Below are 57,671 nucleotides of genomic sequence, written 5' to 3' on the forward strand. Positions count from 1 at the left end.
TATAAAAAAAAGCAGGGCATGTATTTCTACATACTCTACTCTTTGAGTGTATCATCTTAACTTAATGACATTGTGAAATATATCAGCAATCTTTTATTAATTTATATAGTCTGGTCTATTAGGAATTATAATAGCGCAAATTATATATGCTAGAATTCCGGTTCCTGCTAAACACACAAATAGTACCCACCCTAATCTGATTAGCGTTGAATCTATATCAAAATATTCGGCTATTCCGCCACAAACACCTGAAAGTTTTTTATCTGTTTCTGAAAGATATAATTTTTTATTCATTATTAATCCCCACCTTGTAATATAATAGGCTTTAATATATTATACTACAGCTTTTATGATTATTCATGTTTTCTACTTTCTTTTAAGAAAATCTTTAGTTTTATATATTATTTTAATTTATATTTTGGTTAAAAATTGAAGACTGTCCCCAAGTAATGACATTCCACTATCATTATCTAAAGTTAAAATACTTTCTGGATGAAACTGAACTCCTAATATTTTTAGTTTCTTATGCATTACTCCCATTAATATTCCTTCTTCATCCTCACAGATATTTATTAAATCCTCTCCAATTTCTTTTCCATACAAAGAATGATATAGTCCCACTGTAAATTCTTCACTAACTGATGCCCATGGAGCTTCTTTTGATTTTTTCACTTTGAGTTTTTTGCCGTGTCTTGGATTCTCAATATAGTCAAGCTTTCCTCCAAAATACTCAACTATTCCTTGAAGTCCTAAACAAACGCCAAATATAGGCACACCTTTTTCTATTGCAATATCAATACTTTCATTTAAATTAAACTCACTTGGTGTTCCTGGTCCTGGTGAAAGAATTAAAACATCAAACTTCTCTTCTTTTAGCTTCTTTCTTCCTTCATCTCCTCTATAGGTCTCAACATCAAATCCTAACGTCTTAATATAGTTTGCTAAAGTATGAACAAATGAATCTTCATGATCTATTATTAATGCTCTTTTCTTTTGGGGACAGTTAACAATTTTTTTCGTGTAATTAATGCTTAACTGTCCCCCAAATTTCTCTAAACTTTTAAGCATAGCTAATGATTTTACTTTTGTTTCTTCTTCTTCATCCTCTTCAATAGAATTCATAAGAAGTGTAGCTCCAACTCTTATCTCAACCTTTTTATCTATATATCTCAAAGTTCTTAAAGTTATTCCTGTGTTCATATCTCCATTAAACTTTATAAAACCTACAGCACCACCGTACCAGTTTCTTTTGTCCTTCTCAACTTTTTCTATCCACTCTATTGCTCTTTTTTTAGGTGCACCTGTTAAAGTAACTGCCCACATGTGAGTTAAAAATGCATCTAAAGCATCGTAGTTTTCTTTCAATATTCCTTCTACATGGTCTACAGTATGAATTAAATGAGAATACATCTCTATAGTTCTTCGATTAATTACCTTAACCGTCCCCTCTTTACACACTCTACTTTTGTCATTTCTATCAACATCTGTACACATAGTTAGCTCTTCTTCATCTTTTTTAGAGTTTATAAGTTTCTTTATCTGTTCGCTGTCTTCTATGGCATTAGCACCTCTTTTTATAGTACCGCTAATTGGGCAAGTCTCAACTTTTTTGTCTTCAACTCTTACAAACATCTCTGGTGATGAACCAATTAGGTATTCTTTACCTAAATTTATAAAGAAGTTGTAAGGACTAGGATTTATATTCTTTAAGTTGTGATAAATCTCTTTTGGATGAAGTTCAGTTTCTCTAACTATAGAATAAGAAGGAACAACTTCAAACAAGTCGCCTTTTCTAAAGCTTTCCTTTGCCAAGGTTACTATCTTTGAGTAATCTCCTTTTTTGATATACTCTTCATTTAATGTCTTTTGAACATCTTTTTGATTTATTGATTCATTATTTTCGGACACTGTGGTTATTCCTTCATAAGAGAAATCATATTTTACACAAAAAGTCTTTGATAATTTATTATCTCTTAAATAGATTTTCTCTGGGAAATACAAAACTACATCTTCGCTGCCATCTCTAGATTTATAAAGTTTAATATCATCTTCAAATTGAAAAACAAGATCATAACCAAAAGCCCCATATAATCCAAGCCAATCATCTTCACTTTTAAACCCATTCATAAGAGCTCTTATTATTGTAAATATGCTTCTCTTTTTACTTCTTTCTTCTTCTCTATAAACCTTGTTATCTTTCTCTAGGGTGAATTCTATCACCTCTTCTCTATCATCTAAATTCACGCCGTCTATTTTTTGTAGAATCACCTTTACTATTTTTAGAAGTTCTTTCCCAGATCTACTTAATGCTCTTACCTGTCCCTGAAGTCCTGAGGTTCTAATTTCTAAATAAGGATTTACAACCCCAAGCTCCCATCTTGAATATCTATTAGGAAATTCATAGTTTGATGAAAATAGTGCTCCTTTATTATTATTTATTTCTTCCTCTAAGAAACTTAAATCCTTAAAGTCTAGCTCTTCTTTGCAGGCAGTAATCACAATATTCATTGGTGTTATATAATTTTTATTCATACTCACTCTCTAGCCGCCTTAATTAATTCTGAAATTTCTGCATAACCGTCCCCTCTTAAAAGTTTGATTATTTTGCTACCTACAATAACACCATCTGAATATTGTTTTATCTCTTTTACATCCTCTTTACTACTTATCCCAAACCCAGCCATGATAGGAAGAGTGGAATTTTCTCTAATCTTTGCAAGACTGTCCCCCAAGTTTTTCTTATCTATTTCCTTTTCGCCTGTAACTCCTAATGAGGTTACAACATATAGGAAACCTGAACCTACTTCGCATAAATCTTTAATTCTTTCTAAAGGAGTTGTTGGTGAATACAAAGGTACATAAGCTATTTCATATTTTTTTATATATTTTTCTATAAAGGAAAACTCCTCTATTGGAACATCTGGTAGTATTACTCCTTGAACTGATAACTGAGATGATCTTTTAAAAAACTCCTCTAACCCAAACTTAAATATGGGGTTTATATAACTCATTATAACTAAAGGAACTTCTGATACTTCTCTAATTTTTGATATTAACTCAAATACCTTATGAACGTTAATTCCATTTTTCAAAGCCTTGATTCCACTTTCCTGGATAACTGTCCCATCAGAGGCTGGATCTGAAAAAGGTATCCCAAGCTCTATTAAAGTCGCTCCTTCTTTTTCTAAAAACAGTATATCTTTATAGGTTCTCTCTAAAGAATCTTCTCCAACCATGATATAAGGAATAAATGCTTTTTCCCCTTTTTCTTTTTTCTCATTTAATAGCTTCAATAAATTACTCATTAGCTTCACCTCCAAATAATTCACTAACTCTCTCTACATCCTTATCTCCTCTTCCAGATAAACATACAACTAAAATTTCATCTTTTTTCATAGTTTTTGCCTTCTTAATTGCGTAAGCAACAGCATGTGCAGACTCTAAAGCTGGAATAATACCCTCTAATTTTGATAAAAGTCTAAAGCTTTCTAAAGCCTCATCATCATTAATTGGGTAATATTTAGCTCTCTTTATATCACTTAGATAACAATGTTCAGGTCCAACACCTGGATAATCTAACCCTGCTGATATTGAATATGGTTCAATAACTTGACCGTCTTTATCTTGAATTAAATACATAAGCGCTCCATGTAAAATTCCTTTTTCTCCTTTAGCTATTGTTGCTGCATGTTCCTCTGTATCTATCCCAAGTCCACCTGCTTCAGCTCCTATTAGTTCAACTTCTTCATCTTCTATAAAAGGATAAAACATTCCTATGGAATTGCTGCCTCCACCTACGCAAGCTACTATTGCATTTGGAAGTTTACCTTCTGCTTCTAATATTTGCTTCTTAGTTTCTTTTCCTATTACACTTTGAAAATCTCTAACCATCTTTGGGTATGGATGAGGTCCTAGCGCTGAGCCAAGTATATAGTTTGTATCTTTAACATTTTCAGCCCAATATCTTAAAGCTTCATTGCATGCATCTTTTAAGGTTTTGTTTCCACTTTCAACTGCTACAACCTTAGCCCCTAAAAGCTTCATTCTAAACACATTTAAAGCTTGCCTTTTTACATCCTCAGCACCCATAAAAACTATACATTCTAAGTTAAACATAGCTGCAACAGTTGCTGTAGCTACCCCATGCTGCCCAGCTCCTGTTTCTGCAACCACCTTTTTTTTCCCCATTCTTAATGCTAGTAAGGCCTGCCCTACTGTATTATTTATTTTATGTGCTCCAGTATGGTTTAAATCTTCTCTTTTTAAATAGATTTTAGCTCCACCACAAAACTCACTTAATCTTTCAGCATAGTATAATGGAGTTTCTCTTCCTACATATTTTTCTAGATAATAATTGAATTCTTTTTGAAAAGCTTCATCCTTCATTGCCTCTTCATAGTATTTCTCTAGCTCTTTTAATGGTTTCATCAAGGTTTCTCCAACAAACCTACCACCATAAATATCAAAATGACCTCTTTCATCCGGTAAATTATACATTTATTTATGCCCCCTTACTATTTCTATAAATTCTTTTATTTTCTGCTTATTTTTAACCCCGTCCACTTCCACACTTGAAGAAACATCAATCATACAAGGTTTTGCTGCTTCTATTGCATCTAGTACATTTTCAGCGCTAAGTCCTCCCGCTAAGATTATTCTTTCTCTATCTTTTTTGTTAACTGTCCCCAAAAATTCTAAAAGTTCAGATGATAATTTGTTTCCATTTCCACCTTTTAAAAGGCCTTTTCCTTCCAGTAAAATAAAAGGAACTTCATAGTTTAAAGCTTTTTTCACATCTTCTAGAGTCCCTACGTTAAAGGCTTTTATAACTTTAAAGGGAAGTTTTCTTATAAAGTTTTCATCCTCATCACCATGAAGTTGTACCATGGATAATCCACCTTCACAGTAGTATTTTTTTATCTCATCTTCTGATTGATTAACAAAAACCCCAACTTTCTCGACCTTATTTCCTAACCCTAAAGTAATAGCTTTTAAGGTATCCATATCTATTCTTCTTTTTGATGGACAAAGAATAAATCCAAGAGCATCTGCACCTAATTCTTCAACATACTTTCCTATTTCTCTGTCTTTAATCCCGCAAATCTTTATCTTTGTCATAAAGTTAACTCCCTAAAAGTTTCTTCAACATTTCCTGAAGTTACAAAACTTTCCCCAACTAATATTCCTTTAACTCCATGTTCTTTTAGCTTCTTAACATCTTCTCTTGTTTTTATCCCGCTCTCTGAAATAATTAGTCCATCTTCTTTTATATATTTAGAAAGTGCTATAGTTGTATCTATGCTTACTTCAAAGGTTTCTAAGTTTCTATTGTTTATTCCAATGATATCTGGTTTAAGTTCTTTTGCTCTTAATAGCTCCTCTTCATCATGAACTTCCATCAATACTTCTAAATTCATAAAATGTGCATAATCTAAAAGTTCCTTTGCCGCTTCATCTGATAAAACCTTAAGAATAAGAAGAATCACATCTCCACCATAAATTTTACATAAATCAATCTGTATTTTATCTATAAAGAAGTCTTTATTTAATATGGGGACGGTTAAGCATTTTCTTGCATTTTCTAAATCCTTATAACTTCCTTTAAAATATCTCTCTTCAGTTAAAACAGATACTGCTTTAGCTCCAGCATTTTCATAAATTTTAGCCATTTTTTCAACATCTAGATTCATATTTAAATCACCTTTTGAGGGGGAAGCTCTTTTTATTTCTGATATAATTCCTATAGTTTGGCTTTTTATTAGGGAATTTTTCAGTGACTGTCCCCTATTATTTTTAAGTTCCATAGCTTTATTATGAATTTCTTCTCTATTCAAAAATTTTAAATCTTCTTTCTTTTTTTCAACTATTTCCTCTAAAATATTATGCATAACACTGACTCTCCTCAATTAGTTGATTTAATTTATTTAATGCTTTTTTTGAATCTATAAGTTCTTTTCCTCTATCTATTCCTTCTTCTAAAGAGGAAACTTTATTGGCAGCTAGAAGTCCCAATGCACAATTAAACAAAACTGTATCTCTGCAAGCTCCTTTTTTCCCATTTAAAATATCTAAGGTTATCTGTTTGTTGTACTCTGGTTCTCCCCCTTGGATGTCCTTTAATGTTATTCTTTCAAAACCTAATTCTTCTGGAGTTATGCTTTTGTATTCTATATTTTCTTTTCCTACTATAGCTAAATGTGTTTCTCCTGTTAAGGTACCTTCGTCTAATCTATCATCTCCATTTACAACAATTCCTGTTCTTCCCATTGCCTTAAGTGCTTTTGCTATTGGCTTAACCAAATCTTTTCTATAAACCCCTAAAAGTTGTGACTCCAGTTTAAATGGATTTGCAAGTGGTCCTAAAATATTAAAAATAGTTGGTATTCCAAGACTTCTTCTAACAAGCATGATGTTTTTAAACTTAGGCTGCATATTTGGTGCGAAAAGAAAAACTATTCCAATTTTCTCTATAAGTTCTTCTATGCCTTCTTTAGTAATATTAATATTCACTCCTAAAGAGGTTAATAAATCTGCTGATCCACTTTTGGATGATATGGATCTATTCCCGTGCTTAGCAACCTTCACGCCCCCAGCTGCTAATAAAAAACCATTGGTTGTAGATATATTAAAGCTTCCACTTCTATCTCCACCTGTCCCACAATTATCAAAAAGACCTTCTATATTTTTTAGTTTTATGGCATTTTCTCTCATGCCTTCTGCCATTCCCGCTATTTCTTCATAGCTCTCGCCTTTTGTTTTTAATGCAAGTAAAAATCCCCCAATTTCTCCTTGTGTAGCTTCATCTGAAAACATATAGTTTACAGCTTCTTTTGCTTCTTCTTGATTAAGGTCACTTCCCGATGATACTTTTAATAAATAATCTTTAAATTCCATTATAAAAGCCCCCTTTTTAAATCTATTGATTGTAATAAAAAAAGCCCTCTATAGAACTATAAAGTTCTATAGAGGGCGAATATCCGCGTTGCCACCTCTGTTAGCATAAATAAAATTACAAAAGATTATAATCTTACTTATACCATCTCATTGTCAGATACTTTCATATCTTATCCCTGTAACGTAGGAAAACGTATTGCATACTCAAATTCAGCTCTCTCTCGTAAGTCCATTCACTAAAAAAGTTATTGTAAGTTCACACCAACCCACTTACTCTCTGAAAATCCCTTTAAAAGTTACTACTCTTACTCATAGATTTTATCAATATTTTTTTATTAATACTATAATATGATTATAGTTATCTTTTGTCAATAAAAATTAGGGACAGTTAACAAAATTTGTTTAAATTAAATTTTGTTAACTGTCCCCAAAATGTTTAACTCTCCTTTTTATTGTCAAGACTTTAGCTAAGGAGATGATTTTAATGCCAAGATTACCAAGAATAAAACAAGATAACGGTATTTTTCATGTGATAATGCGCAGTATAAGTGATGTAAATCTATTTAAAACTTCTGACGACAAAGTAGAGTACTTAAAAATAATTAAAGAAACTCAATATATTTTTAAGTTTAAAATATACTCCTATTGTCTTATGAGTAATCACTGTCATTTCATAATTGACAGCTGTGGAGCTGATATTTCTAAGATTATGCATAGAATTAACTTTAAATATGCGCGTTATTTTAATGTAAAATACAATAGACATGGTCATTTATTTCAAGATAGATTTAAGAGTAAACTAGTGTCCGATGAAAAATATCTCTATTCATTATCACTATATATACATAGAAATCCAATGGACATTAAAAATTATTCAAAGTCTCCTGAGAAATATAGATTTTCAAGCTTATCCGTGTTTTTAGGAATTAAAGCTGATGAATTTGAAATTCTAGATGATTTGTTCATTCTCTCACTTTTATCTGATAGTTTAAAAAAATCAAGAGAAAAATACCTAGAGGCTCTTTCAATTACCAGTGAGTTGAAAGATAAAAATATTGATATGAAACAAGATAAATCCTTATATATGAGTGGAAAAGTTTATATTAATAGAAATTATTCTCCTACTTCAATAATCAATTTTGTATGTAATAAATTTAAAGTGAATAAACATCTCATATTCAGCAAAAATGTTAGAGAATTTGTACATATACGAGCATTAATAGTAACTATGCTACGCTCTTTATGTGATATCAATATAAAATCTATATGTAGTTTATTGGGGAATATTTGTGCATCTAACGTATCACGCTTGTCTTCAGTTGGCGTAGATTTATTAATGAATAATAGTATTTATTCAAACTTAATTGATGAATATGTTACTTTAAATTTAAAAGCCATCTAAATGATTATATCTTAAAAATTCTTTTTAAAATTTTTATTATTTAAGAATTCATTGTGGACAAGTATTATTAATTATAACTATTACATATAAAAATCCTCATTTTCCCTCTATAGGTCATTTAAATAACTAATACTTAACTGTCCCTAAAAGATAGCGTTTTTATGAGCCTATCTTCCCCTATTACAACATTTTCAAAAACATCTTTAGCATTAACTAAATACCAACTTGGTTTATCCATAGCTGGCGAGAAGTGAGTTAAAAGCAGTTCCTCTACCTCTGCATTTTTAGCTAAACTAGAGGCCTCTCTAAACGTCATATGTTTATTTTTTATAGCTTTTTCTAGATCATTATCATCACCATAAGTACCTTCGCATATAAATAGATAACTGTCCCTAACAAAGTCTATTATTTCCTCTATTGGTCTTGTGTCCGTTATTATTGATAATTTAATTCCTTCTCTATCCTCCCCTAAAACCATAGAGGGATAAAATCTTCTACCTTCAAATTCTATCTTATTTCCTTTTTGCAAAACATTCCATAGATCTTTCGGTACGTTATTTTCTAATGCCTTTTCAACACTAAATTTCGGTGCTCTTTTTATATAAAAACTATACCCTAAGCAAGGAGCTGAATGATCAAGATTTAAAGTTGAGATATTAATAAAATTATCTAACTCTATAGTATCAATTGGATTTTCGATTATCTTAATATCGTAAGGCAGATATGGGCATATTACCCTTAGTGAATTAACTGTATTTTCAATTCCTTCTGGTCCTATTATTGTTAAGGGATCTGTTCTTCCGCTATTTCCTATAGTAGCTAATAATCCTGGAAGCCCTACAATATGATCTCCGTGAATATGAGTTATACATATAATATCTATGGTTTTAAATCCCCATCCAACCATTCTCATAGAGACCTGAGTTCCTTCTCCACAATCCACTAATATCTTTCTTCCTCTATAATTTAATAAAATTGAAGAAAGATTTCTATTTGGCATTGGCATTCCTCCACCACAACCTAATAATACTACATCTATCATAAAATTCACCTCCTTTTTATATTATGCACTAAATTTATTAAATGTTGTAATATATATTTTGAGAAAAAATTGGGGACAGTTAAGCATAAAATTTTTGCTTAACCGTCCCCCATTATATACTTTTATTTAAACTTCATCAGCATATCCTTAGCTGCTTGTTCAATATCTTCTTTTCCTAAAATAGCACTTACAACTGCTATTCCATCTATTTTACTTTCCTTTAATAGTTCAGCATTATTCTGGCTAATCCCACCTATACCAACCACAGGGACGGTTAAGGATTTTTTTATCTCCCCTAAAAGTTCTATAGATACAGAGCGAGCATCCTTTTTTGTATCTGTTGGAAAAACAGCTCCAATTCCTAAGTAATCCGCACCTTCAGCTTCTGCTAGTTTAGCTTCCTCTAAAGTTGCGGCAGAAATACCTAATATCTTATCTTCACCAATAATCTTTCTAGCAACATTTGCAGGTATATCACTTTGTCCAACATGAACTCCGGCAGCATCAACAGCTAAAACAATGTCAATCCTATCATTTATAATAAGTGGTACATTATGTTTGTCTGTAATCTTTTTAACTGCCACAGCTAAGTTATAAAAATCCAACGAACTAATATCTTTCTCTCTTAACTGTACTAATGTAACCCCACCTCTAATACTTGCTTCTATAGCTTCACAAAGGTCTCTTCCTTTTAAAACATCTCTATCGGTAACTAAATACAGTGTATAATCTATATTACTTTTCATCTACCTTACCTCTTTCTAAAATAACTTCAGAAGACAAGTTGTATATCTCATCTATAATGTTTGATCTTAGCTTACCTGTCCCCTCATTTTCTCCTAATCTTTCATGGGCCTTTTCTCCTGCAATTCCCATAGAGACCACTCCAGCTAAAGCTGCTGTAAATGCATCTTCACAAACTCCTGCAAATGCTCCAGTTAAAGCTGTACACATACATCCTGTTCCAGTAACTTTTGACATTATCTTGTGCCCATTTTCTACGACTGCAACTCTTTCTCCATCAGTAATTATATCTTTAGCTCCAGTAATTGCTATAACTGTCCCCCATTTTTTTGCAATTTCCTTAGCTAGTCCAATTTCGTTTAATGAACTTTCTTCTAAAGAGTCTACTCCTTTAGTTTTAACATCAGCTCCGTATAAACTTTTTATCTCAGATAAGTTTCCTCTAATTACAGAAAACTTTACTTCTTTAATCAGCTCTGCTCCAACCTTATTTCTAAATGGAGTTGCTCCAACTCCAACAGGATCTAAAACAACTGGAACTCCAATTTCATTAGCTTTTTTACCTGCAGCTATCATTGACTTTACAGTATTGCTGTTAAGTGTTCCTATATTTATCACTAAAGCAGAGGCTATGCTAACCATATCCTCAACTTCGTTTATATCATCAGCCATAACTGGAGATGCACCTATCGCTAAAGTTATATTAGCACAATCATTAACAGTAACATAGTTTGTTATTTGATGAACTAAAGGAGACTTTTCTCTAACATCTTTTAAAGCTTGAACAACATTATTTTTCATAAAAAACACCTCAATTAAAATTATTTTAAAACAAAAAAAGACACAACCCATAGGATTGTGTTTAACTTCATAAAATACTATTAAACAAAACACTTCCTACGCTGGCATTATCCAGTTCAGGTACTAGGGTTAAAGAATTTTAGTTCTTACTCTCAGTTGGCTATCATCCAACACCCCTGTGCTATTTAAGTTATATTTTTATAATAGCACTATAAAATTTCTTAAGCAATAGATAGAGAAAGTATTTTACTTTATAGGGTATAATGTTAATATAGTAGATACGTTATGAATTTATAGAAAAAGGTGAAATTGTTGAATAATATTAATTTTAAAGATTTTAATTTAAATCCTAATATTCTAAAAGCTTTAGAGGAATTAGGATACTCAAATCCTACAGACGTACAGAAAGAAGTTCTTCCTATAGTACTTCAAAAGAAAGACTTAATTGTAAAAGCTCAAACAGGTAGTGGAAAAACTGCTTCCTTTGCAATACCTCTATGTCAATCTATTGATGTAGAAATAAAAAACCCTAAGGCACTTGTATTAACACCAACTAGAGAGCTAGCTGTCCAAGTTAAGGAAGACATAAATAACATAGGTAGATACAACAAAATTCGTTCTGTTGCTATCTTCGGAAAACAACCTATAACTAGTCAAATAAATGAACTTAAACAAAGAGTTCATGTTGTTGTAGGTACTCCAGGTAGAACTCTAGATCATATTAAGCGTGAAACTTTAAATGTAAGTGAAATAGATTATTTAGTTTTAGATGAAGCTGATGAAATGTTAAGTATGGGCTTTTTAGAAGAAGTTGAAGAGATTTTATCTTATCTTCCTAAAAAAAGAACTACTCTGCTTTTTTCAGCAACTATTCCAGAGCAAATTAAAACAATTTGTGATAGACATATGAAGTCCCCTAAAAATGTTGAAATAACTCCAAACAAACTTACTGTTGAAAATATACAACAAGGATACTTTGAGGTAAAAGATGAAGATAAGTTCTCTTTACTTGAAAAGCTACTTATAAAGGAAAACCCTGACAGTGCAATACTTTTCTGTAGAACAAAAGAGAATGTAGATACTCTTATTTCTAAACTTGAAGGTAAAAGATATCCATCAAAAGGACTTCACGGAGGAATGCTTCAACCAGAAAGATTGAGAACTATAGATGAGTTTAAATCAGGTAAGTTTAGATTTCTTATTGCTACTGATATTGCATCAAGGGGTCTTGATATAGATAAAGTTTCTTTAGTTGTAAACTATGACCTTCCTATGGAAAAAGAAAAGTATGTACATAGAATTGGAAGAACAGGGAGAGCTGGAAACTCTGGAGTTGCCTTAACTTTTAAAACTCCATATGAAGATAGATTCTTTCAAGAAATTCAAGATTATATAAGTTATAAAATTCCTAAACTTTCTCCACCTAGTAGAGAAGAGTTCCTTGCAAATAAAGAAGACTTCAAGTTAAAAAATGAAAACTTCAAAAAAGTTACTATTAGTAAAAAGAAAGAAGTTTCAAAAGACATTACTAAGATATACTTAAACGGTGGAAAAAAGAAAAAGATACGCCCAGGTGACATAGTTGGTGCAATATGCAGAATCCCAGGAGTTGAACCTGATGATATAGGTATAATAGATGTTTCTGACAATGTATCCTATGTTGACATTATGAATGGTAAAGGTGATTTAGTTTTAAGAGAACTAAAAAATGCAACGATAAAAGGAAAAACTCTAAAGGTTGAAAAAGCTAAAAGTTAGTTTAGAAAAGATGAGCACTTTATAAAAATGCTCATCTTTTAATTTTAGCTTATATTCATATTACACTTAACACCATTTCTCCTTAGTTCATCTGCAAGTGCAACTTTAAGTTTTTTGATTATAGTACTCTTAATTTCGCTTTCCACCTTGCCCCTAATCAAATCTTGTGGAACAAAACCAGGAATTCCGTGATTAGCTGCTACCTCACCAGGATTTTTAACATCAATGGTTATTGAAATATTTATCATAACCGTCCCCTAAAAAATTATTACTGTACTATATTTATGCTGAAAACGTAAATAATATTATTTATTTTTTATTAATACAGCTGTTACCCACTCATTGGTTTTTGTACTTTTATCTAAGGTATATCCGTAGCTTTTAACTTTATCTAAAACTTTTTCACTACTCCACTCAACCATACCCGAAACGAATAATACACCATTTGGTTTTAATACCTCATTTATAAAATCCATTGAAGATAAAGTTTCTTCACCTCCAATATTTATAAATACAACATCAAACTTGCCTAAAACCCCAAAAGTCTTTGATGTGACATCACTTATAACAACTTCTATGTTATAAACATTATTTAACGATGCATTATATAGTACTTCTTCCGTAACATCTCTGATATCTAAAGCAACTACTCTATCCGCATTTTTTATAGAAGCTGCTAAACTTAAAATCCCTGAACCAGCTCCTAAATCTAAAACTGACTCTCCTTGAAAATCTCTATCTAAAATATAACGTAACAAGTCTTGAGTAGTTTCATGAAGACCTGTTCCAAAAGATCCTTGAGATTCAAAATTAATCTTATTTAAACTATTTGGTGAATAATCCTTTTCTGCTATTATCCATCCATTATTTAAATCTATAGGTTCAAAACTTTGTTGCCAGTTGTCTTCTGAAACCTCTACTAGCTCCAAAGTCTCTTCAATCTCAAATTCATCTTTTATCTTATCTACTAATTTTCCCGCTTCTGACCTATCCTCATCATAGAAATATACATGTAAATCTATCTCTTTATCCTCTTTTTCAAAATACCCATACCCATTATCGTCAACTGTGACCTCATAAGGTACATCATAATAGGTAGATGATACCCCTAAAATCTCTAGTTTTTCTATTGTTTCGTTGATTAAAGAATTTTTAACCCTTAATAAAACTTCAAAAATAACAATCACTCCTACTCCATATTTTGCTTCATTAGTATTTTACACATATTTTGTAGGTTTTTAAACATATATATAAATTTAATCAAAATCTATACTGTTTTCTTCTATTCTTGATATTGAGAGAAGCTTGTTAAAGTTCATTAAAGAATCAGCTATACTTAAAGTCTTAAAGTCAGTCTGCAGATAGTTTTCACTCTTATTTCCAAAGGATTCTATAGCTTTTATTCTAACAGTATACTCTGTGTTTGGAAAAAGTCCTTTTATTTTAAAGCTTAATCTCGACTTTATATATTCCATATAGAAATCTGAAAAAATCATCATTTTTTTTAACTCTTTATTGTTATTTTTATTAACAACACTGACCTCATAGGAGTGAATGAAATCTTCATGTATAGCTTGAGTGAAACTTATCTTCGCAACATTATTAGTAACATATTTAATGTGAACTGAACTTTCTTTCTTAAAATAAGGCTTTTTTCTTAAATCCCTTCTATTATCTATATATAGAAAGTTGTCCTTATTTGATGGTTCATTTATTATCCATCTATCCTCATTAACTTGGTTTTTTGTAAAATCAATAGTAGATATCTTTACCACATTATCCTCTGATACTTTTACTATTAATCCTTGTGATACCTTGCCCGCCTTTGGCTGAATTGTCCCGTTAACCTTCCCCCTTTCTAACTCCATATAGCTAGTTGAACCAGCACCTACAGAGGTAAAGTCTTTTTGATGAATGCTTCTTTCATCATTCAAAGGGTAATGAGAATGTCCAGAAAAATTTATTACTTGAGGGAAGTCCTTTAAAACTTCATATAAATCCTTGTTTCCCCAAGCCTCACTTCCATAAACAGTATTTTCAATATGCTGATGAACCCCTAAAAATATAGGTTTCTTAGCATCATCCTTTCTAGCTATCTCAAGTTCATTTTTAAGCCAAGCTAAAAGTTTTTTACTAAATAATCCGCTTAATCTTTTTCCTTCTGTACTAATTGAAATAAAATGATACCCTTTTATAACTTTGTGTGAATTAATGTCTTCATTTAAATTATCTTTAAATCTTTTTTGTGCTGCTTTAATTGATACCCCACCCCAACAGTCATGGTTCCCCATTAGAAATATCTTTTCTCCTAAAAACTCTGAATACTTATTATAAATCTTGTTAAACTTCTTATATTCTTTTTCTCTTCCACTATTGGTTATATCTCCAGTAATAATTAATGCATCTAAATTTTGTTGATATTCTTTTAATCTACTTAATGCTAAATCAAGTTTTTCATCTTCTTTAGAATTATGAGCTTTTACATGTATATCACTTATTACTGCAAAATTTAATTCCACAAAATCATCCTCCAAAATTTATTTCTAATATAAATTTAGCAAATGAATGTTAATCAAAGATGTAAACTATGTTAAAACTACAAGAACCCATTTTATAAATAATAAATAGTATATATTAAGAAAACAGAATTTCTCTGTAGAAATCTTAGGAGGCAAAATAAGTGTCTAAGAAGCGTGATAATCCTAGTGGCTCAAGAGATACTAAGAAATCTAAACATAATAATCCCCCAGATGTAAATAAAGACAATTTTTCTAATAAATCAAATAAAAACAGTCGGTCTTCTAATGATTCTATTGACTTTAATTCTCCCCAATATAGACACGATATGGGAGAATTAGTTCTTCTTAATGATCAGCTTTATGCAGTTTATACAGGATTAGCGTCCTATTTGTTTTTACTTAAAGCTACTCAAGAATCCATAGACCAGATAGTTATCAAATATCAAGGAGGAGATGTAACTAAGCTTCCGAATCCTGCAGTAGATGCAAATCTATCAACTATTTTTATTTTCTTTACTCTACTTCAATTTACTAAAATAGGTTACTCAAGATATGTACAAGTTTCCCGTGAATATGAAGAAGGGACCACTGATATTCATCCTAGATTTAGGCAAGAGATACTTTATGGTCAGATAATAAGTGTTGCAAATATTATAGATCAAAGAATAAGGGAATTAAACTCTCCTTACTCTCCAATATTAACTCCATTCCCAGGTTAATGTGTTCCTCTATTTGTAACAATAACAAGTACAATTTCATAAATTGTATTGATTGGTAATATAAGTAAATTAAATTTAGGAGGCCCATGTTATGTATGATAATAACGAAAGACATTCGAGTAAATCTCATAAAGAACACAAAATGGATTACGCTAAAGCCTATGTAAGACTTCAGCCTTTTGAAAATGTCTATGATGCAGACACTTCACTAAAGCGTGGAACTATATTTAGAGATTTAGACAAACCTTATGCTAAACAATTACTTTAGGAGGATTACAATGGATAAAAAAGATCTACTAAAAAAAATTCAAGAAGTTGGATTTAGTCTTGTTGATGTAAATCTATATCTTGATAACTATGAAGATAATAAAGATGCCCTTGAATACTTTAACTGCTTGTCAAAAGAACTTATGGATTTAAGAAAAGAATATGAAAAGAAATATGGTCCACTAACTAACTACGGTATACAAACTGCAAAAGATTGGGATCAATGGGTTTCTGGTCCTTGGCCTTGGGAACGTAAATTTAATGATTAGAATTTGGAGGGAAAATTTTTATGTGGTATTATGAAAAAAGACTAGAATATCCTGTAGACATAAAACAACCTGACCTACGCTTTGCTAAACTAATCTTAACTCAACTAGGAGGACCTGATGGCGAATTAAGTGCATCAATCAGATATCTTAGCCAAAGATATACTATGCCTACTGGAAAGTCAAAAGGTCTACTAACAGACATAGGAACAGAAGAGCTTGCACATGTAGAAATAATTTCTACAATGATGTACCAATTAACTAAAGGCACTTCTATAGAAGAACTAAAGAAACATGGTTTTGATACGAACTATGCAGTACATGGAAAAGCCATATATCCTTCTGATCCAGGTGGAGTTCCTTGGACAGCAGCTTATATTCAAGCTACTGGAGATCCAGTTGCAGACCTTACTGAAGATATGGCTGCAGAACAAAAAGCAAGAGCTGCTTATGAAAGATTAATTCTTTTAACAGATGACCCTTCTGTTAAAGATGTATTAAAATTTTTAAGAGAAAGAGAAGTAGTACATTTCCAAAGATTTGGTGAAGCTTTAGTAATGGTTCAAGATCACTTCCAAAAATAAATTTATAGTGTAACTTACTTATTCTTTTGCATATAAAACTCCCATTGAACTTTCCTTCAATGGGAGTTTTATTATACAACAAGTTTGTAAATTGTAGTTGTTATAAAACACAAACCTATTCCTATAACTGTTGGAAGTATTGCAGCTAAAACTGTCCACTTTATACTTCCAGTCTCTTTTTTTATAGTTAATAATGTTGTAGCGCAAGGCCAATGCAGTAAAGTAAATATCAATACATTTAATGCTGTTAGTGTGGTCCATCCATTAGCTACTAATATTTGACGAAGAGAATCTATGCTCTCAAACTCCACCATAGATCCTGTTGATAAATAAGCCATAAGCAGTATAGGTACAACTATTTCATTTGCCGGTAATCCTAAAATAAAAGCTAATAATATAAATCCATCTAATCCTATATATTGTGCAAATGGATTTAGGAAGTTTGCTACATGGCTTATTATACTCATATCACCTATATAAATGTTACTAAGTATCCAAATAGCTACTCCTGCCGGTGCAGCTATAGCTACTGCTCTTCCTAAAACAAATATTGTTCTATCTATTATTGAGGTATATAAAACACTTCCAAACTTCGGTTTTCTATAAGGTGGTAATTCTAATGTAAAACTTGAAGGATCCCTTTAAGAAGAGTTTTAGATAATAAATATGATACCCCTAATGTTATAAAAATTCCTAAAATAACTATTAATGAAACCATAAGTGCTGGTATTATATTTGATTTATCATTTATTGTTGCAACTCCAAAAAACACAGTAGAAACAGCTATCAAAGTAGGAAATCTGCCATTACAAGGTACAAAGTTATTGGTTAAAATAGCTATAAGTCTCTCCCTCGGAGAATCTATAATTCTGCAACCTATTACTCCAGCTGCATTGCATCCTAACCCCATACACATAGACAAACATTGTTTTCCATGAGCACAAGCTTTTTTAAATACATGATCTAAATTAAATGCTACTCTTGGAAGATATCCAAAATCCTCTAACAATGTAAATAGTGGAAAAAATATTGCCATAGGCGGAAGCATAACAGAAATAACCCAGGCCATGGTTTTATATAGACCTAAAATCAAAACTCCATGAAGCCACTCTGGTGCATTTAGTTTAATAAAAATATCGGTTAATACATCCTGAAATTTAAATAACATATCAGCTAACATTTGTGATGGGACATTAGCTCCTGCTATGGTTATCCATAAAACAACTTCTAACATGAGCATCATAAGTGGAATTCCAAATCTCTTTGAGGTTATAATGTCATCTATTTTCTTATCCCTATCAACCTTTTTATTCGATATTTTTACATAACTGTCCCTTAAAAGTTCTGCTTGTTTATAGTTTTTAGAAGTTATATCTTCTCGTATATCTTTATTATTAATTGAATCGATCAAATCTTTGTTCTTTTCTATAATATTCTTTATTTCATCATTTCCTAAATATTCTTCTACACCCTTTATTATAGATTCATCACCATCAATCAATCTTAATGATAACCATCTATAGTTTAAATCAATACTTAATTTGTCAACATCCTTTTGAATTATATCTATAGCTTTTTCAATTTTAGGAGCATATTTTATATAATTATGCTTAACCGTCCCCATTTTTTTTGAATCTTCCTGCTTAACTGTCCCCAAATTTTTAAGCTTTTCAGCCACCTTTTTGTCTATTTCTTCCTTTAAGTTATCCATTCCTATATTGTTTCTAGCAGATGTTAAAACAACTGGAATTCCTAGATCTTTTTCTAAGCCTTTTCCATCTATAGTTATTCCTTTTCTTTCTGCTTCATCTATTAGATTTATACACAAAATCACATCGGAGGTTATCTCCATAACTTGAAAGGCTAGATTTAGATTTCTCTCTAAACTGGTTGCATCAACTACAACTATAGTTAGGTCACGTTTTCCAAAACATATAAAATCTCTTGCTACAGCTTCCTCAACAGAAGTTGCAAAAATAGAATATGTTCCTGGAAGATCTACTAAAATATATTTTTTGTCTTTATATTGAAATTCTCCTCTAGCATTAACTACAGTTTTTCCTGGCCAATTTCCAGTATGCTGATGTAACCCCGTTAAGGTATTAAATACAGTGCTTTTGCCAGTATTAGGATTACCAGCTAATGCAATTACATACTCTCCGTCATTTTTATCTATATTAAACATGTCTTTTAAAGCATCTTTTTTAACAGATTCATAAGTAAGCCCCATAATATTTACCTCCTTATGCAACTTCTATTAATAAAGATTCTTCTTGTCTAAGAGCAATCATGGTTTCTCTTACCTTAAAAACTGTAAGATTATTTTTAGGTCCTTTTCGTACAATTTCAATAACTGTCCCCTTAACAAAACCTAAAGCTAACATTCTTTCTCTCATTAATCCATCGCTTAATAAATTTTTGATCATAACTTTTTCTCCAACTTGAAAATCACATAATCGTTTCATAATCTTACTCCTATCGATTGTTTTATTACTGCGGTTAAATATCTTAACCTCAGCTAACTCTTACTTAATAACCATAGTATGTATTTTATCTAAAGTAGTGAATATATTTTATTAATGGAGAACTAATAATAAGGATGGTTTTAAATGCAGGAAAAATTTTTTACCTTCTCTCAATATATGAAAAATGACACTAATATAATTTCAGCTTCTGCTGAAGATTACATAGAGATGATTTATAGGCTTTCTCTAAAAAATGGTTTTACAAGGGTGAATGAACTTGCCATTTCATTAAATGTTCAACCACCTTCTGTAACTAAAATGGTAAAGAAATTATCTTCTCTTAATTTAATCAAATATGAAAAGTATGGAGTGATAATATTAGAAGAGGAAGGAAAGTATATTGGAAAGCTTCTTTTGAAGCGTCATAACACTATCGAAGATTTCTTAAAACTATTAGATATCAATGATAAAGTTTTAGAAGAAACAGAAAAAATGGAACATACTATAAGCAATGATGTACTTAGTGGAATATGTAAGCTTTTAGATTTCTTTGAATCAAATCCAAGTTTAAAGGAAAAGTTATCAAAACATATTAGAAGTGATATTGAAGAATAGCATCTTATTAATTTGGATAATATAACCTTATAAGCTACTGTTGTTGGAAGGAATGATATTATGAGCACAGAAAACCCTATCGTATGCACAAAGTGTAATACTAAAGATTTTGTAATGAAACGTGAAGCTACTTACTTATACACCTATGATATAGATAATACGAATATCTTAAGATCACTTATGAATACTGAAGAAACGCCTTATACCTTTAATAATAGAGAGATGGTCGGAGAAGATGATTTTCTTATATGCAAAAATTGTGGTGAACGCTACTCTTACTCTTTAGATAAAGTTAATTCAAAAATCAAACTAACAATTGTTCAAAGAGCAATTAGATCTGATCATCAAGATGTACCCGAATTTTTAGGATGATAGAACAGATGGGCCTAAGCTTAGGCCCATCTGCTTATTTATTAACCTATCTTGTTACTTTCTAGTTTTTCTTTTTTAGTTCTTTCAACAAATCGGCCCATGAAGAAGGCAATTATCCCCACTCCTATAGCTGTTTGTACACAAAATAATAAACTTTCAGTTTCCCCTGGAATTTCTCCACCTATCCATCTTTCCATAACAGGAGTCGCCCATGGTTCATATTCTTCCCCTGTGATTTCAGAAATAGCTTGGCTCCCAGCATCATCAGAGCCTCCAAATTCAGCACCTTTTAGAATAAATAGTGGTACAAGAACAATCAATATGGTAATAAGTAATAGTATGATAACTTTTTTCTTAGTTTTTGTCATTATTTCTCACTCCCCTTTAAAAAACCTATACCTTTTAACTCTGACTTTGCATATGTCTCAAGACCTATTATAATAATTACGCTTAAGATTCCCTCAATAATTGCAAGTGGAACTTGAGTAGGTGCAAACACTCCAAGGAACTTAACTGCTGAAGCTAAAACACCACCAGTTTCAGATGGGTATGCAATTGCAAGTTGAATACTTGTTACACAATAAGTAAATAAGTCTCCTAAAGCTGCTGCTAAAAAAATTGAGAAGTGTTTATTAACCTTTGATTTTTGAAGCAATTTATATATTCCATAAGCTAGGAATGGACCTGCTATAGCCATAGAAAAAGTATTAGCACCAAGAGTTGTTAAACCACCGTGAGCAAGTAATATAGCTTGAAATAAAAGTACAATTATCCCAAGAATACTAACCATGCTTGCTCCAAATAAAATAGCACCAAGACCTGTACCTGTCATATGAGAAGAACTTCCTGTTACTGATGGAATTTTTAAAGATGAAAGCACAAAAACAAAGGCTCCTGCCATTGCAATAAGTGTTATAGATCTTCTATTTTCTGCTATGGTTTTCTTAAGTGAAATATATCCTAAAACTAAAAATGGAAGACTTATAACTCCCCATAAAATACAGTACTTTGGTGAAAGGTATCCTTCCATTATATGCATAGCATTTGCTGCTGGCGTTATTCCAAAAATTATTGCAAAAGCTATTGCAATAATTATAAATTTCTTTTCCTTTTTATTCATATTATTTTCCCCCTTGATTTCTTAATCTAAAAATTTTTCTTTAATTCCTGGACTGTTTTAGGATAGAGATTTTTATTTTTTAATAATCCTTTTTCTAAAAGTAATTCATACATCTCTAACATAGTTGGCTTTTTAAGATTTGCCTTTTCTAAAACTTCTTGATCCTTAAATATCTCTACTGGTGTACCATCAGCTATGATTTTTCCATCAGAAAAAACAACAACTCTCTCTGCCCATCTATAAACAAAATCAACATCATGAGTAGATATGAGCATGGTTTTCCCTTCTAAGCTCAGCTTGTCTAAAACTTCCTCAAGCATTATGGAGTTTACAGGGTCTAACGATGCTGTAGGTTCATCAAAAATTATGATTTCAGGTTTCATAGCTATAATATCTGCAATACTTACTCTTTTCTTTTCTCCTCCACTTAAATAATGAGGAGGCCTATCTTGAAAATCTAATAGGTTCATGTACACTAGGGCCTGATGCACCCTATCTAGCACCTCTTGTTTTGAAAGTTTTAGGTTCATGGGCCCAAAAGCGACCTCTGATTTTACAGTAGATGCTATTATCTGATTATCAGGATCTTGAAAAACGATCCCTATATTTTTTCTTAGCTCTTTCATGTTTTTCTTGTTTATGATGGTACCTCTATATGTGATTTCTCCATCATCAGCCATGAATACCCCATTCATGTTTAAGAAAAAAGTTGATTTCCCAGAACCATTAGAGCCTACTACTGCTATTTTTTCTCCTTCATGAACCTCTAGATTTACTCCCTCTAAAGCAACTTTTCCATTTCCATAGGTGTAATGTAAATCCTCTATTTTTAATATTACTTTCTTCATAAAAATCTCCTCTTATTTTGTAAAACTCCAAAGTCCAACTAAAAAAATTATAAACACAGATGCCCAAAACACTAGCTTTTTATCTAACTTGTTCTCTTCCTCTAAAAATATAAGTTCCCCATCATAACACCTTGCTTCCATGGCATCATAATAAACATTTGCTTTCTTGAAGGAAACAATCAACATGTTGCTCCCAATCCTTCCAAAGGTATAATAAGAAGTTTTGATATCACAGTACCCAAGACGGGCCTCTGCTGAATTTTTCATTTTACTTGATACATCCATCAAAATGAAAATATATCTATAAATCATATTCATAAGCTCTATAATAAGTTTTGGAACATGGGCCTTTCTAAGTACATATATGATATCGGAAGATGGAGTAGAAAGTGACATCATTTGAAGAGCACTTATGGCTCCTAAAATCTTCAAAAGCAAAAATAGCCCTTTTGTAAGCATCTCTTTTGAAGTAAACACATAACCAAAACCTAGATAAAGGTTGTACTCTCCTATAGGATTTCTTGAAATATCCACACTTATGGTAAAAATACTTATTAAAATAAAAACAATAGGAATCATAAGTACTGATAAATAATCTCTTAAAGAAAGACCACCTTTTATAATAGTAAGATAGGCCATGCCCAAAATTACTGAAACAGATACGTATGGATTATCTAATAAAATACACACAGCTATCACGGTCATTGAAAAAATCATCTTAAAGCTTGAATTCCAGTTTTTTATCTTTGAAGTATAAGCATAAAAATCAATTGAAATACTTTCTCCATGTTTATGTCTTATTCTTTTATTACTTTTTTTCCTTAAGATATTGTTTTTTCCCACCTAATGACTCCTTTGAATCTTATTTCATCTACTCTACAAGCCTTAACTCTATTCATAAATACTTAAATTCCCCCTTATCTATATACTAATAATATTGAATCTTTATACCCAAGCACACACATTATTGCTGTAGAAGCTTTAATGTTCTTCTACAGCAATAATTTTAAAAGGATTTTAATGAAGTCTTTGCAAGACCTCTACAATAATAATGTGCAAAATAAAAAGCCCCTCTAACTCAAAGTTAGAAGGACACAACAAAAAACTATACCCATATAAGTATATTAAGTACATATTTATTATGACTCCTCCATCGCTCGTAGAGACTTTAGTCAAAAATATAGGCAGGTCTTCTGACTCAAAGATCATAATTTAAGCACGTCTTCCCTAAATCTTAAGTGACATCTTGTACCTAAACTCCCTTAATACAGCTACGGGATAGCTCAGGATTTTCACCTGATTCCCTTTTAATCAATCACGTTACTGATTAAACCTATATTTCATTATTAAATTTACTAATAGATTCCAATATTATCATGGTAAGAATACCATTATTATGCTGAAAAATCAATACTACATTTAAAATAGAGTTTGAATAAGTCTATCAGATGGTGATGGAATAACTTCAGCATTAACAAGTAAACCCTTCTGTTCCATCTCAGCTTTCCCTGCTTCTATCCCAACTTCTACTGCTCCTACATTACCTGTAAAAGTAAAATATGATTTTCCGCCAAGGCCTGTACCAAGCCTAAGTTCTATCGGTTCTAAACTTGCAGATTTTAAGATTTTATCTGCTGCAACTACCATGTTAGCTATTGAAAAAGCTTCAATTATCCCTAAAGCTTGAACTTTCTCTGGTATTGTTGCCCCAGTAATTGCTGGAAAAACTAAAGGACTTACATTTGGTATTATTATTGAATCAATCCAAAACTCATCTGCGGTTTTTTCTCCAACACTTACTGATTCCTTAACAGATTCAACATCTCCAGTAACTATTGCAATATATTTTCCTGGACATGTGGAACTTGCAGTAACTATCTCGACATCAGAAACCTTAACCATTTGGTCTGAGGAAAAAATACCTCTTGATATACTTGTAAATTCAACTATTCCTATTGCGTTAGCCATATTAATTCCTCCTTATAGATATAAACTCATTTGTGATTTCTGTTATAGTTCCTGATATACTTGCATGAATAGGTGCACCTAAACTGCCTTCTGGTATATCACCTATCAAATCACCTGCTTCAACATGGGCCCCTACTGAAACAACTGAAGTTGCTGGAGCACCAACATGTTGACTTCTTAGTACATGTACCTCTTCAGGTTCAACAAAACCATCCATGAAAGGCGCAGGTCTATCAAAACTTTTTAATCCAAGTCTTGCAATAAGTCTTTTACTTGGTACCAATCTATATTGACGGGCCTTTCTTGGTTCAAACTTATCCTTGATGGGCCTATACTTAATCTTTTGCTCAAAAAGCTTTTCTTTAAAATATACATTAGAGGCCTTAGGATAAAGTCCTGCTGGACAAGAAAATAACTCACATAAATTACATTGACAACATAGTTGAGCATTTTTTTGCCCCTCAACATTTTCAAGATTATAGGCCATAGCTCTCATCATCTTATGAGGCTGGGTATCATGTCCCAAAAGATAACGTGGACACATATCTGTACACATTCTGCATTGTTCACAAGAAGCTCTATTTACTCTTCTAGCTTGATTCATTTCTGTTGATTTTTTACGTATTAAAGAATGTTCTTTTTTAAGTATTACAAAACCCTTGTTTTTCTTAGTTACATATCCATCTAGATTTTTCATAACTGGGCCCATCATAGGTCCACCATCAATAACTGCATAATCATCAAAATCTGTCACCCCACTAAGTTTTAATACATCCATTATCTTAGTACCAACCGGTACACAAGCTGTTACTGGACTTGGTACATCACCTGAAACAGTTATATATTTTCTAGTTACTGATTTTCCAAGTGATGCATTATAAATGTTTAGTGAAGTTTCGCTATTTATAACCACACACCCTACTTGAATGGGAATTCCAGTCTCAGGAACTACTCGTCCTGTTAATTCATAAACTAAAACCTGTTCATCTCCAGCTGGATAGATATCTGGAAGTTCTTTAACCTCAATCTTTTCATTAAGGTTAAGTTCAATTATTATATTTCTCAAAATAGAAATTACCTCTTTATGTTTTTCTTTTACTCCTATAATTCCTTTCTTTGCTGAAACTAGTTCTCTAGCTGTTTCAAACCCCTTAATTATTTCATTAGGATAGATTTTCATAAGCTGCTGATCCACCCTTAATAATGGTTCACATTCAGCTCCATTTAATAATATAAATTCTGCCTTACCAGATAGTTTTGCATGAGTGGGAAATCCTGCCCCTCCTGCACCAATAACTCCTGCATCTTTTACTTTATCTAAAAGATTCATAGTTTGCACTCCCCCCCTTAATTTTATAATGTCTAGCGTTGTTAATTAATTACCTTAATGAAGTCTCTGCAAGACTTCTACGGTAATAAGACTAAAATGATTTTAATGAAATCCTTGCAGGATTTCTACAGTAATAAAACTAAAATGATTTTAATGAAATCTTTTCAAGATTTCTACAGTAATAAGGCTAAAAGGACTTTAATGAAATCCTTACAGGATTTCTACAGCAGTAAAGTGTATAACGTTTTCAGATTGTCTGTTTAAGGGTATTGTAGCACAAATTTAAAGTTGACAGTTAGTAATATTAAGTACTCTTAGAGGTCTGTTTTTTACCTAAAAAAGTCTCTATGAAAATTTAAATACTCCACATATTCCTTTTTAAGACCTTGGTCGATTATTACTAAATTTCGTGCTTTTATTACATAATTTTAGCTTGTACGTATATACATGGTATAATATAGTAAAGATTATTTATATTAAAAGGAGGAGTTATTTATGTTTTCATTTAAAAAAGAAGATGTTTGGATTGGCTACTCTTTAAAGGATTTATCAAAAGTTATTAGAGTATTATTAGATAATAATATAGAATATACAAACAATAAAGTTAGTACCTTAAGAAATGATGAAAGTACAAATTTAAGAAGATATGATGAAACTCAATATACTATAACTGTAAGTAAAAGAAATGCCAAGGAAGCTAAATATCTTATAAATAATGTTTTAAGTAAAGATGTCTAACTAGTGCTTTCTTTTAATTATCTAATATAAAATACATAAATACCATAAAAGGAGGCTTTCCTATGTCAACTATAGGTGAGAGAAGCTTTGAAGGTTTCTCGAATGAAACTATAGATTTTTTAAAAAATCTAAAAGAAAATAATAATAAATTGTGGTTTGAGGAAAATAAAGAAAAATATATACATCATTTACTTACTCCAATGAAATACTTAGTTATGGATTTAAGCAGTTTTATCCTTTCTATTGACCCTTTGCTTGAGGTAACTCCATCTTCTGGATACACAATCTCAAAAATTTACCGTGACACAAGATTTTCAAAGGATAAATCTCCTTATAAAATTAGGATGTGGATAACTTTTAAAAGAAGATCAAAAGAATGGTCCTCAAATCCAGCCTTCTTTTTTGAGCTGTCTCCTGATTCCTATAGATATGGAATGGGTTTTTTTCAAGCTAACCCAACTACTATGAAAATATTTAGAGAAAATATTGATACCTCCTTAGATAAATTCAAAAACGCAATATCTTTTTACTCAAAACAAGATGTTTTTGTTGTTGAAGGAGATAAATATAAACGAATTTTAGATAAAGAAAAAACTGAAGATATAAATGAGTGGTATCAAAGAAAAAACTTATATTTAGTTTGTAATAAAGAAATAGACAACTTATTATTTTCAAAAGAACTCGTTGATAAGCTAATCGCTGATTTTAGCTTAATAAAAGACTTCTATACTTATCTGAACCAACTTAAAGATTAAATAAACCATATTTTTAAATAAAATCTAATAAAAAATAAATTGCCCTATTGTGTTTAGAAAACTCTATTGTTATAATATAATTACAAGCTGATATTACAATATAAGTTTTATCTACAAACTCTTATACATATGAAGTTATATACGCAGTTTAAATGTAGCAATTATCAAAATATAATTTATTTCAATATTCATATTAAGAATGCAAGTTTTCAGCTTGCAGGCAGAGTTTGTAAACGACTTCCCTAAAAATGTATATTATAGGAATAGGATTCTTTATGAAACCTATTCCTTTTTTTTATATAAGTTTGTATTTTTGCTTTCTACTCCTTATGTTTGATGGTACAGTATAAGTTATTAACTTATGTTCTAACAACTTACAAATAGCTCTTTTTAGATTCCCACTCTTATCTCCATATCCTAGATAGTTTGATAGTTCTTTCTTTGATAAAGGTCCCTGAGCCAAAAGTTCTAATATCTTCTCTTCTCTTTTGTTTAAAAGAATATCTCTTTGTTCCTTTCTATTTGATGGCACAGCTTGTTTTTCTTTTTCATCCATAAAATGAGAATTTACATATAATTTGACCATGAAATATGATCTCTTCTCATCAGTTTCAAATATAGGTTCTTTTGAATTATTATTTTTCATTGCTTTCATGATTTTTGATAGACCTGTAGCTATCCCCCTTGATAACTTAAGGTTTTTTAAACTTTCACCTATTCTCTTGTTTCTATATCTTCTAACTAAAACTTCGCCTTTATATATATCCTCTTTTTTTATAAACTTATCTGGTCCTGGATAATTTATAATAACAATTTTCTCCCTATCTATTTTTATTTCTGTAGGTGTACCATTTAAATAGTCTCTATGATAAAAAGCATTTACAACAGCTTCTTTTATCGCCTCTAATGGATAGTTGTAAACTCTACCCCCTTCTATATATTTTAACATTATCACGTAGGTTTCCATATATCTTAAAACCGCTCTTATATTCTCATGAATAGGACCATCAAAAGTCTGTTCTATGATACTATCAGAAGTAAGTCCTGCAATGTGTACCAACTGCAACTGACATCCTTGAATAAAGTTTTCTGGTTTCTCATTAAACATCAAAAGTCCTATGTTTTTAGGTTTTAGTTCATCATCAATCATATCTAGCTCTTTTAGTAACTTTTCTTTTGAAGTCTTTAATCTTTCTTCAAATAATGGACTTTCTATATCATAAAGATATTGTCGTATGAATCCCAATCTTAAATCCTCAATATTTCCTTTTGGATGTACCATGTCATCATAAGAAGTTACTTCAAACTCATTTATTTTTACCTTGTTGCTTTCATATTTTCTCATAGATCTCATCATCTCCTAATTAAAGTTCCATGTATTATATGTTAAGGTATTAATTTCGGTTAAAAAGACAAAAAACTCAGCTTCACTGAGTTTTTTATTTTTAATATTAATTGTATCAATCAAAATATCATACTATATGATTTTATTTATTAAATATGCATTTTGTTTCTGCACCAAAACACTTGGTACATGAAATACATTTTGCTGGTGTCTTATCACCACTTATCCAACGATTAACAAGCTCTGGTTCTCTTATGAAAGGTCTACTAAGAGAAACGTACTCAATTTTTGTTTCCTTAATAATATCTGTTAAGTTATCTATATCTCTATGACCTCCAACACATATAACTGGAATGTCAACTTCTTCTGCAATTTCTTCTGCATACTTTCTAAAATATGCTTCTGTTTCTGAAGTTACTCTTCTAATTGTTCCTTCATTAGCTCTAGATCCTGCTGTCCCCCCGCTAATTTCAACAGCACTTAACCCTGCTTTCTCTAACACTTTACATACATACTTACACTCTTCAAGATTTAGTCCTTGCTCCATAAAATCTTCACAATTTATTTTTGCTAGAATAGGATAATCAGGACCAACTGCTTCTCTAATACCGCTACAAATCTCCACAACCACTCTTGCCCTATTTTCTATATTTCCACCATATTCATCAGTTCTTCTATTAAAATAAGGAGTTAAAAAGCGGCTAAGTAAATATCCATGTGCTACATGTAATTGTACTCCATCAAAACCAGCTTTTTTTGCTCTTACTGCTCCATTAATAAAGCTTTCTTTCATAATTTCTATATCATCTTTAGTCATTTCTTTTATTCCAGGCATTGCTGCTAAATCTTCAATTACAGTTGGTGCCCATAATACACCTTCATTATTACTTCTGTTTTGAGCTCCATTACAAACAAGTTGCATAATAATATTAGTATTATGCTTATGCACGGCATCTGTAAGTTCTTGGTACTCTGATATAAAGGAATCATTATAAATTGCCATTTGTCCTGGAACAATTTTTTCTATATCTGTTACATTTGTTAACCCAGTTATAATGGTTCCAACACCGCCTTTTGCAAGTTCTTCATAATGATTAACAAGCTTTTCTGTAACATGTCCTAAGCTATCAGCTCTACCATCATGGGTTGCTGAACGAACAAATCTGTTCTTCATATTCATTCCTGACAATTGTGTTAAATCAAATAATGTTTTCATAAAAATACTCTCCTCATAATTAATTTTTAAACATTGCTAATAAATTATCTACTATATGATGTAACTTTTCTTTGCTCACTGAAGTTCTAGTATATACCCTAATTCCAAGCAGTGTGCTATGTAAAATTCCCGCTAAATCATCTGCATTAAAGTTTTTTGAAAATTCTCCTGTCTGTTGTCCTTTTCGAACAAGTTCCGCAAAAAGACTCTCTGTTCTTAAAAAAGACTCTTCTGTCTTTTCCTCAACCTCTCTATCTCTTAGCGCCAGTTCAGTAGTTGCATTTACAAGTAAACATCCTAATGATTTATCTTTTTCTCCTCCAATAGCATATTCAAAAATAGTTTCTATAGCTTTACTTGAAGTTTCAGCATTTAGCGTTTTTTCTTTTATCTTCTCTTGGATATATTCTTTATAGCAATCTATAGCTTTAAGATATAAGGTATGTTTATCACCAAAGGTATCATATAAACTTTTTCTATGTATTCCCATATGATCCACTAAGTCTCCCATAGATGTCTTCTCATAACCTTGCTCCCAAAATAATTCCATCGCTTTATGAAGAGCAACTTCTTCGTCAAACTCTCTGCTTCTTCCCATTTTTACCTCCCAACATATACTTTCTTTATTTGAACTTATTTTTATAATTTAAAATTAAAGAATGACCGTTCTCTAATTTATATACTGAGTATATCAATAAGAGAATGAACGGTCAAGTATTTTTTTGTTTAATTGAATTGTTAAAACCCCAATATAACAATCACTACAAATGATCTCGTTATATTGGGGTTTTATAATGTTTTTATTTCACTATGACTGTTATAGCATTTACACAAAAACTTACTCTAAAAGTAATCTAATATTTATATCACTCCAAGTATCTTGCTATAAAGAAAAAACTTAAATACTCCTATTCTCTCCTTAGAGTAATGTGGAAACTTATTATAAAACTCTATTATAAATTTTAGTTCCTTCTCATCAACAGAAGTATTACTATACCTAGCCTTTATAAATATATAAGTTACGCTATTAAATTCTGATAAATTAGAGTTTTCTACTACTCTCATCGAATATTTTAGCGGAGTCTCTCCTGGTTCAAGCTTAAATCCTTGAACAGAAAGAGCTTTTAAAAAATAATCATAAAGTTCTAATACTTGTTCTTCAGTAGTTAATTTTTTTAATTTATCCATATAATATCTTCGTTTAATTGGAGAAAAACCTGCTATCCATAATACTAATATTAAAAATATAGCTAAGCCAACTTTTAAACCTAGGTTTTTAGGATCAGAGCTTTTATTAACTGTTTGAGTTTCCTCTTCCTTCTCTTCTCTTAAATTCTTGTTGGTACTTGAGGAACTTTCATTACTCTCAGGTTGATTTTCTCTATTATCTACAGGATTATTTATAGGATTAGCAACAGCTTCTTGACTTAAATTTTGTGAAAATGCTGCTGTAGGTTCAAAAGGAATCCAACCTAACCCTTCAAAATAAACCTCAACCCAAGCATGTGCTCTATTATTTGTAACTTGATATGTTGTACCATAAGTTGGACTATTGGGAAGAACATATCCCTCAACATATCTAGCCGGAAGTCCTAAAGAGCGAGTTAAAATAGTCATAGCTGAAGCAAAATATGTGCAATAGCCAACTTTTTTATCAAACAAAAAGTAATCTACAAAATCACTCCCTTGAGGTACACTTCCAGGTTTTAAGGTGTATTTATAGTTTTGAGATAGATAACTTTCAATGGCTTTTACTTTATCATAATCATTGGTAGATTGAGATACTATTTCTACTGCAAGATTTTTTACTCTTGCTGGTACACTACTTGGAAGGGTAAGATATCTAGAATAAATATCTCTAGATAAACCTGCAAAGCTTAAAACATTTAACCTTAAGGCATCACTTTGTCTAAATTGCTTTGAAATTTCAAATCCATCAGCTGCATATTTATCATACATACCTTTACTACTTTTTTGCCCCAGATAATCCAGTTGTTCTCTATTTTTATTGATGTCATAAAGATTCACCATATACTCAAATCGTCTATCAAATAAAATGTCACTAGATACTACTCCATAATTATCAACAAAAACCCTTGTATTTTTATCACCAAAATTTAATTCCTCTGTTTTTGATGGTACAAAAATCGTATTTGTTTGTAGATTTTCATAAGTGATTTTTATTGGTACCTTATCAAAGAGTTGATCTAAAACAATAGGCCCATCAAGTATAAGTTTGCTTCCTTCTGATAGTTCAAGTAAATCCTCATTAAATGATAAAAGTGTATTCACTTCTCCTAGATTCGTAAGCTCTGAATCACTAGTTTCCCAGGAGTAGCCAGTATATGTATCTCGTACTGCACCTTTTAAATATATCCCTCCCCTAGGGGATTCCACACTCATTACTAATGTATTATCAAGATCTGTATCTCCTCCTAATTTTGAACCTTTGGGATTAAACCCTGTAGAACTTAAGTTAAAAGGTTTTGTGGTATTTATATTTAGTTTTGTTCTAACATAGCTATGGGCTGATTTTATCTTTAAGTCCATCCACTTCCACTTTATATCTTCATTGCTTAAAGGAGGAATCATATAGGCAAATATAAAAATCACTAAGCATATTGGAACCGCTGAAAGTAAAAATGATGCTGGAACTTCACTAGAACTTCTTTTATCTTTAGGAATACTTCTTATGTATATATGCTTAAAATAGGAAAGCAAAATCAGAAATACATAAAGATAAAAAGATGATTTAATAAAGAATTTATTAATCCACAGTATGGAAAATAAAGTTCCCCCCACAATTAATAGAAAATAGAAGTTAAACTTTCTAACTGTAAATATATATACTAACAGTGAAACAACAATAGCTATTCCAAAAAAGATGTATTTTTGATGTTCTATTGTAGGAGTTTCTTCTCCAGTTATATAACTTTCGATAATCTTAAAGGTTTGTTGATTTTTGATAAAATAAAGAAATAAACCTAATGAAATTAAGAAAAAAGCTAAAGCTGAAATTTTTTCATTTCTTTTATCTCTTAATATGATGGTGTATATGGAGGTAAATATAGAAACTACTATAAATACATATAATGAGTTATAACTTGACTTCATAACTGTAATCTGAATAATTGAGTGGATAAAGCTGAAGCTAAAGAATATACTCATTATTACATTTATAAAAGTATTCTTAAATTTTTTCATCTATTATATCCCCTCCATTTTCAAGCACAGTTTTTATATCACTTGTTATATTTATATAATATAAGCTTATTCCAATCTCCTTTAGCCCTTTTAGAATTCCGCTTATATCCTCATTTTCGCCTTCAATCTCTTTGGGAGATACATAAATTAATCCTATATTATTACTAGCCGTTTTTACCTTATATAAAACTTCATAAAGTGAATAACTTATATTTGAAGTTGCTATAAGTATGTTTTGCATATTTACATTTTCATCTACCATAAGGGTGATAATATCTTCAATATTTATATCTTGATTAAACTTAACTGTGGAAAAAAATCTATAAAGATTTTCAAAATCCATAGGGCTTCTGTATTCCAAATTAACTATCTTTTTGTCGTAATAAGAAAATTTAACTTCAGCACTAGTATCTATCAGATATTTTAAAACCCCAATTGAAGCCTCAATTTGTTTATCTTCAATTAGGTTATTCGTTTCTTCTTTATAAGAGTTTTTCTTAAGGTCAAAGATAAACAGTAGATTCTGAGCTTCAGTTCCTTCAAACTTCTTTACCATCATCTCATTCATCTTTGCTGTAAGCTTCCAATGTACCCTATTTAAGCTATCTCCATAATTATATTTATTTATTTCATCAACTACAGAAGTATCCTCATATATACCCTTGTGATTTAAAGAGTTATAAGCGTGCATATCTTCCCTTACATAAAATCTTTCTATATTTATAACTCTAGGATAAACCTTGACTTTAAGAGGTTTTTTAGCTTTATATCTTAATTTAAATATTCCAAGGAAGTCCCTCATTTCAATGGTCTTAACTCCTACTTGAAATTCTCCTCTATACTTATAAATATACTCAAGCTTAAATCTTCTTTTACTAAAAGGAGGGATGAACACATTTTTACTTGACGCCTTTTGGGATTTGTTATTAGCGCTGTCATGTAATTCTATATTCACATATGGAAGAAGAAATAATCCATTGTTTATAACAGTTAAGATGTACTTTACCTTTTCCCCCTTTTCAACTGAGTTTCTCTCTAGTTCTTGTGAATATTTAAAACCAAAATATCCAAAAACAAGATTTGAAAATGATACTATAGGAAGGGTTAGTACTGTATATAAGAGCATATATGGAACCTTACCTCCATAATAGTATACAAACATCAGTACCATGAAAAGAATGAATATATATGAAACTCTATTTGCTTTCATCTATCTCACCATAGGAACGCGTACACTTTGCACTATATCTTTAAGAATATCTTCTGGTCCAATTTTCTTAAGCTTTGCTCCTTGACTTAAAACTAATCTATGAGAAAGTACTGGTACCATCATTTTTATAATATCATCAGGAATCACATAATTTCTGCTATTATAGAAAGCCCACGCCTGTGCTGCTCTAAATAGAGAAATAGATCCTCTTATACTTGAACCTATAACTACATCAGGATGATTACGAGTTTTCTCAACTATAGCTACTATATAGTTTCTTAAGCTTTCATCTAAATGAATCTTTTTGATTTCTTCTTGAACCCAACTTATATCACTGCTATCTGCAACAAAACTAAGATTATTAAGTGGATTTTCATACTGAAGATTTGCAAGTATTCTACTTTCATCTTCATTTTTAGGATAACCTATTGATATCTTCATTAAAAATCTATCAAGTTGTGCCTCTGGAAGGGGATAAGTACCTAGATACTCTATTGGATTTTGAGTTGCAAGAACCATGAAAGGTTTAGGAACCTTATATGTTGTACCATCAACTGTTACTTGATTTTCTTCCATTACTTCAAGTAAGCTTGCCTGAGTTTTAGGTGAAGTTCTATTTATTTCATCTGCAAGTATTATTTGACTCATTATTGAACCATGACGATACTCAAACTCTCTAGTCTTTTGATTAAACATAGTAAATCCAGTTATATCTGATGGCAAAATATCAGGTGTAAATTGTATTCTCTTAAAACTTGCATTTATTGATTTTGCAAGAGCTGAAACAAGACTAGTTTTCCCAACTCCAGGGATATCCTCTATAAGAACATGTCCATTACACGCCAAAGAAATTACAACTAACTCAACAGTTTCTCTTTTTCCTATTATTACATTCTCAACATTATCAACAATTCTTTCTAGTATGTTCGCAATATCCTTCATTATTCACCTCGATTATCTAACTTTTCTGTAATTATATCCAATTTTCTTACATATTATAATTTTATCACATAATTCTACTTTTTTTCAGTTAATATATGTTATCATGTGGTGAAAAAGTGGTTACAGAATTTTTGAGTATTACTTAATATTTTATCATTTTATAAAGATGAATGTGTAAGTTTAATAGTATTCCATCCAACATTTATATAAATATTATTTCAGTATATTTTCCCATATAAGTCATATATAATAAAGAAAACATTATTTTAATAAAATAGTTTATACACCACATCAGTTATAAATTTATAGGGGTGAATTATATGAGTGACAACAATAATAAAAATAATAACAATTACTATTTTCCTATTTTTGTCGGAATTGGACTTGTACTTGGAATATTATTTGACCAATTAGCACTTGGACTATGTCTCGGTATCGCAATTGGACTTGCTTTAGACAATAAAAAGAATAAATAAAAAGGAGTTACTTGAACTCCCTTTAATCTTTCTTTTTAGTATAATACTCACTTATTAAATCCACATATCTTATAGCTTCTCTAAGTTTAGCTCCAGTAACTATCCTGTATCGCTTAGCAGCCATGATTTTCTCACCTTTTAAAATGAGGTTTTTTAATTCAATGTCTTCTAGTTCTGTTACTAGACCATGAATTCCATCAAACTTTATTGTTTGTTTAACCCATATTGAAGAACTCATTTTTATGCCTAGAAATATTAGTATCATTATATATAGTACTGATAACAAAAGAACTTTTACAATATCATAACTTGGTACACCAAATATGTAATTTGTGAGTACATGCAATCCAATAATTAATATTATCATAAATGCAGTAAACTGCACTGTTCTAAATACTATAAATTTTTTCTCACCTACAGTTTTTTGTTTGTTCCATACTTCTCTTTCTTTCTCTATCTTGTTTTCACTCATAAAATCCCCCTATAGTTATCAAAATTAAAATATGAAAAAGGCTGCCCCAATTATAGCGTATACTGCTAATAGTTGAACTCCTTCAAGCCAGTTTGATTCTCCATCACTTGCTACTCTATTAGCTATAAGTACTGCAACTATGAGTGATATAAGCTCAAACTCATTAAAAACTATATCCATAGGAGTAAATAATAAGCTTAAGAATATAAGTACTGGAGTTACGAATAAAACTATCTGCAGGCTTGATCCTATAGCAATTTCAATAGCTACATCCATCTTATTTTTTATTGCCATCACTATAGCAGTGCTGTGTTCAGCTGCATTTCCTATGATAGGAATAAGAATTATACCAACAAAGAAGGTGCTTAATCCCAAAGCTTCTGTCATTGGTTCCACTGCACTTACTAAAAATTCACTTTCCACAGCTATTAAAACTGTTGCAAATACTAAAACCAAAATAGATTTCTTTAAAGACCACTTAGCTTCTCCTTCTTCTTCATGCTCAACTGCGTAAACATCTTTATGAGTATAAAAATTAAAAAATAAACTGAGTAAATAAATAATAAACATTATTGCAGCAACTACAATACTCAATCCTTCATATTTACTATTTAAAAGTTCTGGACTCACTGTATGAGTGAATATTGCAGGGATAGCAAGTCCAATTACTGCAAATAAAAGCATACTTGAGGATACTTCTACTACCTTTTTATTGAAAGTTTGAGTTTTATACTTTATTCCTCCTGCTAATATACTAGCTCCAAGTACCAAAAGTATATTTCCTATAACAGATCCTGCTATAGAGGCTTTAACCACATCAAATAATCCTTGTTTTAGTGCAAAAAATGATATTATAAGTTCAGTAGCATTACCAAAGGTTGCATTTAAAAATCCTCCAAGCTTAGGACCTGTATATACTGATATTTCCTCAGTTGCCTCTCCCATTAATCCAGCTAAAGGTACAATTGCAAGCGCTGCAAGTAAAAACATTATTGTAGGTGAAAAGTGTAAAAACTCTCCCACTATGCTGATTGGAATAAAAATTAATAAGTATCTTAATATCTTCATAAGTCTTCACCAATATGTAGGGTGTACTAGATAATCCTAGTACATCTTAGATAATAACCTTTCTTTGTTTAAGTATTTTTATAATAATCACAGTTATAATTCCACCAGCTATTGCAGTTATGAATTGAGTAAAGCCCATTGACACTGCAAGTTTTGCTAATATTTTTTCTGGTAAGTTTAATCCAAATAAATACACAAGCTTTGTAGCTGATAAATATAAGAATATAAATTTAATAAATGCCCCTGCTAAAATTCCTATATAAAGACCAAATTTTTTATCTTTTAATAACCCAAATACAACTACATATAAAATATTTCCTATCATTATAAAAGGTATAAAAGGCATCATTGGTGAGGCAAGTTGTCCAACAATTAATGCCATTATAGGTGTTAAAGCTCCTGTTATTCCTCCCCATTTAGTTCCACAGATAAATGCTGTTAACAGAAGTACACTGTTTACTAATGGCCCAACTAAAAATTGGTTTACTTCTGGAACATTTTTTCCTATAAACTGTACCACTATAGCTATTGCTAATAGTATTGCTGCTCTTACGATATTTTTTGTATTTTTATTTTCCACGACATTCCCTCCTTTTAATAAAATTATATACTTATATTATATTATTTTCCATATTAAACAATTAGAAGCCATCAGAATTTAATTCCTAATGGCTTCTTCAAAATATATTCTAAAGGTAGTTCCTTCTCCAACTTCACTTTCTACTTCTATTTTTGCAGAATGCATCTGCAGTATACTTTTAACTACTGTAAGTCCAATCCCATTGCCTTCTGTTTTGTGCCTGCTTTTATCTCCTCTATAAAGCCTTTCAAATATAAAAGGCAAATCCTCCTTATTAATACCTACTCCATCATCCTTAATCTCAACTATACTCTTATTATTCTCCGAGTATAATCTTATAGATATGTTACCTTTTTCCTTAGTGAACTTTATTGCATTTGATATTAAGTTTATAAAAACTTGCTTTAACTTATCAACATCAGCAGAAATACTAAAGTCATTTTTTGATTCTACAAAATAACTAAGTTGTATATTCTTTCTTTTGGAAATCATATAATAATCCTTACATATATCATCTAGTAGTTCTTCTAAATTTATTATTTCAAAGTTGTATCTTATGCTTTCTGATTCAAATTCCTTTAGAGTATCTAGATTATTTAGAAGTTTTCCAAATCTTATAACTTCCTCATTTAGATAACTAAGTCTTTCATCTGTAACTGGAAAAACTCCGTCTATCATTGCTTCTAGATTATTTTGAAGTACATTTAGAGGCGTTCTTATTTCATGGGACATATCAGAAATAAGTTGTTTTCTAAGTTTGTCTTGATTACTAAGTTTTTGAGCTAATACATCAATACTACTTTTTAACTCTTCTAATTCTTTGATATTAGTTTTCATGTTTGATGTACCTTCAAATTCCCCATTAGATAAATTTACAGATCTATCTATAACCTCTTTAATAGGAGATGTAAACTGTTTAGAGAAATACATACTTATACCTATTATTAATATCGTAGCTGATATTCCACTTAAGATGATACTCTTATTTATAGATGACTTAAAGTTGATATCCTCTTCTGTTAATAATACAGAGGAATATTGTCCTATATCTACATATCCAACTATTTGATTATCAACAACTATATCAAATTTTTTAGTTGAATATATTCCATTATTCTCCATCATCATGGAGTTAAACTTTATATCTTTAGGGTCCATGCCCCATACAACATCCTTATTTTTATCATAAAGAGTGATGCAGTAACTTCCCATATAAGCTTCATGAGCTAACTCTTTTCCCGAATTCTCACTCCACTTCCCATCTTTCTTATATACTTCCTGCATGTAATCAACTATTCTTTCATACCGCTTATCTTGTATATCCTGCATGTATTTATTAAACTTATTGTTTATAGTAAGATTAACAAACAGAATTATAAAAAGAATAGCTATAATAGAGCATGCAACAAACAGTATACTTAATCTTCTTCTAATTGATTGCACTAACTATCACCACCAAATTTATAACCTACCTTCATTACAGTTATTATATATTTAGGATTTTTGCTATCTTCCTCTATCTTCTTACGGAGATTTTTAATATGTACATCTATTGTTCTATCATATCCATCAAAATCTAATCCAAACACCTTATCTATAAGTTGTTCTCTTGTTAGTACTTTTCCGTTATTTTTTGCTAATACATATAAGATATCAAACTCATTTGGAGTAACTGATATCCCTTTCCCATCTATCAAGACACGTCTTTCATCATAGCTTATTATGAGTTTACCATCATTAAAGGAAAGTATATCAGCTTTATCTAAAGCTCCTATTCTTCTAAACAATGCATTTACCCTTGCTGTAAGTTCTCTAGGGCTAAAGGGTTTAACTAAGTATTCATCAGCTCCCATATTTAGGCCTTCTATCTTGTTTTCTAATGACCCTTTTGCAGTTAACATGTACAGATATACCTCTGATTTATTGTCTGAAAAACTTCTTATCTTTTCACAAACTTCTTCTCCACTGATATCTGGAAGCATCAAATCTAATATAACAAGTTTGAAATCTATTTTCTTAAACAGTTCAAGGCCCATCAGTCCTCTTGTTTCATGGTACACCTTATACCCCTCTTTTTCTAGATAGGCCTTAATTACCTCTCCAACCTTTTCTTCATCTTCTATTATCAATATGTTGTTCATGTTTCACCTCTAGTTTTATAGATTCCCTTAAATTATATCAAGTTTTTTTAAAGATTATATGAAGAAAACAAAAAAGATGCTGTATGATATCACACAACATCTCTTATCTTATACAAACTTAGCCATCTTTATTATTCTTTCACCAAATGTAATCTTATCATATATCTTTTCGTAATCTAACTTCTCATAGAATTTTGATACCTGTTCATTCTTAGCTAATAGTGAAACACCATTGTACTCCTCCTTCTTAGCGGTTTGTTCAGCATATTTCATAAGAGCTTTACCTATTCCTAAACCTCTTGCTCTAGATGAAGTCGCAATATTAGATACATATAAGTCACCTTTTTTACATTCACGAAATCTTATATAATTAACTCTTTTCATTAAAAAATAGAGCTTATCTCTTAATCCTTCAACCCAATTAATAACTCTAAAATCAGTCCTAATTGTTAGTTTATCTAAATCTTCATAGGGTATCATAACTATTGCACCTAAAACTTCATCATTAAAAGCAGCTACAGTTATATTTTCTTTACTATACCTTGAATCTTCTTCTCTGATTAATTTTTCTAAGTTTTCTAATGTTTCCTCAGGAGTTTCTCCCCCTCAAACGTATTTAGGATCTGGCTCAGTATTGTAAATAAGAGTCGCTATTTTACTAATATCCTTATCTTGTGCCTCTCTAATAATAATATCTTTCATAATAAAACCTCACTTTTTAATCATCTTACTTATATTATAGTAAAGAAGATCCTATTATTAAATTCACTTATATGCTCACATATTAGTACTAAAGCGATGAATTCTACCTCTTCATAAACTTACCAAACCTACAAAAGTACTTTTAATTACTCATATCTTTCCTTCATTGTACTTACTAAGCTTTTCATTTAGCTGTTTTGCTTGAATATTTTCATATTCAATACTTAACTGCAAAAGAGGCCCATCAAACAACTTTCTTGTTTGATGGGCCTCATGTTAATTACTATCAACTATGCTATTGTTTTTCTTCTTCTCTTTTCTCTAACTAATACAACTGTTCCAAGGACTGCTATAATTGCTCCTAATCCTCCCAAAGTATCTAAATCTATTAATGAACCTGTTTTTGGAAGATTTCCTCCTGATGTTTCTCCACCATTATTTCCTGGAGTTTGTGGTTCTTCATTTCCACCTGATATTGGAGGTTGTCCAGCTATTGCATATTCTACTTTAGTAACTGATAATTCTTTACCCTTAGCTTTTAGTTCTTTTAAGCTTTCAACTAGGGCTTCTCTTATTGGAATTCCTGTATCTAATACATTCTTAGCACCAGTAAAGTCATAACCGTCTCCGCCAGTTGCCATAAAGTCATTAGTAACTACAGTATAGTACTTATCCATATCAACCTTAGTTCCGTCCATTAGGTACATTCCTAATATTCTGCTTCCTAAAGGTTTATTTATATCATAATATACCTTTACTCCTGTGAATTGTCCCCATCCTATGGATTCATTTCCTATAGCATTTTCTAAAACTCTTTTTAAATCTGAACCTTTAAGTTCCATTTTTACTAAGGTGTTATCAAATGGCATCAACTCATACATTTTCCCCATAGTGATATTACCTTTTTCGATTAATGGTATTCTAAGTCCACCACCATTTGTTATAGCTATTTGAGTATCAGCTTTTGCTTTCATAACATCTGATGTCCATTGTCCTATTAGTGAAACTCCTGGAACATTTTTATCATGAGTTAAATCTTTATCTGTGCTACCAACAACTTCATCAAGTATAGGTTTTAATTCTTCATTATATTTATCAACAATCCCCTTAACTGTACCATCAACTGCTAAAGTAGCAACTCTTGTATAAAGATCATCTCTAGATGGTGTTACCCCTAAAATTTTATTGTTTGAATCTAAGTTTATAGTTAATCTTGCAAGTGATCTTCCATTATAATAACCTTCAACTATTGGAATGTTATTAACTGTTCCACTTACTTGTAAATGTGTATGTGCAGCTATTATTCCATCTATTCCAACTGCACCTTTAGCTAAATCTGCTGCTTCTCCAGTAATAACTCCAGTTTTTGTATCTTGAGCTGCTCCAAGATGAGTTAGAGCTATTACTACATCAACTTTACCTTCTGGAACTTCACCATTTTTTAGCTTAGCAGCCCACTCATTACCAGCTTTAACTGGATCTCTAAACTCTAAATTTTTAACATTTTCAGGTTTTGTTTTGTATGCTGTTTCTGGTGTAGTAAGTCCAATAAGACCAACTTTTACTCCATCTTTTTCTATTACCTTATAAGGTTTTGCCCAAGTTACAGGTTTTCCTGTAGCTTTGTCATATATATTAGATGCTAAGAAATCAAATTCTCCATCTTTTGCCCATTGATTTATATAATCTAGCCCCCAATCAAATTCATGGTTTCCTACTGATGATGCCTCAATTCCTATAGCCTTAAGCATGTCTGATACTGGCTTACCATATTTAAGATTTGACATAGCACTTCCTTGGTAAATATCCCCTCCAGCAACAACTATTGTGTTAGGGTTTGATGCTCTTACATCATTTATAGCTTGAGCTAATTTAGCTGCTCCAATGTTTTTCCCCTCTTCTTTAAGTGAACCATGGAAATCATTAAAGGATACTACGTCAATATTTTTATATCCTAATCCTTTTAAATCACTAAAGTTTATAGATTTAACATTTGGAGTTCTACCATCTTCTGATGTTGGTAATTTTAATGTACCATCATTTATTAACTTAACTGCTGTAGCTCTTTGTACAGAGTCCCAATTGTTGCCTATTATCTTCCAGTTATTATCTACTTCTGGAGTAATAGTCCCACCTTTTACATCTTTAATATATTGTCCTATTAAGTCTCTTACTCCAACTCCACCTTGTACATCGCTTTCTATAAGCTTTGGAAGTTCTTCTCCTTGTTTAAATACTTCTCCAGCTTTTAGAAGGTGTGAGTTAGCTCTATAATTATTTACTGCAATAATAAATGTTTCATCATCTTTAACAGCTTTTCCTGTATCTGACCAGGTTAGATTTTTAATTCTACTTCCTTCTGGTTGAGATATATCAACATCATATTTAACTCCGCTAAACATATCATAGTTATATGCTCTTACATTTGGATTAAAGGATATTGTTAAATCTCCTTGTTTAAATTGGTTATAGTATTTTGCTGACCATTCCATGTAAGCTTTAAGTTGTTTTCCATTCATTTGAAGTTTATATAAAGTATTATCATATGGATAGATTAATGCTGATCCTGATTTTTGAATATTTCCTTCTTTGATGTTTGCATTAGCATTAAACATTGCAGAAGAAGCTACTTTTGCACCAGTGTAATTCATTTGAACATTATTTATAAGGTCAATCATAGCTGTATCTTGAACTTGAGCGCTAGGAATTCCACTTATCTCATTTGATGGTACTAAGTCTCCACCTTTAAGTGTTCCTATAACCTTTTCTGCATCTGCTTTTGCTCTTTCATGGTACGGCATAAACTTAGTAGATAAATCTGCGTCTGCTTCATAGTTTATAGCTTTTGTAGTTTGATCTTGAACCCATACAAGTTTAGATGTAACATCTTTGGTTTTATCTTCAACTACATATTTATTATCTTTTTTAACAAGTTTTATATTCATTTGAGCTAAAGTTGCTGCTCCATTTTTGTTTTCGGTAGTTAAAATATTATTATGGAATGCTTGATTCATTGCTTTGTGTTCATGTGCTGCAACTATTGCAGTTAAATCAGGGCAAGCATTTGCTAAATCTATAGCTCCTGACCCTTGTTCATCATATTCATTACTTTCTGACATATGAACTACTGCAATTATTATATCAGCTTTTTCTTTAAGCTCTGGTATTAATTTTTTTGCTTCATCAACAGGATTTGTTACTACATAATCTTTTAAATTAGCAGCATCCCATCTTACAATATTCGGAGTAACCATTCCTAATATTGCTACTTTAACTGTATCGCCATCTAATCCTGGTCTTACAACAATTTTGTAAGGTTCTGCAAGTCTTGTTACACCATCTTTTTCGTATACATTTGCACATAAAGCTGTTGTCTTTGAATTTAATTCAGAAGTAATCTTTTTAAGAGTAGGAACTCCATAATTAAATTCATGATTACCATAACTCCAAGTATCATATCCCATTTCATTCATTCCAAGAATCATTGGATGAATAGGATCGTTTAAGAATAATTGAGATGAGTTACCTTGTATAGTATCTCCAGCATCAACTAAAATAGAATTAGGATTATTAGTTCTAAGTCCTTTAAGTATTGTCTGAAGTTGTGCCATACTACCTGTCTTATCCTCTTTGTTAGTTGCATAATCCCATGTAAAAAACTTCCCATGTAGATCACTTGTAGCTAATAATTCTACATTTATGGAATCGCTACCAGTTTCCGCAAAGGCCTTAAGTGTCGGTGTTGCTAAGTTAAAACCAATAAACAAAGCAACCAGTGAAGAAATAAGCTTTTTTGATTTAAAAAATTTAAACAAAATGTTTCCCCCTTCTTTTTTAGACTCTCAAGTATAGTTTAATTCAGTTTAAAGGAAAATGTTGTTAATATTATGTTAATTTTTAACACATTTGTAATCTTAATGTTAAATGTATTTTCTATATTTTATGTAAAGTTAAAAGATGCTGCAAACCAATTAAATATAAGTTTACAACATCTTTCCCTAAAGTTTGTTTAATTATTTTCTTTTTAATATTTCTTTTGCAATTTCATCTTTAACATCAGTCATAAATTTAATTCCAGTCTCTTTTTCCGTTTCTCTATTAGCTGAGAATATATCATCTCTTGAAATATCACTTACATTGAACTTTCTTACACCAGCCATAAGCTGTTTCAATCCTGCTGAAAGTTTATCTGCTAAAGTCCATACAGCTATAGCTCCAAGTGGAATATTTCTCATTTCCTCTTCCCCTATTTTTTTCTTTACATCGTAGTAACCTGCGAATATTTTTTCAGGAGTACCTCCAAATTCATCTAAAATATGTTTAGGCATCGAATTCCAATTACCATTTATCTCATCTTTTCTATCTGGATATAAAACACCCTCTATATTTGCTCCTAGGAAGGCTGGTATCATTAATCCTCTTCCCATACAAACTAATTTAGTAAATGGAGCACCTAATGCTAATGCTTTAAATATTTGATCTTCTTTAGCAAGTCCACCTGCAAATGCCATATCTACTACATCATAACCCAAATCTTCTAATATCTTTCCATATTCATAAGCTTTGGCATGAAGATTTATTGATGGTACACCCCATGACTCCATCATGTTCCATGGACTCATTCCTGTGCCTCCCCCAGAACCATCGATTGTAAGCAAATCAAGTTTAGCCTCTGTTGCAAACTTTATAGCCATAGCCAATGCTTCCATTCCGTAAGAGCCTGTCTTTAAAGTAATCCTCTTATAACCTAAACTTCTTAAGCCGTCTATAGCCTTCATAAACTCTTCTCTTACTTCATCAACGCTATTTAAGTCTGTATATCCTAGTCTACTGTGTCTTGCAAAAGCTTTTATCGCACCAGCTTTAAAGGCTTCTTGAACTTCTTTTATACTTGGGTCAGGATCTACAATATATCCTCTATCTTTTAAGAACAACGCATATTCTAAAGAATTGACCTGGATTTCTCCACCTATATTTTTTGCACCTTGTCCCCATTTTAATTCTATAATTACATTATCTCCATATTTATTTATTACGTATTCCGCTACACCATTTCTAGTATCTTCAACATTCATTTGAATAATTATAGCACCATATCCATCATAATATTTTAAATATTCTTCAATTCTTCTATCTAATTCTGGAGCCTTAACTATCTTTCCGCCTTCTATAACGGCATTTTTATCTACTCCTACTACATTTTCTCCAACTACTATAGGAAAACCAACTAAAGCTGCTCCAACAGCAAAAGATCTCCAATATTTTTGAGCAATAAATGTTGACCCTAATGCCCCTGTCATAATAGGAATTCTTGATTTTGTTTTATGTGTTTTTCCAAACTCAGTTTCTAAACTAACATTAGGGAATATACAATCATCTGCATTATTAGTCAGATTTACTGCAAGTCCACTTGCTCCATAATTATATCCTTGAATTCTAATATTACTATAACTGACACCAATATGATTTATATTAGAGCTTCCTGCAGTAACTTTTCCAAAATCTCTTGGATACAGTATTTTTCTTCCTTTCATACTTGCCATCCAATTTTCACATTTTCCATTACAGTCTGCTCTACATAGAGTGCATAGCCCCGATTCTGCTGGATTTCCTCTGTTAACGGTTCCTAAAACGTCGTTGTTTTTTTGATACTGTAACATTAAGTTTCCTCCTTCAAAATATACACTAAGTATTTAATTTATATATTAATGCCATTATTTATGGCCATTAAACAAAACTTAAAAACCAAATCCTAATCAGCTAACACATTTAAAATTATCAACAATTAATTGATATATTTGTATTATATCATTAATTTTGTTAATATTCTTCAATAAAATAAACATTTTTCTTTATGATTTGTTATTTTCCATTTTATAAATCATATATCTTTATAGTGCAATGCTGATTTAGAAGATAAGTTAAGATATATGCTAACTTCTGAAGTTAAACTTCCCTAACACTATTTTATCTATTTTACTAATCATAATTTTGGTGATAGTATTTCCATATAAGTGGAAACCTATTTTTATAGGTTTTTTATTATATTTTAAGGAGAGATGTATTAATGAAGGCTGGTAATGTGCTATTACGGCAGGAAGTTTTTTCATCAGATGCCTTTGAACTTATAAAATGGTTAGAGGATTCAGATGTAACTCAATATCTAAATGAAGATCAGAATGTGGGTAATAGCATTAGACAAGTCATGAGCAGGGTGAACCTGCCTATTTTAACTCATTTATTTAGTCAGAATGGAAGTTTCTTTATTTTAACTATAGGAAATGATTCTCCCATTGGCTTCCTTAAACTTATTCCTAAAGGAAAAGTTGTTGAAATGGTTATTGTGATAGGAGAAAAAGAAAAGTGGGGTATGGGTCTTGGTACAAATGCAATTTTCCAAGGATTAAAACATTCATTTTTTCATTGGAGGGCAGATAAAGTTATTGCAAAAATCAAATATAAAAATCATCGTTCCATGAATGTTTTTAAGAATATAGGGTTTAAAAAAGAGAAAGATTTTAATGTTGAAGCTCAATATTCAATATCAATAGATGACTTTTTAAATATTGCTGCTTAAATATAAAAAGATGTATCATAAAAAACATTTCAGTTTTGTGATACATCTTTTTAACGTTTGTTATTTTTTATCATCTATTTCTTGAATGACAAATTTATCAAAATCAATATCTTCTATGAAATTATGTTCATTAAATATTGTTTTGCTTCTTTGATTATATTGATCTAAATTTATAGGCAACCAGTAAGGTTTTGAGATATCAAATTTATCACATAACTGAATTAAGCATTGCTTTAAATTCTCTTGATAAGTCCCATCTATATCTGAAAAAACAACATCATCTTTGATTATCTTGCCATTTTTCATTATTCTTCCCCAGATTTTTAACATATTCTATAGTTATCCTCCACTTTGTTGTATATATTTTTATATTGTGTATATTTTTATTGAATTATAACTTAATACTATATTATTATCAATACTATAAGACTTACATAAAGATATTTTAATAAGTTAATATTAATCTTATATCTGTTTTTAGGAGTAAAGAAATGAACTATATAATAATAGACTTAGAATTTAATCAAGCTCTTAACACTTCAGGAAATGAAATCAATTATAAATTGCCTTTTGAAATTATTCAAATAGGTTTAATTAAATTAGATGGCCACTTAAATACTGTATCTACCATGAATTCACTTATTAAACCAGAAATATACAAAGCCTTAAATCCATATGTGGAAAAGTTAACAGGTATATCAATGAATAACTTATCCTCTTCAAAATCCTTTAAAGAAGTTTTTAACGATTTAACTAAACTTTTTGATGGTGAAAGCGTACTATGTGTTTGGGGATTATCTGATATAAAAGAACTTTATAGAAATACGCTTTATCATGGTTTAGATGTATCTCTACTTCCTAAACTATATATAAACGTCCAAAGACAGACCTCAAATAAACTTAACTTAAAAAAAGGAATGAATATAGGCTTAAGTTCTGCAACTGAAATATTTGATATTCCTACTAGCAATAATTTTCATGATGCATTTTATGATGCTTTATATACAGCAGAAATCTTTAAAAAAATCAATTCATCTAATTCTGCTGAAGGCTCTTCTTCAAGCTTAAATAAACTTATTTCACCTTATTCTTATAATAACTCTAGAAATACTGAGCCTAAAACTAAACTTGATAAAGATAGCTTATTTAATCAATTTGAAAAGATGTATTCAAGAGAGCTTACTTATGAAGAAAAATCCATGATAGAATTAGCCTATAAAATGGGGAAAACAAATCAGTTTCAAATATCAACTACTAAACAGAAAAACTGAGATTAACTTCAATAATCTCAGTTTTAAATATTCTATACTTAATTATTTTTAACGAATCTTTCAATTCTTTTTAAAGACTCTATTATATTATCCATAGATGATGCATAGCAAGCTCTTATAAAACCTTCACCACAATCCCCAAATGCATTTCCTGGAACTACTAATACCTTTTCTTGAATAAGAAGTTTTTCACAGAATTCATCTGATGACATTCCAGTTGATTTTATACTTGGAAACACATAAAAAGCTCCTAAAGGTTCAAAACAATCTAATCCAATCTTTCTAAATCCATCTACTAAAACTCTTCTACGTCTATTGTATTCCTTAACCATATTACTAACACTACTATCAGAATTTTTTAATGCCTCGATAGCTGCATATTGAGCAACTGTTGGTGAACACATTATTGCATACTGATGTATCTTCTTCATAGCTTCAATTAATATAGGATGACCACAAACATATCCAAGTCTCCAGCCTGTCATGGCATAAGCCTTTGAAAACCCATTTATAACTAGAGTTTTGTCTCTCATTTCTGGGAAAGATGCTATTGAGACATGCTCCTCTCCATAAGAAAGCTCTGCATATATTTCATCAGATATTACTATTACATCTTTATTTTTTAAAACTTCAACTATTCCTGCAAGTTCTTCTCTTGTCATTATTGCACCTGTAGGATTATTCGGAAATGGAACTATAACAACCTTTGTTTTTGGAGTTATAGCTTCCTCTAACATCTGAGGAGTTAATTTAAACTCATCTTCAGCTCTTAAATTTAAAACCTTAGGTGTTGCTCCAGTAAAAGCAGTACAGCCCTTATAAGCTACAAAACTTGGTTCTGGAATTATAACTTCATCTCCTGGTCCAACTAAAGCTCTTAATGCTATATCAATTCCTTCACTTCCACCTACAGTAACTATTATCTCATCATCCGGATTGTATTTTAAATTAAATCTTCTATTTAAATAACCTGAAATTTCATGTCTAAGTTCAACAAATCCTGCATTAGAAGAATAATGTGTATGTCCTTGCTCTAAGGAATAAATACCAGCTTCTCTAACATTCCAAGGAGTTACAAAGTCAGGCTCCCCTACTCCAAGTGAAATAACATCCTTCATCTCATTTATCATATCAAAGTATTTTCTTATGCCTGATGGAGGCATATTTTTAACATTATCCAATATCATATTTTCTAAAATCATATAAATATAGCCTCCCTATCATCTATTTGCTTTTCTTTAAATATTGTTCCATGATCTTTATATTTTTTAAGAACAAAGTGTGTAGCTGTACTTAAAACATATTCTTGAACTGCAAGTTTTTCAGATACAAACATAGCAACGTCCTTCATTGTTTTTCCTTCAACTATTACTGTTAAATCAAAGCCTCCAGACATTAAATAGCATGCTTTAACTTCTAAAAACTTATATATTCTTTCTGCTACTTTATCAAAGCCTTCACCTCTTTGAGGAGTTACTTTTACTTCAATTAATGCAGTCACAGTTTCTTTTCCTGTATTTTCCCAATTTACTAAAGTAGTATATCCAGCTATTATACTTCTTTCCTCATAATCTTTTATGGCATCTCTTACTTCATCTACAGTTTTCCCCGCCATAACAGCTATTTGCTCATCTGTATACCTACTATTTTTTTCTAAAATCTCTAAAATTTCATCCATTTTAAAAATGCCCCCTATTTCTCTATTTTTTAAATAAAAAAGTCGTCAAGGCGATTATGAGCCGTCGACTTTTTTTGCACATCTGCCTGTAGAGACTTCTTCACAAGTCTCATCTAATCCTTCACGCATCTGCCTTTCCAAACGCATGTGAGGAAAATCTGCACCTACAAACATTCATTTATCTAATCCTTACAGGCGCTAAATTCTTGTTTTTTATTCTTTAGAAGTAACATTAACATCTAGTAATAAATTAATCTCATAGAGTCATCCACAATTTTTAGTTTCATTATCATTTCTAAAGAATAAAAAAAGTCCTCATCCCAATAAAGGGACGAAGACTCTACTCCGCGGTACCACCCTAATAAGCAATAAATTGCTCACTCAGTTAGAATACTTTTAATATTCTATCCTCTATAACGTGAGGTCGACGTTGACATCTAATTTAAGAATAATTCTTAAGTTCTCAATGTAAGATTCAAAGACTGCTTCCATAAAGACTCCTTACTAAAGTTCCACCATTCTTTAGCTCTCTTAAAAGTTTTCCACATGTACTCTTTCTCATCATCATCTTTAACTATATTTATATATTATAAACTTAAATATCAAAACATTTCAACAGTTTTGTATAATAATTAATAATTTAAGTTTTTTTCAAAGCTTTTGCTGATAAAATACTATTTTTTCTTTATAGTATTATTAGTATATCTTTTATATTAGTTGAGATCTAAAATTAACTATATCCCTTTTCTAACTCTTTTCTCAATAAACTTTGCAACCGCATCATCATTATTACTTTCTATTACTGCGGTAGCCATAGCTTTTAAAACATCATTAGCATTATTTACTGCATAACTTTCATCTGATATTTTAAACATAGGAATATCATTTAAGTTATCTCCAAAACAAATTACTCTATCTGTTTTTACATACTTTGATAAAAATTTTATTCCATTAGCTTTGGATGCTTTAGAACTATAGGCATCTAAATAGTACCAGCCTTTTCTATATATCTCCTCATAATAATCAACTGTTATTCCTTCTAGTTTTGAAAGCTCAGCATATATATTTTCTATAACTTCAAGTTTATCATAAGCTATAAAATTTATTATTTTTGAATTCTTAGTAGATTCAATATACTCATCTACCTTAAGAAAAGTTTTATAAGGACTGTTGCATCTTTCTTTATAAAAATCCTTTTCTACTTCATAAACAAATTCTTTATAATATACATAAAGCTCATCATCATTAATTCCATAAACTAAAGGACTTTTGTTGTTTTTCTTAAAAACCTTCAGTATATCTTGAACTAAGGACCTTTCAACTGATTCTATATTTATATATCTTTTTTCATTAATATCATATATTATAACCCCATTCATAAGAATTACGGGTAATTTAATACTTAAATCTTTAAGAATATCTATTACTGTAGCAGGCGTTCTAGCTGTAGCTACTGTAAAATTAATTCCTTCATTAATTAAATTATTTAACACTTTTTTAGAATAAACTGATATTTCTTTATTACTATTTAGCAAAGTACCATCAAGATCTGATATGAATAATTCCACCTAATCAACTCCAATTATTTTAATCTTTGTATATAAGATTATTTTATTACACTTATATTTATTAAGTTCTATAGCTTCATTATTATATCATAAAATAGTTGCAATTTTAAAATACAGCATGTCCATTTGATACTCTATCTTTAAAACACATAAAAATTCTCTACCTTATACTTTTATATAAGATAGAGAATTCGTAAACATTCAGTTCATCCTCTTTAAAATATTAATTAATAAGAAAGCTATAGCTGATAAAGAAGCGGCCATAAACAGTGTTATGTTTGCACTAAAATATCTTGTTATTGCTCCTGCACAAGTTGGTATTAAAAGTGAAGAGAGTCCTGTAAAAATACTTAATGCATATAGTTGTCCTGTTGATTTCATCTTATCATTAGTTAATTCAAATATTAAATTTTTTGATGAAATCAATAATAACGGTGTTGTAAGAACTTGAAATAAACTTAATACAATAATTCCTATTACACTACTGCTAAATCCAAATAATAAAAACTGAACTGTTAATGCAATTGCTGAAATCTTTAATAAAGAATAGTGATTAAACTTTCTTAAAAGATATCCTCCAAATAAGTATGTTGGAATCTCAATAATAGATTGAATAGACCACTTGTAACCTATCTGTGAGTCCGTAGCTCCTAAAACAAGCATTTTATCTACAACTGCGCTATTATTTGTTACAATAACACAATACATCAAGAAAAGAATAAATACTAATAAGTTATACTTTTTATCAAGTATCAACTCCTTTATATCATCTAGTCCTGCTTTTTCTATATCTTTACCATTCCCTTGTACATCTTTTATAAAATACATTAATCCTAACGAGATAATACATAATATCAAAATCCCATTACTCAAACCAATATACCCAAATCTGTAAATAACTATTGGTAATATAATACTTCCTATTGCCCATCCTATAGATCCAAATGCCTTTATAAATGATAGACGGCTTCTTAAGTATTCAGTATTTCCAAGTATCCATGTATCACTTAGCCCACAACAAGTATTAATAAGTCCTCCACTAATTGCAATAGCAATCATATGAAAGATGAAGTTCTGTACTTCCTTTGTATAAAACATATAGGATGATACTGAATATATTAATAAAGCAGCTATCATAAACTTTTTCACTGTTTGATATTTATCTGATAAAAAGCCAAATAACAATTGTAGTACTATAGTCATCAATGCAAAAGATGATAACAACATACCTCTTTGCATTGAGTCATATCCTAACTTTGATAAAAATGGTGTGAATTGCGTCATAGCAAATGAAAAAGCTATATAGGTTAATACATATAATACTGTATATAAATATTTTTGTTTTCTATCTTCCACCTTATTAACTCCCTAAATCTAATATATATATATTACAATCTTATTTAATTCTATATTCAATTACAGAGCTTTTTCCTCCATACACTTCTTGTCCAATTGCACATTTATCTATATCATATTTTTCACTTTCTATAATAATCACTGGCGTTACTAAGCTCATTCCTTTAGATTCAATAAATGCTCTATCAATTTTAATAAGAGGTGTTCCTTCTTTAACTTTATCATCTACATTTACAAGCAAAGTGAAACCCTCACCTTTTAATTCAACCGTCTCAAGTCCAACATGAATTAATATTTCCACTCCATTATTAAGCTGCATTCCAACTGCATGTTTTGAATTCACAATTGTTGCAATAGTTCCATCTGCTGGTGCATAAACTATATCCCCTATTGAATCAATTGCAATACCATCCCCTATCATCTTTGAAGAAAATACTTCATCCTTTACTTCCTCTAAAGGAATGCATTTACCTGATATAGGGGCTTTAATTATCTCACTAAGACTTGCTTTCTTGAAAAACTTAAACATAAATTACTCCTTTTCTCATATCTGCATTTAAATATTTAAGCCATTGATGAGTGTCTCCATTTCATAGAATTTTCTCATCAATGACTCATGTTATTTTCGTATATTATTTTAATGTTGGCCAGAATTCTTTATTTGCTTCAATTAAATCATCTAAAATTAATTTTGCAACTTTAGCGCTTGGTACTGTTTTTGACATTGTAATTGCCTGCCATAGTTTTTGATAAGATCCTTCAATCCAAGCTTCTACAGTTAACTTTTCAGAAGCAACTTGTTGCTCCATTAAGCCTTTTTGGAAAGTTGGAATTTCACCCATAACTAATGGCTCATAACCATCTTTTCCTACTATACAAGGAATTTCAACCATTGCGGTTCTATCAAAGTTTTCTATTGCACCTTTATTCTCAACTATTAATAACATTCTTTCTTTAGTGTTATAAGCAAGTGCCTTAGCAAGATCGATTATATAAGTTGAATGTTCACTTGACTTTATTCCGCAACCTTCTGAAGTCCCATCTTTTATAATCTTATTACAAGTCTCAAATATTTGCATTTCTCTACGATCCATAACTTCATTTGCTCTTGTATAATCTTTGTTTGAATGAGCAACAGTATCATCAGCCATTAAATAATACTTTAAATAAGTATTTGGTAATGTTTCTGGTTCTATTTCTAAAAGCTCTTTAGCTGCTCTCATTGCTTCAAGCCAGCTTTCTTCTTTATGTTGACCTGCTGGTATATCTTCTGTATAACCTCTAAGTCTCACATGCTCTTTTATCTTTTCCATTAAATCATTTCCATCTTTATCTTTTATACTTGTCCACCATCCAAAATGATTTAGCCCATAATATCTAACTTCCATATCTTTTCTTGAATTAAGCTTTAGTACTCTTGCCATTATTTCTTCAAGACAAACTGGCATGTCACATATATTAATTATTCTTGAATTAGGTCTTAATCTTCTAGTTGCTTCTGCTACAATTGCTGCTGGGTTTGAATAGTTTAGTAGCCAAGCATTTGGTGAGTACTTTTCCATATAATCTATTAATTCAATGACTGGCCCTATTGATCTCATTCCATAAGCAATTCCACCTGGTCCACAAGTTTCTTGACCTACTACATCGTATTTTAATGGAATCTTTTCATCTTGTTCACGCATTGCATACTTTCCAACTCTTAGCTGAGCCATAACAAAATCTACATCTGTAAATGCTTCTTCTGGATCTGTTGTATATAAGAATTCAACTTCTGGTTCCTTTTCTGCTATTATTATTTTACAAGCTTCAGCTAAAGTTTCCTGTCTTTCTTTATCATTATCATATAACTTGATTTTTCTTACAGGAAATTCCTCCATATTTTCTAACAACGTCATTACGATTCCTGGTGTGTACGTACTTCCGCCTCCTGCGATAAGTACTGAATTCTTCTTTTTCATCTTACTACCTTCCTTCATTATAATAATTTAATCAAACTAACTTTTTCAAATATTTTCTTTATAATAAATTTTCAAATTCTTCTCTAACTATTGGTACAGATAACCCAACTATTACTTGAATTGCATCTCCATTTTTCACAAGTCCATGAGCACCAGCTTCTTTAAACACTGTATCTGAAGCTATCTTAGTACTATCTTTTACAGTGATCCTTAATCTAGTTGCACAGTTAGTAACATCTTGAATATTCTCTTTTCCACCTAATGCAGCTAAGAATAATTCAGCTTTCACAGTATTTTTATTCTTTTTAGTTACTTCTGTTGCAGAAACCTGCTCTTTCATTTCTTTATATTCTTTCTTAGTATATAATTTAGAATCTTCATCATCGCTTTCACGACCTGGTGTTTTTAAATTAAATTTCTCAATTAAGAACTTAAATATGAAATACCATATTGCGGAGAATATTAATCCTATTATTACTTGTGCTAAGTAAGTGTTGAAATGATATTTGCCTAGAGGTATCCAGTTTAAAGCAAACCAGTTAATAAGTCCTCCACCAAAATCTCCAACAACTCCAAACATAAATGCTACTGTAGATACAGTTGCAGCTAAAAGTGAGTGAACTACAAACAATCCTGGTGCTATAAATAAGAATGTAAATTCTATTGGTTCTGTAATACCTGTTAATATTGCTGTTAATGCAACTGGAACCATTAACCCTGCAACTACCTTTCTCTTTCCTGGTTTTGCAGTTTTATAGAAAGCTAAAGAAATACCTATTGAACCAAATACCTTAGACATACCTGATAAAGAGAATCCAACAGGATACATTTCCTTTAATGATCTTGCTGATGTAGCAAATTCACTTAAATGGGTTGGCCAATATACCGCAGTACCTCCTTGAACAATTGCATTATCATATACAAATGGTGAATAAACAAAATGATGTAATCCTGTAGGAATTAATATTCTTTCTAAGAAAGAATATACCCATACCCCAAAGCTTCCTGCCGATACGAAGAAACCTTGCATTGAACGCATTCCTACTTGAACTTGTGGCCATACAAGCGCAAATAATACTGCAAGTGGAATCATAACAAAGAATCCTATCATAACAACTAATGATGAGCCTCTAAATATACCTAACATTTCCGGCAATTCTTTATCAAAATATTTATCGTGAATGTAAATTACTATTCCTGATATAATAAGTGCGCCTATCATTCCTGTATCCAATGTTTTAATACCTGCTATCATAGTAAGCCCACTTGAACTTCCTACAGCAGCTTCCATATCAACCCCAAAGTTTGGTCCCCAATATTTTAATATTGCTGATAAGAAATAATTAAAAGTTAAATATGTTACTACAGCTTCTAAACATGCTCTTGCATTTTGTTTTTTAGCTAGAGCAACTGGTAATCCGATTACAAATAATAACGGCAATTGCATAAATACTGTCCATGCTCCAGAAGCAGCAACATCCCAACATTTGTACCACATACCTGAAGGGTCCGCTAAACTTCCCATAACTTCCTGATTCATAAATAAGATTGAGAACCCTACAGCTATACCTGCAAATGCAAATAATAGTGTTGGAGTAAACATTGCTCCACCGAAACGTTGAATTTTTTTCATCATAATAAACCTAAACCTCCCCTATTCATTATCAACAAGACGTCTTGACAAATATTATACTAACAATTAACAATATCGTTTTCAATAGCTTGGTCTCTTTTAGTTCTGCTACACCAAAACCTGTGTTTTATCACATTTGTTGTGAATTTTCACAGCTAATATTTTATAATTGATATTTTTTATCAATTGATTTGATTAAAAAAGAAAACAGTATAGTTAACTTATATAACCAAACTGTTTTCTTATAATTAATTCTTAAAGTCTTTAAATGTATTCTTTTCAAGATTTCTATTCTTTTTATATAAACCATATCTAACAAACAATATTTCAGCCACAATATATAAAATAGTATAGGATTCAAAGCTTCTATAATTGCTATCGTAGTTTACTTGTGAAGTTGTTATATAAATATTCTCATCACTTAAACTAGCTAATGTATTATCTTTTAATTTTGTTATAGATACTACTTTTACATTAAGAAGATTCATCTTTTTAGCAAGCTCTACTACTTTATTAGATTCACCGTTTAATGATATTAAAATCACTAAATCATTTGGATTAACTAAACTAAAGAATGTTTCATCTACTGATAATCCTTCGATATCATATAAACATTCTCCCCCATGTAGAAACATAAGCTTTAGTTGCTTAGCTACAGCCATTTGAATATCTCCTGACCCATAAACAAAAACTCTATTAGCTTCATAAATTAATTTACAAGCTCCAGTAAAATCTCTTTTGGCGAGGTCATTAATTGCTCTATTATAACCATCACACATAACTTTAATAGCCTCAGTCTCCATCTGTACTTCTTCAGAAGTTTCCCATTTAAGATATATTTTTAGTTCACTATAACCTTTTAATGAAAGCTTCTGAGCAAATCTTAAGATGGTTGTTCTTGATACATTACAATGGCTTGCTAGCTCTTCTATAGTTAAATTACTACAGCTCTTTTTATTTTTAACTATGTATCTCCAAATATGAATATCATTTTGATTTAATTGGCTATAATGCTTATTTACCAGTTCTTCTAAACGCATATTCAAAAATTTCTCCCTTCGCTT

At 30.7% G+C, this 57,671-nt stretch carries 56 protein-coding genes, 1 pseudogene, 2 riboswitches and 2 other annotated features; of the genes and pseudogenes, 13 read left to right on the top strand and 44 right to left on the bottom strand.

What is annotated here, in order from left to right:
• Positions 1 to 96: 96 nt before the first annotated feature.
• The 7 genes from L1S49_RS16260 to trpD all read right to left on the bottom strand — a co-directional run bounded on the left by L1S49_RS16260 (position 97) and on the right by trpD (position 6,894).
• Complete coding sequence (locus L1S49_RS16260) at positions 97 to 294, bottom strand: PspC domain-containing protein (protein ID WP_073018568.1); 198 nt, start codon at positions 292 to 294, stop codon at positions 97 to 99.
• A gap of 117 nt (positions 295 to 411) precedes the next feature.
• Positions 412 to 2,532 (bottom strand): anthranilate synthase component I, encoded by a 2,121-nt coding sequence (locus L1S49_RS16265; protein WP_238906517.1) that lies wholly within the window; start codon positions 2,530 to 2,532, stop codon positions 412 to 414.
• A gap of 2 nt (positions 2,533 to 2,534) precedes the next feature.
• Positions 2,535 to 3,305, bottom strand: coding sequence for a tryptophan synthase subunit alpha (gene trpA / locus L1S49_RS16270; RefSeq protein WP_238906410.1), 771 nt, complete (start codon positions 3,303 to 3,305; stop codon positions 2,535 to 2,537).
• Positions 3,298 to 4,497: a tryptophan synthase subunit beta gene (gene trpB / locus L1S49_RS16275; protein ID WP_238906412.1), complete on the bottom strand. Its 1,200-nt coding sequence runs from the start codon at positions 4,495 to 4,497 to the stop codon at positions 3,298 to 3,300. Before trpB ends, trpA begins: the two co-directional genes overlap by 8 nt.
• Entirely contained in the window at positions 4,498 to 5,118 is a 621-nt protein-coding gene (locus tag L1S49_RS16280) for a phosphoribosylanthranilate isomerase (protein WP_238906415.1), read from the bottom strand.
• Entirely contained in the window at positions 5,115 to 5,888 is a 774-nt protein-coding gene (gene trpC / locus L1S49_RS16285; protein ID WP_238906417.1) for an indole-3-glycerol phosphate synthase TrpC, read from the bottom strand. The genes L1S49_RS16280 and trpC overlap by 4 nt, the downstream gene beginning before the upstream one ends.
• Positions 5,881 to 6,894 (bottom strand): anthranilate phosphoribosyltransferase, encoded by a 1,014-nt coding sequence (gene trpD / locus L1S49_RS16290; RefSeq protein ID WP_238906419.1) that lies wholly within the window; start codon positions 6,892 to 6,894, stop codon positions 5,881 to 5,883. Before trpD ends, trpC begins: the two co-directional genes overlap by 8 nt.
• A 68-nt stretch (positions 6,895 to 6,962) precedes the next feature.
• Positions 6,963 to 7,216 (bottom strand) — a binding site (T-box leader).
• A 162-nt stretch (positions 7,217 to 7,378) separates the two neighbouring features.
• Here trpD and L1S49_RS16295 point away from each other — a divergent pair.
• The gene (locus L1S49_RS16295) at positions 7,379 to 8,296 is read left to right on the top strand and encodes a transposase (RefSeq protein ID WP_238906421.1); all 918 of its coding nucleotides are present in this window, start codon (positions 7,379 to 7,381) and stop codon (positions 8,294 to 8,296) included.
• A gap of 133 nt (positions 8,297 to 8,429) precedes the next feature.
• Here the strand turns inward: L1S49_RS16295 and L1S49_RS16300 are convergent, their stop codons facing one another.
• The 3 genes from L1S49_RS16300 to thiM all read right to left on the bottom strand — a co-directional run bounded on the left by L1S49_RS16300 (position 8,430) and on the right by thiM (position 10,883).
• Entirely contained in the window at positions 8,430 to 9,338 is a 909-nt protein-coding gene (locus L1S49_RS16300) for a ribonuclease Z (protein WP_238906423.1), read from the bottom strand.
• A 122-nt stretch (positions 9,339 to 9,460) separates the two neighbouring features.
• Positions 9,461 to 10,084, bottom strand: coding sequence for a thiamine phosphate synthase (gene thiE / locus L1S49_RS16305; RefSeq protein WP_238906425.1), 624 nt, complete (start codon positions 10,082 to 10,084; stop codon positions 9,461 to 9,463).
• The gene (thiM, locus tag L1S49_RS16310; protein WP_238906427.1) at positions 10,074 to 10,883 is read right to left on the bottom strand and encodes a hydroxyethylthiazole kinase; all 810 of its coding nucleotides are present in this window, start codon (positions 10,881 to 10,883) and stop codon (positions 10,074 to 10,076) included. Before thiM ends, thiE begins: the two co-directional genes overlap by 11 nt.
• A gap of 76 nt (positions 10,884 to 10,959) precedes the next feature.
• A riboswitch (TPP riboswitch) is annotated at positions 10,960 to 11,071 on the bottom strand.
• A gap of 124 nt (positions 11,072 to 11,195) precedes the next feature.
• Here thiM and L1S49_RS16315 point away from each other — a divergent pair.
• Entirely contained in the window at positions 11,196 to 12,641 is a 1,446-nt protein-coding gene (locus L1S49_RS16315; RefSeq protein WP_238906430.1) for a DEAD/DEAH box helicase, read from the top strand.
• A gap of 44 nt (positions 12,642 to 12,685) precedes the next feature.
• Here L1S49_RS16315 and L1S49_RS16320 read toward each other — a convergent pair whose 3' ends face one another.
• From L1S49_RS16320 to L1S49_RS16330, 3 genes are all read right to left on the bottom strand, one after another.
• Positions 12,686 to 12,889 carry a hypothetical protein gene (locus L1S49_RS16320; protein ID WP_021800858.1) on the bottom strand — a complete coding sequence of 68 codons (204 nt, stop codon included), beginning with the start codon at positions 12,887 to 12,889 and terminating at the stop codon, positions 12,686 to 12,688.
• A gap of 57 nt (positions 12,890 to 12,946) precedes the next feature.
• Positions 12,947 to 13,828: a 50S ribosomal protein L11 methyltransferase gene (locus L1S49_RS16325; RefSeq protein WP_238906432.1), complete on the bottom strand. Its 882-nt coding sequence runs from the start codon at positions 13,826 to 13,828 to the stop codon at positions 12,947 to 12,949.
• 69 nt (positions 13,829 to 13,897) lie between these two features.
• Complete coding sequence (locus L1S49_RS16330; RefSeq protein WP_238906434.1) at positions 13,898 to 15,160, bottom strand: metallophosphoesterase; 1,263 nt, start codon at positions 15,158 to 15,160, stop codon at positions 13,898 to 13,900.
• A 161-nt stretch (positions 15,161 to 15,321) separates the two neighbouring features.
• On the opposite strand from L1S49_RS16330, the gene L1S49_RS16335 reads away from it, so the two are divergent.
• From L1S49_RS16335 to L1S49_RS16350, 4 genes are all read left to right on the top strand, one after another.
• Positions 15,322 to 15,879, top strand: coding sequence for a hypothetical protein (locus L1S49_RS16335; protein WP_238906436.1), 558 nt, complete (start codon positions 15,322 to 15,324; stop codon positions 15,877 to 15,879).
• Between the two features lie 91 nt (positions 15,880 to 15,970).
• Positions 15,971 to 16,147: a spore coat associated protein CotJA gene (locus L1S49_RS16340; protein ID WP_021800854.1), complete on the top strand. Its 177-nt coding sequence runs from the start codon at positions 15,971 to 15,973 to the stop codon at positions 16,145 to 16,147.
• Between the two features lie 10 nt (positions 16,148 to 16,157).
• Positions 16,158 to 16,415: a spore coat protein CotJB gene (locus L1S49_RS16345; protein WP_021800853.1), complete on the top strand. Its 258-nt coding sequence runs from the start codon at positions 16,158 to 16,160 to the stop codon at positions 16,413 to 16,415.
• Between the two features lie 20 nt (positions 16,416 to 16,435).
• Positions 16,436 to 16,996, top strand: coding sequence for a manganese catalase family protein (locus L1S49_RS16350; protein ID WP_238906438.1), 561 nt, complete (start codon positions 16,436 to 16,438; stop codon positions 16,994 to 16,996).
• Positions 16,997 to 17,067: 71 nt separating this feature from the next.
• On the opposite strand, the pseudogene feoB reads toward L1S49_RS16350, so the two are convergent.
• Together feoB and L1S49_RS16360 are read right to left on the bottom strand one after the other, a co-directional pair.
• A pseudogene (gene feoB / locus L1S49_RS16355) lies at positions 17,068 to 19,226 on the bottom strand (ferrous iron transport protein B).
• 13 nt (positions 19,227 to 19,239) lie between these two features.
• Positions 19,240 to 19,461, bottom strand: a complete 222-nt coding sequence (locus L1S49_RS16360) for a FeoA family protein (protein ID WP_238906439.1) — start codon at positions 19,459 to 19,461, stop codon at positions 19,240 to 19,242.
• 144 nt (positions 19,462 to 19,605) lie between these two features.
• On the opposite strand from L1S49_RS16360, the gene L1S49_RS16365 reads away from it, so the two are divergent.
• A complete protein-coding gene (locus tag L1S49_RS16365) occupies positions 19,606 to 20,076 on the top strand; it encodes a metal-dependent transcriptional regulator (protein ID WP_073018542.1) in 471 nt (156 codons plus the stop codon).
• A 60-nt stretch (positions 20,077 to 20,136) separates the two neighbouring features.
• Positions 20,137 to 20,448, top strand: a complete 312-nt coding sequence (locus tag L1S49_RS16370) for a hypothetical protein (RefSeq protein WP_238906441.1) — start codon at positions 20,137 to 20,139, stop codon at positions 20,446 to 20,448.
• A gap of 41 nt (positions 20,449 to 20,489) precedes the next feature.
• On the opposite strand, the gene L1S49_RS16375 is transcribed toward L1S49_RS16370, so the two are convergent.
• The 6 genes from L1S49_RS16375 to L1S49_RS16400 all read right to left on the bottom strand — a co-directional run bounded on the left by L1S49_RS16375 (position 20,490) and on the right by L1S49_RS16400 (position 25,714).
• Positions 20,490 to 20,816 carry an energy-coupling factor ABC transporter substrate-binding protein gene (locus L1S49_RS16375; RefSeq protein ID WP_238906443.1) on the bottom strand — a complete coding sequence of 109 codons (327 nt, stop codon included), beginning with the start codon at positions 20,814 to 20,816 and terminating at the stop codon, positions 20,490 to 20,492.
• Positions 20,816 to 21,568, bottom strand: coding sequence for an energy-coupling factor ABC transporter permease (locus L1S49_RS16380; RefSeq protein WP_238906445.1), 753 nt, complete (start codon positions 21,566 to 21,568; stop codon positions 20,816 to 20,818). The genes L1S49_RS16375 and L1S49_RS16380 overlap by 1 nt, the downstream gene beginning before the upstream one ends.
• A 26-nt stretch (positions 21,569 to 21,594) precedes the next feature.
• Complete coding sequence (locus tag L1S49_RS16385; protein WP_238906448.1) at positions 21,595 to 22,416, bottom strand: energy-coupling factor ABC transporter ATP-binding protein; 822 nt, start codon at positions 22,414 to 22,416, stop codon at positions 21,595 to 21,597.
• A gap of 12 nt (positions 22,417 to 22,428) precedes the next feature.
• Positions 22,429 to 23,259, bottom strand: a complete 831-nt coding sequence (cbiQ, locus tag L1S49_RS16390; protein ID WP_238906450.1) for a cobalt ECF transporter T component CbiQ — start codon at positions 23,257 to 23,259, stop codon at positions 22,429 to 22,431.
• Between the two features lie 322 nt (positions 23,260 to 23,581).
• Positions 23,582 to 23,768, bottom strand: a riboswitch (cobalamin riboswitch).
• A gap of 67 nt (positions 23,769 to 23,835) precedes the next feature.
• Complete coding sequence (locus L1S49_RS16395; RefSeq protein WP_238906452.1) at positions 23,836 to 24,384, bottom strand: BMC domain-containing protein; 549 nt, start codon at positions 24,382 to 24,384, stop codon at positions 23,836 to 23,838.
• A gap of 1 nt (position 24,385) precedes the next feature.
• Positions 24,386 to 25,714, bottom strand: coding sequence for a 4Fe-4S dicluster domain-containing protein (locus L1S49_RS16400; protein WP_238906454.1), 1,329 nt, complete (start codon positions 25,712 to 25,714; stop codon positions 24,386 to 24,388).
• A gap of 495 nt (positions 25,715 to 26,209) precedes the next feature.
• Here L1S49_RS16400 and L1S49_RS16405 point away from each other — a divergent pair, with 495 nt between their 5' ends.
• Both L1S49_RS16405 and L1S49_RS16410 read left to right on the top strand, forming a co-directional pair.
• Positions 26,210 to 26,452: a hypothetical protein gene (locus L1S49_RS16405; RefSeq protein ID WP_238906456.1), complete on the top strand. Its 243-nt coding sequence runs from the start codon at positions 26,210 to 26,212 to the stop codon at positions 26,450 to 26,452.
• A gap of 62 nt (positions 26,453 to 26,514) precedes the next feature.
• Positions 26,515 to 27,207 (top strand): DUF2461 domain-containing protein, encoded by a 693-nt coding sequence (locus L1S49_RS16410; protein WP_238906457.1) that lies wholly within the window; start codon positions 26,515 to 26,517, stop codon positions 27,205 to 27,207.
• 295 nt (positions 27,208 to 27,502) lie between these two features.
• On the opposite strand, the gene L1S49_RS16415 is transcribed toward L1S49_RS16410, so the two are convergent.
• The 6 genes from L1S49_RS16415 to L1S49_RS16440 all read right to left on the bottom strand — a co-directional run bounded on the left by L1S49_RS16415 (position 27,503) and on the right by L1S49_RS16440 (position 35,124).
• On the bottom strand, positions 27,503 to 28,552 hold the full coding sequence (locus L1S49_RS16415; RefSeq protein WP_238906459.1) for an ATP-binding protein: 1,050 nt from the start codon (positions 28,550 to 28,552) through the stop codon (positions 27,503 to 27,505).
• Positions 28,553 to 28,694: 142 nt separating this feature from the next.
• Complete coding sequence (locus L1S49_RS16420) at positions 28,695 to 29,768, bottom strand: NADH:flavin oxidoreductase (protein WP_238906461.1); 1,074 nt, start codon at positions 29,766 to 29,768, stop codon at positions 28,695 to 28,697.
• Between the two features lie 19 nt (positions 29,769 to 29,787).
• Positions 29,788 to 30,366, bottom strand: coding sequence for a TetR/AcrR family transcriptional regulator (locus L1S49_RS16425; protein WP_073018520.1), 579 nt, complete (start codon positions 30,364 to 30,366; stop codon positions 29,788 to 29,790).
• Between the two features lie 263 nt (positions 30,367 to 30,629).
• On the bottom strand, positions 30,630 to 32,972 hold the full coding sequence (locus L1S49_RS16430; protein WP_238906463.1) for a transglutaminase-like domain-containing protein: 2,343 nt from the start codon (positions 32,970 to 32,972) through the stop codon (positions 30,630 to 30,632).
• Complete coding sequence (locus tag L1S49_RS16435; protein ID WP_238906465.1) at positions 32,959 to 34,182, bottom strand: DUF58 domain-containing protein; 1,224 nt, start codon at positions 34,180 to 34,182, stop codon at positions 32,959 to 32,961. Before L1S49_RS16435 ends, L1S49_RS16430 begins: the two co-directional genes overlap by 14 nt.
• Entirely contained in the window at positions 34,183 to 35,124 is a 942-nt protein-coding gene (locus L1S49_RS16440; protein ID WP_238906467.1) for a MoxR family ATPase, read from the bottom strand. It lies immediately after the preceding gene.
• A gap of 320 nt (positions 35,125 to 35,444) precedes the next feature.
• Here L1S49_RS16440 and L1S49_RS16445 point away from each other — a divergent pair, with 320 nt between their 5' ends.
• Positions 35,445 to 35,600, top strand: a complete 156-nt coding sequence (locus L1S49_RS16445) for a hypothetical protein (RefSeq protein ID WP_175550874.1) — start codon at positions 35,445 to 35,447, stop codon at positions 35,598 to 35,600.
• A 22-nt stretch (positions 35,601 to 35,622) separates the two neighbouring features.
• Here the strand turns inward: L1S49_RS16445 and L1S49_RS16450 are convergent, their stop codons facing one another.
• The 8 genes from L1S49_RS16450 to L1S49_RS16485 all read right to left on the bottom strand — a co-directional run bounded on the left by L1S49_RS16450 (position 35,623) and on the right by L1S49_RS16485 (position 46,223).
• The gene (locus tag L1S49_RS16450) at positions 35,623 to 36,072 is read right to left on the bottom strand and encodes a hypothetical protein (protein ID WP_238906469.1); all 450 of its coding nucleotides are present in this window, start codon (positions 36,070 to 36,072) and stop codon (positions 35,623 to 35,625) included.
• Positions 36,073 to 36,096: 24 nt separating this feature from the next.
• On the bottom strand, positions 36,097 to 37,140 hold the full coding sequence (gene cax, locus L1S49_RS16455; RefSeq protein WP_073018516.1) for a calcium/proton exchanger: 1,044 nt from the start codon (positions 37,138 to 37,140) through the stop codon (positions 36,097 to 36,099).
• Between the two features lie 46 nt (positions 37,141 to 37,186).
• Positions 37,187 to 37,720 carry an ECF transporter S component gene (locus L1S49_RS16460; protein WP_238906471.1) on the bottom strand — a complete coding sequence of 178 codons (534 nt, stop codon included), beginning with the start codon at positions 37,718 to 37,720 and terminating at the stop codon, positions 37,187 to 37,189.
• Between the two features lie 78 nt (positions 37,721 to 37,798).
• Positions 37,799 to 39,163 carry an ATP-binding protein gene (locus L1S49_RS16465; RefSeq protein ID WP_238906473.1) on the bottom strand — a complete coding sequence of 455 codons (1,365 nt, stop codon included), beginning with the start codon at positions 39,161 to 39,163 and terminating at the stop codon, positions 37,799 to 37,801.
• On the bottom strand, positions 39,163 to 39,861 hold the full coding sequence (locus L1S49_RS16470; RefSeq protein ID WP_238906475.1) for a response regulator transcription factor: 699 nt from the start codon (positions 39,859 to 39,861) through the stop codon (positions 39,163 to 39,165). Before L1S49_RS16470 ends, L1S49_RS16465 begins: the two co-directional genes overlap by 1 nt.
• A gap of 108 nt (positions 39,862 to 39,969) precedes the next feature.
• Positions 39,970 to 40,422 carry a GNAT family N-acetyltransferase gene (locus L1S49_RS16475; RefSeq protein WP_238906518.1) on the bottom strand — a complete coding sequence of 151 codons (453 nt, stop codon included), beginning with the start codon at positions 40,420 to 40,422 and terminating at the stop codon, positions 39,970 to 39,972.
• A gap of 431 nt (positions 40,423 to 40,853) precedes the next feature.
• Entirely contained in the window at positions 40,854 to 44,378 is a 3,525-nt protein-coding gene (locus L1S49_RS16480; protein WP_238906477.1) for a 5'-nucleotidase C-terminal domain-containing protein, read from the bottom strand.
• A 198-nt stretch (positions 44,379 to 44,576) separates the two neighbouring features.
• Positions 44,577 to 46,223: a glutamate synthase-related protein gene (locus tag L1S49_RS16485; protein ID WP_238906479.1), complete on the bottom strand. Its 1,647-nt coding sequence runs from the start codon at positions 46,221 to 46,223 to the stop codon at positions 44,577 to 44,579.
• 407 nt (positions 46,224 to 46,630) lie between these two features.
• Here L1S49_RS16485 and L1S49_RS16490 point away from each other — a divergent pair, with 407 nt between their 5' ends.
• Entirely contained in the window at positions 46,631 to 47,140 is a 510-nt protein-coding gene (locus L1S49_RS16490; RefSeq protein ID WP_238906481.1) for a GNAT family protein, read from the top strand.
• Between the two features lie 60 nt (positions 47,141 to 47,200).
• Here the strand turns inward: L1S49_RS16490 and L1S49_RS16495 are convergent, their stop codons facing one another.
• Positions 47,201 to 47,470, bottom strand: coding sequence for a hypothetical protein (locus L1S49_RS16495; protein ID WP_073018489.1), 270 nt, complete (start codon positions 47,468 to 47,470; stop codon positions 47,201 to 47,203).
• A gap of 161 nt (positions 47,471 to 47,631) precedes the next feature.
• On the opposite strand from L1S49_RS16495, the gene L1S49_RS16500 reads away from it, so the two are divergent.
• Positions 47,632 to 48,411, top strand: coding sequence for a 3'-5' exonuclease (locus L1S49_RS16500; RefSeq protein ID WP_238906483.1), 780 nt, complete (start codon positions 47,632 to 47,634; stop codon positions 48,409 to 48,411).
• A 38-nt stretch (positions 48,412 to 48,449) separates the two neighbouring features.
• Here L1S49_RS16500 and L1S49_RS16505 read toward each other — a convergent pair whose 3' ends face one another.
• The 8 genes from L1S49_RS16505 to L1S49_RS16540 form a co-directional block, all read right to left on the bottom strand.
• A complete protein-coding gene (locus L1S49_RS16505) occupies positions 48,450 to 49,613 on the bottom strand; it encodes an aminotransferase class I/II-fold pyridoxal phosphate-dependent enzyme (protein ID WP_238906485.1) in 1,164 nt (387 codons plus the stop codon).
• A complete protein-coding gene (locus L1S49_RS16510) occupies positions 49,610 to 50,089 on the bottom strand; it encodes an Lrp/AsnC family transcriptional regulator (protein WP_238906487.1) in 480 nt (159 codons plus the stop codon). Before L1S49_RS16510 ends, L1S49_RS16505 begins: the two co-directional genes overlap by 4 nt.
• 324 nt (positions 50,090 to 50,413) lie before the next feature.
• Positions 50,414 to 50,663, bottom strand: a binding site (T-box leader).
• A 160-nt stretch (positions 50,664 to 50,823) separates the two neighbouring features.
• The gene (locus L1S49_RS16515; protein ID WP_238906489.1) at positions 50,824 to 51,657 is read right to left on the bottom strand and encodes an HAD family hydrolase; all 834 of its coding nucleotides are present in this window, start codon (positions 51,655 to 51,657) and stop codon (positions 50,824 to 50,826) included.
• 201 nt (positions 51,658 to 51,858) lie between these two features.
• Positions 51,859 to 53,013, bottom strand: coding sequence for an MFS transporter (locus L1S49_RS16520; RefSeq protein WP_238906491.1), 1,155 nt, complete (start codon positions 53,011 to 53,013; stop codon positions 51,859 to 51,861).
• 40 nt (positions 53,014 to 53,053) lie between these two features.
• The gene (locus L1S49_RS16525; protein ID WP_238906493.1) at positions 53,054 to 53,542 is read right to left on the bottom strand and encodes a PTS glucose transporter subunit IIA; all 489 of its coding nucleotides are present in this window, start codon (positions 53,540 to 53,542) and stop codon (positions 53,054 to 53,056) included.
• A 103-nt stretch (positions 53,543 to 53,645) separates the two neighbouring features.
• Positions 53,646 to 54,974, bottom strand: coding sequence for a 6-phospho-alpha-glucosidase (locus L1S49_RS16530; protein ID WP_238906495.1), 1,329 nt, complete (start codon positions 54,972 to 54,974; stop codon positions 53,646 to 53,648).
• A gap of 58 nt (positions 54,975 to 55,032) precedes the next feature.
• On the bottom strand, positions 55,033 to 56,610 hold the full coding sequence (locus L1S49_RS16535) for an alpha-glucoside-specific PTS transporter subunit IIBC (protein ID WP_238906497.1): 1,578 nt from the start codon (positions 56,608 to 56,610) through the stop codon (positions 55,033 to 55,035).
• Between the two features lie 245 nt (positions 56,611 to 56,855).
• Positions 56,856 to 57,647, bottom strand: coding sequence for a MurR/RpiR family transcriptional regulator (locus L1S49_RS16540; RefSeq protein ID WP_238906521.1), 792 nt, complete (start codon positions 57,645 to 57,647; stop codon positions 56,856 to 56,858).
• Positions 57,648 to 57,671 lie beyond the last annotated feature (24 nt).

The sequence above is a fragment of the Clostridium sp. YIM B02506 genome (assembly GCF_022324845.1).
Lineage (GTDB): Bacteria > Bacillota > Clostridia > Clostridiales > Clostridiaceae > Clostridium_T > Clostridium_T intestinale.

Bases quoted from the DNA above. Each gene is read 5' to 3' on its own strand.
- L1S49_RS16260 (WP_073018568.1), bottom strand. From the start codon at position 294: ATGAATAAAAAATTATATCTTTCAGAAACAGATAAAAAACTTTCAGGT.
- L1S49_RS16265 (WP_238906517.1), bottom strand. From the start codon at position 2,532: ATGAATAAAAATTATATAACACCAATGAATATTGTGATTACTGCCTGC.
- trpA (WP_238906410.1), bottom strand. From the start codon at position 3,305: ATGAGTAATTTATTGAAGCTATTAAATGAGAAAAAAGAAAAAGGGGAA.
- trpB (WP_238906412.1), bottom strand. From the start codon at position 4,497: ATGTATAATTTACCGGATGAAAGAGGTCATTTTGATATTTATGGTGGT.
- L1S49_RS16280 (WP_238906415.1), bottom strand. From the start codon at position 5,118: ATGACAAAGATAAAGATTTGCGGGATTAAAGACAGAGAAATAGGAAAG.
- trpC (WP_238906417.1), bottom strand. From the start codon at position 5,888: ATGCATAATATTTTAGAGGAAATAGTTGAAAAAAAGAAAGAAGATTTA.
- trpD (WP_238906419.1), bottom strand. From the start codon at position 6,894: ATGGAATTTAAAGATTATTTATTAAAAGTATCATCGGGAAGTGACCTT.
- L1S49_RS16295 (WP_238906421.1), top strand. From the start codon at position 7,379: ATGCCAAGATTACCAAGAATAAAACAAGATAACGGTATTTTTCATGTG.
- L1S49_RS16300 (WP_238906423.1), bottom strand. From the start codon at position 9,338: ATGATAGATGTAGTATTATTAGGTTGTGGTGGAGGAATGCCAATGCCA.
- thiE (WP_238906425.1), bottom strand. From the start codon at position 10,084: ATGAAAAGTAATATAGATTATACACTGTATTTAGTTACCGATAGAGAT.
- thiM (WP_238906427.1), bottom strand. From the start codon at position 10,883: ATGAAAAATAATGTTGTTCAAGCTTTAAAAGATGTTAGAGAAAAGTCT.
- L1S49_RS16320 (WP_021800858.1), bottom strand. From the start codon at position 12,889: ATGATAAATATTTCAATAACCATTGATGTTAAAAATCCTGGTGAGGTA.
- L1S49_RS16340 (WP_021800854.1), top strand. From the start codon at position 15,971: ATGTATGATAATAACGAAAGACATTCGAGTAAATCTCATAAAGAACAC.
- L1S49_RS16345 (WP_021800853.1), top strand. From the start codon at position 16,158: ATGGATAAAAAAGATCTACTAAAAAAAATTCAAGAAGTTGGATTTAGT.
- L1S49_RS16350 (WP_238906438.1), top strand. From the start codon at position 16,436: ATGTGGTATTATGAAAAAAGACTAGAATATCCTGTAGACATAAAACAA.
- L1S49_RS16360 (WP_238906439.1), bottom strand. From the start codon at position 19,461: ATGAAACGATTATGTGATTTTCAAGTTGGAGAAAAAGTTATGATCAAA.
- L1S49_RS16365 (WP_073018542.1), top strand. From the start codon at position 19,606: ATGCAGGAAAAATTTTTTACCTTCTCTCAATATATGAAAAATGACACT.
- L1S49_RS16370 (WP_238906441.1), top strand. From the start codon at position 20,137: ATGAGCACAGAAAACCCTATCGTATGCACAAAGTGTAATACTAAAGAT.
- L1S49_RS16375 (WP_238906443.1), bottom strand. From the start codon at position 20,816: ATGACAAAAACTAAGAAAAAAGTTATCATACTATTACTTATTACCATA.
- L1S49_RS16380 (WP_238906445.1), bottom strand. From the start codon at position 21,568: ATGAATAAAAAGGAAAAGAAATTTATAATTATTGCAATAGCTTTTGCA.
- L1S49_RS16385 (WP_238906448.1), bottom strand. From the start codon at position 22,416: ATGAAGAAAGTAATATTAAAAATAGAGGATTTACATTACACCTATGGA.
- L1S49_RS16395 (WP_238906452.1), bottom strand. From the start codon at position 24,384: ATGGCTAACGCAATAGGAATAGTTGAATTTACAAGTATATCAAGAGGT.
- L1S49_RS16400 (WP_238906454.1), bottom strand. From the start codon at position 25,714: ATGAATCTTTTAGATAAAGTAAAAGATGCAGGAGTTATTGGTGCAGGA.
- L1S49_RS16405 (WP_238906456.1), top strand. From the start codon at position 26,210: ATGTTTTCATTTAAAAAAGAAGATGTTTGGATTGGCTACTCTTTAAAG.
- L1S49_RS16410 (WP_238906457.1), top strand. From the start codon at position 26,515: ATGTCAACTATAGGTGAGAGAAGCTTTGAAGGTTTCTCGAATGAAACT.
- L1S49_RS16415 (WP_238906459.1), bottom strand. From the start codon at position 28,552: ATGAGAAAATATGAAAGCAACAAGGTAAAAATAAATGAGTTTGAAGTA.
- L1S49_RS16420 (WP_238906461.1), bottom strand. From the start codon at position 29,768: ATGAAAACATTATTTGATTTAACACAATTGTCAGGAATGAATATGAAG.
- L1S49_RS16425 (WP_073018520.1), bottom strand. From the start codon at position 30,366: ATGGGAAGAAGCAGAGAGTTTGACGAAGAAGTTGCTCTTCATAAAGCG.
- L1S49_RS16430 (WP_238906463.1), bottom strand. From the start codon at position 32,972: ATGAAAAAATTTAAGAATACTTTTATAAATGTAATAATGAGTATATTC.
- L1S49_RS16435 (WP_238906465.1), bottom strand. From the start codon at position 34,182: ATGAAAGCAAATAGAGTTTCATATATATTCATTCTTTTCATGGTACTG.
- L1S49_RS16440 (WP_238906467.1), bottom strand. From the start codon at position 35,124: ATGAAGGATATTGCGAACATACTAGAAAGAATTGTTGATAATGTTGAG.
- L1S49_RS16445 (WP_175550874.1), top strand. From the start codon at position 35,445: ATGAGTGACAACAATAATAAAAATAATAACAATTACTATTTTCCTATT.
- L1S49_RS16450 (WP_238906469.1), bottom strand. From the start codon at position 36,072: ATGAGTGAAAACAAGATAGAGAAAGAAAGAGAAGTATGGAACAAACAA.
- cax (WP_073018516.1), bottom strand. From the start codon at position 37,140: ATGAAGATATTAAGATACTTATTAATTTTTATTCCAATCAGCATAGTG.
- L1S49_RS16470 (WP_238906475.1), bottom strand. From the start codon at position 39,861: ATGAACAACATATTGATAATAGAAGATGAAGAAAAGGTTGGAGAGGTA.
- L1S49_RS16485 (WP_238906479.1), bottom strand. From the start codon at position 46,223: ATGTTACAGTATCAAAAAAACAACGACGTTTTAGGAACCGTTAACAGA.
- L1S49_RS16490 (WP_238906481.1), top strand. From the start codon at position 46,631: ATGAAGGCTGGTAATGTGCTATTACGGCAGGAAGTTTTTTCATCAGAT.
- L1S49_RS16495 (WP_073018489.1), bottom strand. From the start codon at position 47,470: ATGTTAAAAATCTGGGGAAGAATAATGAAAAATGGCAAGATAATCAAA.
- L1S49_RS16500 (WP_238906483.1), top strand. From the start codon at position 47,632: ATGAACTATATAATAATAGACTTAGAATTTAATCAAGCTCTTAACACT.
- L1S49_RS16505 (WP_238906485.1), bottom strand. From the start codon at position 49,613: ATGATTTTAGAAAATATGATATTGGATAATGTTAAAAATATGCCTCCA.
- L1S49_RS16510 (WP_238906487.1), bottom strand. From the start codon at position 50,089: ATGGATGAAATTTTAGAGATTTTAGAAAAAAATAGTAGGTATACAGAT.
- L1S49_RS16525 (WP_238906493.1), bottom strand. From the start codon at position 53,542: ATGTTTAAGTTTTTCAAGAAAGCAAGTCTTAGTGAGATAATTAAAGCC.
- L1S49_RS16530 (WP_238906495.1), bottom strand. From the start codon at position 54,974: ATGAAAAAGAAGAATTCAGTACTTATCGCAGGAGGCGGAAGTACGTAC.
- L1S49_RS16535 (WP_238906497.1), bottom strand. From the start codon at position 56,610: ATGATGAAAAAAATTCAACGTTTCGGTGGAGCAATGTTTACTCCAACA.
- L1S49_RS16540 (WP_238906521.1), bottom strand. From the start codon at position 57,647: ATGCGTTTAGAAGAACTGGTAAATAAGCATTATAGCCAATTAAATCAA.